This window comes from Ciceribacter sichuanensis, from assembly GCF_024055605.1.
Taxonomy (GTDB): Bacteria; Pseudomonadota; Alphaproteobacteria; order Rhizobiales; family Rhizobiaceae; genus Allorhizobium; species Allorhizobium sichuanense.
This window is the reverse complement of the sequence record NZ_JAMXLX010000006.1, coordinates 284,928-341,862: the sequence shown is the minus strand read 5'-3', so window position 1 is coordinate 341,862 and position 56,935 is coordinate 284,928. Positions and strand designations below refer to the sequence as shown.

Below are 56,935 nucleotides of genomic sequence, written 5' to 3'. Positions count from 1 at the left end.
GCAACGGCGGGAAACGAAAGCGGCAGGGCTGCCGCCGCCATCAGGGCGAGCACGGTGCGGCGCGCGATTTTCATACCTGTCTTGTTCGGGCCTATTGTGGATTTCATCTTTTGCTCCTCCTTACAAAGCTGATGAAAAATGCATTTCCGGGCAAAGGTGTAAGCGGTTCTCCGTTTGGAAATGCGGTAAAACGGAGAGGTATCAACGGGTTGCGGTCTGCATCCGCTTTTCCACGCCGGCGCCCCAGAGCGAAAGCGGCCAGCAGATCAGGAAGTAGATGAGGCCGACCAGCGCAAAGACGGTGAGCGGGCGGAACGTCTGGTTCGAGACGATCTGGCCGGCGCGCGACAGCTCGACGAAGCCGACGATGGCCGCAAGCGAGGTGCCTTTGATGAGCTGCACCAGAAAGCCGATGGTCGCGGGAAGCGCGATCTTGAAGGCCTGCGGCAGCACCACGTCCTTCATCCGCGAGATGTAGTGCAGGCTGAGCGCATTGGCGGCTTCCGTCTGGCCCTTCGGCACGGCCTGGATGCCTCCGCGCCAGATCTCGCCCAAAAAGGCGCTGGCATGCAGTGTAAAGGCGATGGCGACCGCGATCCATGCGTCGACATTCAACCCGAGAAGCGCCACACCGTAATAGACCACGAAAAGCTGCATCAGGAGCGGCGTGCCCTGGAACACGGCAATGTAGCCAGCCGTGGCACGCTGGACCAGCGCGCTCTCCGAGACACGGGCAAGCGCGACGCAGAGACCGAACACGCCGCCGCCGATGAAGCCGATCACGGTCAGCGCCAGGGTCCATTTCAGCCCCTGCATAAGGAAGAACAATTCATTGGGACCGATGGATGCCATGATCGTCGCCTCACTTGACCGGATAGCTGAAGGAAATGCGGGAGATGAGAGCGAAGACGCCCATCATCAGCGCGGAAATGGCGAGGTACATCAATGTGATGGAGAAATAGACCTCGAAGGAGCGGAACGTATCCGCCTCGATTTTCTGGGCAACCGAAGTCAGCTCGTAGGCCGCGATCGACGTGCAGACCGAGGTCGTCAGCGTCAGCATGATGAACTGGCTGGTGAGCGACGGATAGACCGCCCGCAGAGCCGGCTTCAGGATGATGTAGCGGAAGATCTGGGCGCGGTGCAGGCCGAGCGCCAGCCCCGCTTCCACCTGTCCCTTGGGAACGGAATCGACCCCGCCGCGAATGATCTCGATGGCATAGGCTCCGCCGTTCAGCGCCAGCGCGATGATGGCCGTCACAGTCGGGCTGAGCCTCACGCCGATCTGCGGCAGCGCAAAGAAGATGAAGAAGATCTGCACGAGGAAAGGCGTGTTGCGGATGACCTCGACGAAGCCGATCACCAGCCCGCGCAAAAGCTTGAACCGCGAGCGGCGGGCGACGACGCCGAGAACGCCGATCACCGTTGCCAGCGACATGCCGGCAATCGCCAGACCTATGGTCGCAAGGCTGGCCAGAAGCAGTTCCGGCAGGCGATCCAGGACCACCGAGAAATCGAGGCTGTACGACATTGTTCCTCCGGACCCGTCACACGGGCCTGAACGGGCCTTCGCCCATTCCCTCCGTTCCGCGACCACTGAGAACCCGCGGAACACTCCCATTCCATTCGTCCCGGCGATAGCCCGAAGCGCGGTCTCCTCCAACGCTCCGATCCCCGGCACAGGATTGTTTGTACCAGTTAGTTCATTCTTGTGTCAAGGCGTTCCGAAACGTCGGAAAATGACGCTTGCTGGCGACATCGCCATACCGGGAAATACGCTGTACAATCGTATTTTTCTGTTTATTTTCAATATACAAGCTCTCCCCCTTCGACCGTCCGACGCAAGCAGAAGAACCAACCAGCTCATTTTTTCCGCTCGCCCGAAATGATAAAAGTCATCCCGACCGACCTTGTTCGAGCTTCCGCCCTAGTCGATATCACCGACCAAACTGCTATGCCATTGAGGGGATCGGAACAGCTTTTCTTCATGCACGATCAAGCATCCGGGCGTGAAATTCGTTACCATGAACGAAATCGCCGACGACTTTGCCGGGCACCTTCCGCGCAAAAAACAAGTTCGGTAGGAAAGATGCAGCCGCGCCGGCCTTCGACAGACCGACGCATCCAACCCGGAGGTAGCAGGATGTGCTCGCTTTGTGGTGTCCTTGGCGGCGCGGAACACTGGTCTGATGCGGCGGCAAGGCCCGGCGTCTTCACCCGCAATGTCGAGCGGATCGATCGCCGGCGGGAACGGGCAAACCGTGTGGCTGCCGCAAACCGCATCCTTGCAGCCTATGGGCTTACGCTTTCCGACTGGCAGGGCTCGTCCTTCTTGCTCGCCAGCAAGACCGGCAAGCACGAGGTGGTCGAGGATCTCGGCCATCTCTGGCCCGCCGCCGAACGCATGATCGGCCGGCCCTGCGATCCGCTCGATCCGGGCCTCGTCGCCCGGTTGGAGACTGAGCGAAGTGTCTGAGATTCCACAGTTTACAGCTGTCAACTTGCTGACCGGCTTCCTCGGCTCGGGCAAGACCACGCTGCTTCGCCGGATGCTCGCCGATCCAGCCCTTGCCGATACCGCCGTTCTCATCAACGAGTTCGGTGAGGCCGGTCTCGACCATCATCTGGTCGAGCGGATCGACGATAACATGGTGCTGCTGCAATCCGGCTGCATCTGTTGCACCGTTCGTGGCGAACTGGTCGATGCCCTGCTGGATCTGCATTCGCGCCGCGAACGCGGCCTGATCCCCGCCTTCTCGCGGGTGATGATCGAAAGCACGGGCTTGGCCGATCCTTTCCCCACGCTTTCCACAATCAAGGCCGATCCGGTCCTGCGCCACCATTTCCGCCCCGGAAACGTCATCACGACAGTCGATGCGGTGAACGGCGAAGGCAATCTCGACGTCTACGTGGAATCCAACCGTCAGGCCGCCATCGCCGATTGGCTGGTGCTGACGAAGACCGATCTCGCCGACGCTGCGACCACCGAAGCGCTGGAAAAACGCCTGCGGCAACTCAATCCCGATGCGACCGTGATCGATGTCCATGACGAGGCTCTCTCTGTCGCCGCCCTCGTCGCCTCCTCCGAGGCCACCCGTGGCAGCGGCCTGCAATCGGCCAGCGGCTTCTACTGCGAGGACAGCCGCGAACTGGTGACGGCGAGCGGCGAGGCCCACAGCGCCGCCTTCCGCTCCTTCGTCATCACCGTCGACCACGCCATCGACTGGACCGCCTTCGGCATCTGGCTCACCATGCTGCTCAACCGTCATGGCGACCGCGTGCTTCGGGTGAAGGGCATCCTCAACATCGCCGGGGAGGACAGGCCCGTCGCCATCCACGGCGTCCAGCATCTGGTGCACACCCCGGTTCACATGGGCGGCTGGCCTTCCGAGGATCGCCGTTCCCATATCGTCTTTATTGTTGACGGCCTCGACGCGACGTTGTTGAAACGGTCCTTCGAAGCGTTTGCGGTCGCCTCCTCCGAACCCGCCCATGGCCCGACGCCGTTAATGAGCCAGAACCGGTAGTCCGCGCGCATGAGCAAATCCAGATCTGCGATGTCCCAACTCGCCACGCCCGCGCTGGCAACGGCCGGCCTGCCGAAGCTTCGGGTGCTCGGCACGGCGACCTCGCTGCTGGAGGGGCTGCGCAGCGGCGGTTCCTACTGGCAAAGAGCCAATTCCATCGCGGTGTGGAACACCACGATCGACGAGCATAACTATCTCGTCCGGCGCTGGATGCAGTTCGTCGGCCGATAAACTTGAAAAAGGGCATGGATATGGGTCACCTCGGCAAATCGGTCGCGCAGCTTTCCGCACTCCTCCAGACGGGCGCGCTCGATCCGCGCAAGCTTGCCGAGGAGACGCTGGATGCGATCCGCACCCATCCGGACCAGTCGATCTTCACCGTACTGACGCCGGAAAGAGCGCTCGCCGAAGCCGACCAATCGGCAAAGCGGCTCGCCGAGGGCCGTTCGCTCGGCATTCTCGACGGCATCCCGATCGCCTGGAAGGACCTTTTCGACATAGAAGGTCTCACCACCACGGCCGGATCGACGGTGCTGGCGAAGAACCCGCCGGCAACCAGGGATGCCGCCATCGTCACCACGCTGAAACGGGCCGGCATGATTGCCGTCGGCCGCACCAACATGAGCGAATTCGCCTTTTCGGGCATCGGCATCAACCCGCATTACGGCACGCCGAAGAACCCCGCCTCCACCGACGTTCCCCGCATTCCCGGCGGCTCGTCCTCGGGTGCCGGCGTTTCCGTCGCGGCAGGCCTCGTGCCAGTCGCCATGGGCACGGATACGGGCGGCTCGATCCGCATCCCCGCCGCCTTCAACGGCATTGTCGGCTACAAGGGAACCCGCGGGCGCTACGCAATGGACGGCGTCTTTCCGCTGGCAACCAGCCTCGATGCACTGGGGCCCCTCTGCCGCACCGTGCAGGACGCGGTCTGGATCGATGCCGCCATGCGCGGGCGGACATCCTCCGAGGTCGTCAGAGGAACGCTCGAGGGACAGTCGCTCGTGGTGCCGGAAACCGTCTTCTTCGACGGCATCGAGGACGGCGTCGCCATAGCCTTCGAAGTCACGCTCGAAAGGCTTTCCAGGGCCGGCGCGCGCATCCGCCGGCAGGCCTTCCCGATCTTTGCGCAACTGTTCGAAATGATCGCCGAAAGGGGCGCGCTCGTCACCGCGGAAGCCTATGCGCTGCATCGCGAGCGGCTGCATGGCGACGACGCCCGCGGCATGGACCAGCGCGTCGTCTCGCGCTCACTGACCGGCCAGAAGATCACCGCGCCCGACTACATCCATATCCTTCAGGTCCGCCAGCGCATGATCACCGAAATGGCCCGCTCCATCACGCCGGGAGAGATCCTCCTCTCCCCGACGCTCCCTCACGTCGCGCCGACCATAGAAAGCCTTCTCACCGACGATGCGGCCTTCTTCGCGGCCAATGGCAAGACGCTGCGCAACACCCAGATCGGCAATTTCCTCGACTGGTGCGGCGTTTCCATCCCCTGCGGCACCGGCGACGCCGGCATGCCCGTCGGCTGCCTGCTCTCTGGCCTGCCTGATACCGACGAACACCTCCTGTCGGTCGCACTTGCAGCGGAGGAAACAGTGCGCGGCTGATCTCTCGTTCGCCGCAGATGCCCTGCACTTTCAGCTCGCACCACGTCTGCGAGTGCAGACTGGCCTCCCCTCACCTTGGGCATTGACTGTCAGCTTTCTTGGCAACCCCGCAGATTGTTGACATCCATCACAACATGACAGTCGATTTCAATCCGAGGGCGGTTGCCTGACGGTCCGGTCTTCGGCCAGACCAGTCGGAAAGTTTCACTCGGCCGCCGCGGCAGGCTGCTGCGGCGCAGTCGGGGTGAAAACATAGCCGGGCTCGTCGGAATAGGAACTGAATTTGGTGACCACGCCGGCCTTCAGGATTTCCCGTCTCCCGGGCTGGTACATGCCGTCCGGATCGGCCATTCCGATCATCACGAACATATCCTCCGCATTGAGGCCCATCTCCTTGAAGTAAACGGAAAGCTTGCGTTTCAAGGCCGGATCGAACTTCGTCGAGATGGCATCCAGGTTTCTGCGCGCCGCCGTCCCGTACTCCCTGCTTTTCTTGCCGTTTGTTACCTGATGGAGACCTATGGCCCCGTTTTCTGCAGCGCGGACCGTGCCTCCCGCGAGAACAAATGGACAGGCCGAGTAACAGTAAGCACTCGCGGACGTGACCTCGCCTTCCGACCAGCCATTCCTGACCATCTTTTCCACGCAACGGACATCAAGCATTGGGCAGTCTTTCAACTGCGTCCTGCCGACCGCTGTGTCGAGACCGGCCGCCCGGATCATGCGTCCCATTGCGAGCGCTGCGTCCACATCACCGCCGACTGACTGAAGCACGATCGGCAATTTTCGGCCCTTGAGGCTCTTCAGCATGGCCTTCAAACGTTTCGGTGTACCCGGCGTTATGGCGCCCTGGGCCGATATCCATTGAATGCAGCTGACGTTGCAGTCCCCGCTACGAACCAGGATGAAATCCATCGGCCGTTCCTCAGGTGCAATAGGCTCCTTCTGGGCTGCATCCGCCGATATGAAAATGCCCAGAGATAGGAAGAAGGCGGCGGTCATCAAGTAGAGTTTTGACAGAAAACGAAATCGGATCGACATGAAATCCCCCGGAAGCAATACACCAATTGCTACATTCCCGTTTCCAGCCATGCAACCAATCGAAGATGATGGACACGCGAAAATTGGGAGACATCAAACCCGTAAACTCCGGGCCTTCCCTGCGGCCGAAGCCGGAAAGCGATCGGTACGGAAGCCCCCTCGCCCGCGGCAACTTATCGCTATTGTTTCGGCAAGGCGCAGCCGATATATTCGGAGCACACGCAATGCAGTGTTTCGTTGCGTGATCTTTGGAGACTGGATGTCTGAGCTTGTGTGACAAGGCTCTCTGATCGTCAGAGAGCCGCGTGATTTCGAAATCGCCGGGTGGCCACGCCACCGGGTCATTTTTCACGTCTGTCATACGAGACTTCCATGAATATCTCACGCAATGAACAACGTGCCTTGCACGTGCTGGCGCTCGGCGGGCGCATCCTCCACGAACGGGAAGACGGCAAAAAGATCACGACCGTCACCTGCTTCACGCGCGACGGCCTGATCCTCGCAGACTTCGATATGAACGTTTTCAACCGCTTGCGGCGCAAGCGGCTGATCGAATCCCGCTCGGGAAGTCCATACCGGATATCGCAACGCGGCCGCCTCGCCGTCCGCTCGCAACTCGACAACCAAGGGTAACACCATGCTGATCCGCAATGAAACCGCCGGAGATATCCCGGCCATCAGCCGGCTTGTCACGGAGGCCATGCTGCTGCTTCCCCAAGCTACGGGCACGGAAGCGCGTATCGTCGAGCGTCTCAGGGCAGACGGTGCGCTTTCGCTTTCCCTCGTCGCCGAGGAAAAGGGCCAGGTCATCGGCCATCTGGCGGCATCAGCCGCCCGCATCGGCAGTCAGGATGGCTGGGCCCTGATCGGCCCGCTCGCCGTTCTGCCGGCATGGCACCGACAGGGCATCGGCTCCGCGCTGATGGCGGAAGCGCTGCGCAGGCTACGGACGACGAACCGGGGCGCGGCGCTGGTGGGTGATCCGGCCTATTACGGCCGGTTCGGCTTCCGTTCCTTCCCCGGATTGTTCGTTCCCGGTTGCCCGCCCGACGTGGTGCAGGCCCTGCCCTTCGATGACAGTACGCCACACGGCGAACTCATCCATCATCCGGCCTTCGGTCTGGACCCGCAGGCATGACAATGGACCGGGCTGCATCCCCACGTGGAGCAGCTCGGCCGCGCCCTCTGGAGCCAGATCGAGGCCGGCATGGTTCAGGCAAGAGGCGAAATGCCCCCAGGCGGCAGAAGGCCGAAATCGGCACAACCGGAACGCAGATCATGGCTCATATGCCCCCGAGAGGTCATCGCGATTGGAGGCACCCGATACCTTCTCCTCCGACGCTTGCAATCAGATGATGGGAGCGCTAGAAAATATACAGTTACACTGTATATTTTGCCATCAATCATGAAAGGGATCGGGTATGACGATTGATAACAAGGAAGTCGTTCGCCGCTTCAACATCGAAGTCATTCAGAATGGGAATGAAGCCGAATTCAACGCGTTGATGGCACCGGACTTCATCAATCACGCCGCACCGCAGGGAATGCCCAACGGCCCTGAAAGCATGTGGAACACCTTCCAGAACATTCTCCGGCCCGCCCTGTCGGACTTGAGGGTGACAATCCACGACCAGATCGCCGAAGATGACAAGGTCACGACCCGCAAGACGATCAGCGGCATTCACTCAGGTACACTGGCGGGAATTCCTGCGACAGGACGTGACGTTGCCATCGCCGTTATAGACATCGTGCGTGTCCGGGACGGCAAATATGCCGAACATTGGAGCCTGAACACCCTGTCGAATGTCCTCGCGGCACTATCGAAGGCGTGATCTTCGGCCTAGAGCAATTCCAGCAAAAGTGGGAACCGGTTTTGTTGGAATTGGGGGAAACAAAGAGATGGAGCATTTCCGGCGATGCCGTGTTCACCGGAAGCTCTAGCAAAGCCGTTCGATAACATGAATTGCGGCTTCAAGCGTCCGTTTATCCTTCTCGGACAGACGTTCCTCTATCAGGGCGGCAATCCTCGATGTCCGGGCTTCGCGCGAGCGAGACAATACCTCTCGCCCCTTGTCACTGATCGATAGAAGCTGGCTGCGCCCATCCGCTGGATTGGGCAATCGAAAAAGCAGGCCGTCGGTCTCAAGCTGGGCGGTCACCAGTCGCATGCTCTGATGCCGGACATTGCGGCAGCTTGCCAGTTCAGCCACACTCAGCGGCCCTCTTTTTTCAAGAAGCACCAAGGTTTCAGACTGAGATGTCGTTGGCGTGTCCGTCTGGTTCCTCACGCCGCGTACGAACCGGCTGAGCGTATCGCGAAGACCTTCCGCGAGTGCCAGCGCAGCGGCATCTTTTTCCAAGATGGCTTCATCGTCAGCCATTTGCTTTCTCTGCCCTTATGAAATGCGGTGCACCTTTCCATTATCCCACATGCAACGGAAGTGAAACAGCATCGGCTGTCATGACCGCTCCAGCCTGGAAGCGGTCATCGACCTGTCGCAAGAATTCCGTCGCGAAACGGATGCGCCGCGTTGCGTTTTCAAACCGCCACGAAGCCGCCGTCGACCAACAACTCCTCGCCGCCGACGAAACTGCTTTCATCCGACGCCAGGAACAGCACCGTCTTGGCGATCTCTTCGGTCCGGGCGAGCCTGCCGAATGGAATAGCCTGATGCATCCATTCCTCGGCTCCGGCATTGTTGCGCAGATAGGTCTCCATTGCCGGCGTCAGGACCATGCCGGGTGAAACGACGTTCACACGAATGCCCCGGCTTTTCAGATCGGTTGTCCATGTGCGGGCCAGAGAGCGGATCGCTGCCTTTGTGGCGCTGTAGATCGACAGGTTGGCAAAACCCTTGCTACCTGCCCCCGATCCAGCCAGCACGATGGCGCCGCCGGCGGACATAAGGGACAAAGCCTTCTGCACGGTGAAGACCGTGCCCTTCACGTTGATGCCGAAGACCCGGTCGAAATGGTCTTCCTCAATGCCGCCAATGGGGGCGGACTCGGATATCCCGGCATTCGCGAAGACCACGTCCACGCGGCCGTGATCGCGGTTTATCCGCACATAGAGCCTGTCGAGATCCTCAAGATTGCTGACATCGCCCTGAATACCGACAGCACCGTTGCCGATTTCCGTGAGCGCCTCGTCCAGGCGCTCCTGCCGCCGGGCCATGATATAAACATGGGCGCCCTCCGCTGCGAACGACCGGGCTGTCGTCAGCCCAATGCCATCCGTTCCACCCGTAATCACCACGACCTTGTCATCAAATCGCTTCGTCATGTCGTATCCTCGCTCTGTCGATAAGTGGAGCATTGCTCCACTTACTATATGGAGATACCCTCCACTTACAAGTCACTACAAGGCAGAATTTTTTGACGGACAAAACCCCATTGCGAGCCGATGCGCGGCTAAACAAGGAGCGAATCCTTGCGGCAGCCGAGGACGTCTTTCTGGAGCGAGGCGCTGGTGTCTCATTGGATGACGTCGCAAAGCGCGCCGGAGTGGGGATCGGCACGCTTTATCGCCGCTTCCCGACGCGCGAAGACCTTTTGGCCGCGACATACAGTGCCCGCTTCCTGTCTCTCGCGGAAACTAGCCACGCGAGAGAAGCCGATCTCAGCCCCTTGGATGCCTTGCGCACCTATCTCGAAGAGCTCGTCCAATATTCGAATCTTTACCGGGGTTTCGCCGCATCGCTCGGAACTGTTTTGCAGATTGGAACCCCCGGATGTCTCGCAACCACCCAGGAAGGTATCCGCCTCCTGGATCGTGCGCAGAAAGCCGGGGCTGTCCGGCCCGATATCAGCTTCAACGACCTGGTCTGCGTCGCGACCGCAATCTCGCTCGCGACCGAACAGGAAAGCGCACCGCAAGCGCACATCGCTCATCTGGTCGGCGTGTTCATGAATGGAATCGGTTTTCGCTGAGGCAACCAGTCATGACAGCAACCGGCACCATTGCTACCTCCCTCATTCCTTCATCTTTTCGAGCGCCTGAAGCATCGGATAGACGCTGAAGGCGGATTTCTCGGCCTTTGCGGTGAGATCGCGCAGATAACCGCCGGGCGAGCGGATCGTATCGACCCGCTCGAGAATGAAGGCGATCACCACCGAGGCCGCCTGCTCGCCCATCGCCGCCCTCGCCTTGCGCCAGGCATCGGGCGAAACACCCAGCATGGAGCGCACGAGATCGGCGGTCTTGATGAGATCGGACCAGTTGCGGATCCCGTCGCGGGCATAATCGAGAATTCCGGGGCACAATCGCTTCAATCTGTCGAGGCTTACCGCCATCTTGCGCTCGGGGGCCGCCTTTTCGGCGTTTGCGGGCTTCGCTGTATTATGTTCCCAGCCGTTTAATTCAGAAGTAGTTTCGGTATTTGAATTCTGATAATGGCGCTCACTTTGAGTGTCATTGGCGCTCATTTCTTCTTCGGAAAGACTTGAAAGGTAAGAGTTTTCCACTTCCGCACGAAGGCGGGAGAGTTCAGTTCGCCGGGCTTCCAGCGCGTCGATACCAGCATTGCGTGCCAGGCCACCTGAAATCATCGAGAGACGCTCGGCCATGTCGAGCCAGTCCCCTGCCCTGCCCTCTTCCAGGGCGCATTCGACGATGCGTGCGATATCCCGCTGGTGAAGCGTCACTTCGCTGCGCAGGGCCCTGATTGCCCGCTCTTCGCGACGTGCAGCTTCGGCGGCGGCATGGATTTCGCCGGCGCGGAGCGCAAGCGGTGCGAGATCGAAACCGAAGGCATCCTCGACCACGCCGCGATCATCCCGCAGGCAGTAACGCTTGCCATTGGCGCTATCGCGGCGAATGACGAGACCGGCATCCACCAGTGCAGCCAGATGTCTGCGGATCGTTGCCGGCGCCATACCGCGGGCGCGCATCGAAAGCTCGCGATTGGAGGGGAAGACGATGATCGGCGCACTGCCGTCGAGTTCCCGATCGGTATTGAAGGAAACAAGCGCTTCCAGCACGCAGATCGTGCGGTCGCCGAGGCCGAGCGCGCGGCGTGCTTCCGTCACCGCGCGCAGCAATTGCCATTTGTCGGCGCGGCCGCTGTCATTGCCGCCCTCGCCTGCTTTAAGCTTTTCCTGCCGCTCGGCAGTCCTGGCCTGAGCGGCAAAAATGCGCGCACTCACCCTGCCGCCGCCGAAAGGCGTCGTCACTATCCGTTCCATCATCGTCAGGTCCCTTGTCTGGAGACAAGCCGAACCCGTCGACGTCGCCATTCAGGCGGACGCAGTTCCACGTTTCGCGCAACGTAATGTTCGCGACTCTTGACTTTGACCTGCGGAAGTGATTCTCTCGAATTGCTACATAGAAGAGGGCTTCCGGAATGGTGACGTTTTGGGGGCCTTTTTTCTTGTCTCTTCGCTTCCTTTCCTGGTGTTTCAACCATCGCCAGCGGGGCTAACCGCCAGCCGAATCACGTGTTTCCGGCTTACGCCTCGCCTTTGCCAGCGGCTTCAGCCGCGACAAAAGCCGCATAATCCTCATTCAGCCGCGCGCTCATCCGCTCGATGAAAGCGGGCGCGACATCGGCCGCAAACTCGATCTTGACCGCCCTGCCCCGCCGGTCGACGCGGGCAAAGACGCGGCCATCGGGTGCTTTCAGTTCCAGCGGCGCGTCCTTCGCGCTTTTCCGCAGCCGGACGGGCAAGGCCCGGTCGAACAGCATCTGAAAACGCGTGTCGCTGTCGGCGGCGCGGAAACGTTCCGAAGTCGCCTCGTCGTCCGCCTTTTCGATCTCGGCGCCATTGCCGTTCAGGAAGATCTCGCCAAGCGCCATCCAGCGTTCGCGTCCTGCCTTCGGGGCCGGACCGATGGCGCGGATGAACCGCACGGGAACGGCATCGGCCACCTGCAACAGCCGCGAAAGCTCGCTTTTCTGCACCGCCAGTGCTTCGCAGATCAGCTTGCGGTCGAAGCCCCGGTCCTCAAGCGAGCGGGCAAAGACCGCGCGTTCGATGAAGCTCAGATTGCGCCGTTCGGCATTTTCCTTGCCCTGCGCCAGAACCAGTTCGTCATCGCTCAGCGAACGGACGATGGCGCGGATCGGAAGCCCGAGCCGGCGTGCGGCCTTCAGGCGCCGGTGACCATAGGCCACCTGATAACGGTCGGGCGTTTCGCCATGCGGGCGAACCAGGATCGGAACCTGTTGGCCGGCCTCGCGCATGCTTTCCACCAATTGCAGGAAATCCGGATCGTCCCGGTCTTCCTCGCTCAGGCGGTCGCTGACGAAGGACGCATCGACCTTGGCCGGATCGAGCGCAAGAATGCGTTCGCCGTTTTCCAATGCCTCGCGAAGCGCGCGCGCCTCTTCCATCTCGCGGCTGATCGACGACAGCGTCAGACCCATGGTACGCACGGCACCGGACGACGTGCGACCGGGAAGGCTTCCGGGCTGGGTAGTTGAATGTCCGGCCGGAGCAGGTGCTGTGGGAGAATGGGTCTCCTGCGACGGCTGGCTCGCGGCAGCGTTCACCGAAGCATCGCCGGGAACGGATTTCGTCTCGGGCGCCCGATGCTCGGTCTCGGCCGTTGGCAGCATATCGCCGCCGAACAGGGCCTTCAGAGAGTTCTTGCGATCCCGTCCCGCCATGTTCATCGCCTCCATGCCGTATGTACCAACTGCTCGATTTCACTGTTCACCGCATCGAGCGATTCCATCGCCCGGTCATAGGTTCCGCGCGAGAAGTTCTCGCGCCCGACCTCGTAGAGCGTCTGCTTGGTCAGGCCCGCATCAGAAACCGCGGTCGATTTCAGCATCGATGCCGTCAGCACGCGATTGCCGAAAAGGGAACGCAGGAAGCCGACGATCTGCGCCTGCGGCGCATCATGCGGTTCGAAACGGGTGACGAGGTAACGCAGGAAGTCGAAGTTCAGCTGCCCCCCCGCCTCGCGCACGACGCCGAGCAGGTCGGCGGTCATGAACAGGAACTGGCTCATCGAGGCGACGTCGAGCATCTGCGGATGCACTGTGACGATGACGGAGGTCGAGGCGCAGAGCGCCGAAAGCGTGAGATAGCCAAGCTGCGGCGGGCAGTCGATGATGACGACGTCGTAATTGTCGGCCACCTCGTCGAGGGCGGCCTGGACGCGGGTGAAGAACAGCGAGGTCGCATCGCCCGGACGGCGGGCGGAAAGTACCCGTGGCGTGGCGTGCTCGAATTCCTGCAGCTCGAGATTGCCCGGCACCAGATCGAGATTGTGGAAATAGGTCTTGCGGATGATGTCCTTCAGCGAGCGCCGCTCGTCGTCATAGCGGATCGCGCCGTAGATCGTATCGTTGCCGACAAGATCCAGTTCCGGCTGATAGCCGAACAGCGCCGAAAGCGAAGCCTGCGGATCGAGATCGATGGCCAGCACCCGGTGGCCGGTCATCGCCAGATGCTGGGCGAGATGCACCGACGATGTGGTCTTGCCGGAGCCGCCCTTGAAGTTGGTGACCGAGATCACCTGCAGGTGTTCGCCGCGTTCCGGGTCACGCCATTTGACATAGGAGCGCGCCTTGGCCTTGTTGCCCTTGGCCAGCGCCTGCTCCGCCAGATAGTGACGCAGCGCATCGATATCGGCGAGCGAATAGGAACGCCGTCCGCCGGCGCTGACCTCCGGCTGAGGCCCCTCCCCCGCCAGCGAAAGCTGGCGCAGATAACCATCGGATACCCCGACGAGCCTTGCTGCCTCTCCCGAGGAGAAGCTGCGCAGCGTCTTCTGCGATGTCGGCGCGAACAGCCGGTCGCGCATTGCCTGCAGCTGAAGCGAAAGCGCCTGCGCATCCTCGGCGATCGTCTCGTCGGCCGGACGCAGGCTGGACACCTTTTCTCCAATAGCGGGGTCTGACGGCATGGCCATCGGATCTCTCCATCTGTTATCCTGCTTGCGAAGCGCATCCGGAGGCGCTGGCGCTTGCAGGGTTCAATTCCATATTCTGCGCGATTCTCGCTTTCACGCATATACGCGGGGCAGAAAACCTACAGAGACTTTTTAAATTTACGGAAAATCTTCTCATCTCCGCCCTTTTCCGTAAAAAGCGTGGAGCATGCTCCGAGTCGCGTCAAGTCCTTTTTGGTTAACAAAATCTTACCTTTCCACGCCGTTTCTCATGCCCGCGATCATAGACCGGGGCATACGGGCGGGGATGAATTTCGTGGTCCGGGCTTGATTCAAAAGGATTATTTTCTCCGCCCTTCCCCGCTCCGCTCCGTTGACAGCAGTCAACGGCGGCGAGAGCCGCAAAGAGTCGCCTTTTGCCCGTAAGCCATAATCAACATGAATCGATGACGGCCGACCGATTCAGGAAAGTCGTTGGACGCGGCAACCAGCGCATCCGACAATGACGGCATGAACGAAGCACCCCTCTTTCACCTCGAGCGCCGCGACCCCGCGCGCAACATGAAACGCTTCTACCGCCTGTCGGTCGAGCGCGACCTGTTCGGCGAAATCCTGCTGATCCGCGAATGGGGTCGGATCGGAAGGCAGGGCCGCCGCAGGACGGAACCTCATGCCGATCCGGACACCGCACAACGGGCGGCGGCAGCACTTGCCCGCTCCAAGCGTCGGCGCGGCTATGTGGAAATCGTTGGCGCGGCGTGAGGGCCCTCCCTTGTACCGCGACGAAATGTTTTCATGCCGGAGAGTTCGGGAAGCCAAGGAACGGCGAGACGCTGAGCTGAATTCTCGGGAGAAAAAAATCGCCCCCTCCCCTCTTCCGGTGCACCGGGCAAGAAATCCGGATGGGCAAGCTCCCTCGACAGGACGTTGTTGACAGCTGTCAACGTCGGGGACGCCTCCCCTTCCCGACTGACAGATATCGCTCCGTCCCGGCGACCGCCCCGGTCAGACCCCGGTGAACAATCTCTCGGCGACAAAGTCGATGAAGGCCCGGAGCCTGGGGGTCATGAACCGGGCGGATGGCCAGAGGATCGAGAAGTGGCCGGGGGCTGCGAGGTGTTCCTGCAGGACGGCTTCGAGCAAAAGGTCGCGGATCGCATCCGCCGCCAGGAACTCGGGCATGTAGGCAAGGCCGAGGCCGTCGATCGCGGCGGCCCGGATCGCTTCCATGTTGCCGCAGGTCAGCGCGACCCGCATCTTCGACAGGGGATTGTCGCCGTTCGCCAGCTTCCACTCCTGAAACTTGCCGGAGGTGGGAAAGCGAAAGCGTAGCGCCTCATGGTCCTGAAGCTGGTCCGGGTGCACAGGCGACCCCATACGCCTGAAGTAGTCGGGCGATCCGCACAGCACGAAACGGAAGGGTCCGAGGCGTCGTGACATCAGGCTGGAATCGTCGAGCCTGCCGCTGCGGATCGCGGCGTCGAACCCGCCCTCGATCAGGTCGACCTGCCTGTCGTTGAAGTCGAGTTCCAGATCGATCTCCGGATAGCGCCGGCGAAACTCCGGGATGATCGGCAGCAGGAAGCGATAGCCGATGGTCGGCAGCGTCACCCGCAGGCTGCCGCGCGGCTCGGCCATCTCTCCGTTCACCGCTTCATGGGCATCCTGCAGGTCCGTCAATATCGCCCTGTAACGCTCGAACAACATCTGCCCTTCATTGGTCAACGAGACCTGACGCGTGGTGCGGTTGAACAGTCGCACGCCGAGCGAGGCTTCCAGACGCGCAACGCTCTTGCCGATTGCGGAAGGCGACAGGCCGAGGCTCTGTCCGGCCTTGGCAAAGTTCAGCCGTTCGGCAACGCGCACGAAGGCAAAGATTTCGCTCAGCTTGTCCATATTTCTGAATTAGAGAATATCGATCCGCAATGAAAGGACCATGAGGCCGATTATCGACTTCGGCTGATATCACGAAGATGCGCCCGATACCCGGCTCCAGCGCATCGGCCCGAAAATCGGAACCGATTTTCGGAAAGCTCGATGCGTGGATTCAATAAACTGGAGCGCTGCGCGTCCATCCGGACGCACAGCGCTCCAGGGTCGGGGGAACCTGTCCCAGCATCGGAGTTCGCATGAACGATATCCCTCCCCGGCCGCCCGCCCACCGCAATTCGGTGCTGGCGGCTGTATGCCTCGCCGCCCTCACCCTTCCCTTGAGCTTCTCGGCCGGCGCGGTGGCCACGCCTTCAATCGGTCTGGATCTGGGCGGCTCGCCCGAGAGCCTCACCTGGATCACCAATGCCTTCATGCTGGCCTTCGGCAGTCTTCTGATGGCGGCCGGTGCGCTGGCCGACCGTTACGGCAGGCGGCGTGTGTTCCTGATCGGCCTTGCGCTGTTCGTCGGTTTTTCGCTGGCGCTCGGGCTGGCGCCGTCGATCTGGCTGATCGATATCCTGCGGGCAGGGCAGGGCGTGGGTGCTGCCGCCGCACTTGCCGGCGGCACGGCGGCGCTGGCGCAGGAATTCGACGGTCACGCAAGAACGCGAGCCTTCGGGCTGCTGGGAACGACCTTCGGCGTCGGCCTCGCTTCCGGTCCCCTCCTGACCGGAGCGCTGATCGAGATGGTGGGATGGCGGGCGATATTCGTCGTCGTCGGACTGTTCGGCCTTCTCGCCCTGATCCTCGGTCCGCCGCGCATGCGCGAGACGAAGGACCCCGATGCCGGCAAACTCGACTGTGCCGGCGCCTTGAGTTTCACCCTGACGCTCACCCTCTTCACCGTGGCGATGATCGAGTTGCCCTCCCTCGGAGCACTCGGCGCGACCGCTCTTGCCGCAGGGTTCGTCCTGTCGTTCGCAACCTTCATCCTCATTGAAATGCGCGCCGAACGACCGATGCTGGACCTCTCGCTCTTCCGGTATCCGCGCTTCGTCGGCGTGCAGTTGCTACCGGTCGCGACCTGCGCCTGCTTCGTGGTTCTGCTGGTGATTGTTCCCCTGCGGCTGATCGGCATCGAGCAGCAGGGCGCGGTGAAGGCGGGGCTGCTGATGCTCGGTCTCTCCGCTCCGATGCTCGTCGTGCCGATCGTCGCGACGATGCTGGCGCGGCATGTCTCGCCGGGCATCCTTTCCGGCATCGGTCTTCTCATCGCCGCCGCCGGCCTTGTCTGGCTTGCCACGATCAGGATGGAGGATGGCGCGATGATCGTTCTGCCCATGCTCGTCGTCGGCATCGGCGCAGGTCTGCCCTGGGGGCTGATGGATGGTCTTTCCGTCTCTGTCGTGTCGGTCGAACGCGCGGGAATGGCGACCGGAATTTTCAGCACGGTCCGCGTGGCGGGCGAGGGTGTCGCGCTCGCCATCGTCAGCGCCGCACTGGCCGGCCTGATCTCGACCTCGCTTGGCCACCTCGCGCCCCTCGCCCCGTCGGTTCTGCAGGAGGCCGGACAGCGCCTCGCCGTCGGCGATCTGACGGGCGCCGCGACATTGTCCACCAACCTGCAAGTTGGCCTTTTGCGCGAAGCCTACCAGACGGCATTCTCGACGCTCTGCTGGTGGCTCGCCGCCGTCACCGTTTTCTGCGCCGTCGCGATCTTCGTCCTCCTGCCCGGAAGGGTGATCGCCGATGTCGGCGAGGCTGAGCAGGGAGCATCGGTGTAGAGATAACCCGTGAGACGAAAAACCTCCTCGTCCGCGCCCATCCGATCGCGAGCGAGGTGGCTTCGTTCTGCGTGCCAGGGCTTCTGCCGGACGTGTTTCGGGATCACCGCACCGAAGCCGTTGACAGCTGTCAACAGGGGGAGGGGTGCGAAGCCGAAGCCTTCAGATGGCATCAGTGAGGTTCCCGTTCTGCTTCCGCTTGGAGCCACCATTCCGATCAGCAGACGATAGCGGATCGGGCTATTTCTGAAAGTACGCCTTCGAAACATCCGCCGAGACCGGGAAAACGGCGCTCCGGTTTTCCACCGTTGCCAGCCGCGGAGACTGTTGACAGCTGTCAACACGCTCCAGCTTGTCATCCGCCCCGACGATTCGCCGATGCATGGATCGGCACATTCAGCCTGCGCCAACGCTATATCGATCTGGCGACTGCGACGGGAAGGGGCGGGATAGCATGGTAAACGATCGATGAATCGTCGTTCCAGCCCCCCTGCCGATCACATGGCCCCCCTCCCCCGGAAAAACGGCCTCGGGGGAGGGGAGGGGACTTTGCTGCGGGGTCAGTTGCTCCGCTCGGAGGGCGGAACGGCAAGCGTATCGCACTCGCTTTCGCCGATGATCTTTTCCGCCACGCTGCCGAGGAAGAGCTTCCTGGCGCCGTTGCGGCCACGAGTGCCGACCACGATCAGGTCGGCGGAAATCTGCACCGCGAGCGTCGCGATGGCAGCGGCGGCGACGGCGACGGAACCGCGTTCCGGCACGACGTGAATGGCGCGCGGATCGATCGGCTGGGTCTCGATGAATTTCAGGAACGCGACCGAGGCCTTCCTCTTCTCGTCATTCACGTAAGCGCTGATCTCCTTGCGGGCGACGCCCGTGCGCGCCGTCATCGTGGAGGCGGCGGCGTCGAACACGTGGAAGAGGGAGATCGCGGCGTTGCGGCCGATCCCGAGACCATTGGAAACCTCGATGACATCCGACGAGTGAGAGTGCTGCAGGAGGCCGACCGCGGACCGAGCCAGCGTCGTCGGCATGAAATCACTCCCGAGACCATCAGTCGCGAAGCTCCGCGAACCAGCCGAGCCGGCGCACCAGGACCTTCTCGACCTCGAGCAGCAGCATCAGCACCGCCCCTATGACCACCATGAGCGCACCATCCAGCAGGCCGAGGGGGCGGGTGTCGAAGAGCCGGTTCATGAAAGGGGCGTAGGTGAAGAGCAGTTGGGCGGCGACCAGCATCCCGATGGCAGTCAGCACCGCCGGCGTTCCCCTGATCCCGATGACGGTGATGGAGGGGACATGCAGATAGCGAACGTTGAACAGGTAGAAGATTTCGGCAACGACGAACATGTTGACGACCATGGTTCTCGCCGTCTCCACATCGCGGCCGGTTCCCAGCGCGAAGAAGAAGATGCCGAGCGCGGCCGTAGCGAGAAGGATGGAGACCACCACCACGCGCCAGAGCAGGAAAGGGGACAGGAGCGGCGCATTCGCGGCTCGTGGCCGGCGCCGCATGATGCCGGGTTCCGGCGGCTCGAAAGCGAGAACGAGGCCGAGCGTCGCCGCCAGGATCAGGTTGCTCCAGAGGATCTGGGTCGCCGTCATCGGCAGGGCGAAGCCCGCGAGAATGGCAAGCACCACGGCAAGGGTTTCCGCACCGTTGGTCGGGATCTCCCAGGAAATCACCTTGCGGATATTGTCCTGAACCCTGCGCCCCTCGCGCACCGCATTGACGATGGAGGCGAAATTGTCGTCGAGAAGCACCATCTGGGCGGCTTCCTTCGCCGCCTCGGTGCCCTTGATACCCATGGCCGTTCCGACATCCGCCTGGCTGAGGGCTGGAGCGTCGTTCACGCCGTCGCCGGTCATCGCCACGATATGCCCGTTGCGCTGAAGCGCGCGCACGATGCGCAGCTTGTGTTCCGGCGTGGTGCGGGCAAAGACCGAAACGCGCTCGACGATCTCCCTCAAATCGTCATCGCTCGCCGCCTCGACCTCCGCGCCGGTGATGACCTCGGGGTCTTCGGCAAGGTCCAACTGGCGGGCAATCGCCAGCGCCGTTGCAGCATGGTCGCCGGTAATCATCTTGATGGCGATGCCGGCGGAGCGGCACTCGGCCACCGCATCGATCACCTCCCGCCGCGGAGGATCGATGAAACCGACGATACCGAGAAATTCAATGCCGCCGGCAAGAGTCTCGAAGGTGAACGTCTCCGGGCGTGCCGCAAGATGTTTCACGGCAAAGCCCAAAACGCGCTCGCCCTCGGCTCCGGCATTGGCGATCCGCTCTTCCCAGAAGGCGCGGCCGGCCACGTCGTCCGTCTCCTCCTTCGCCGCCATGGCGAGCAGCGCTTCGACGGCGCCCTTGATGAAAACGACATACGATCCATCCGGCGATCCATCCGGGGCACGATGCAGCGTCGCCATGAAGCGATGGGCGGCATCGAAGGGGATTTCGTCCAGCCGCTGCCATTCCCCGCGGACATGGGAGGGATCGAGCCCCGCCTTCATGCCGAGCGCGACCAGCGCGCCCTCCATCGGATCGCCCGCCACCTGCCAGCCGCCCTCGACCTGGAAAAGGTCCGCATCGTTGCAAAGCAGGCCGCAGCGGACGAGACCGGTGGCATCGGCAAGGGCTGCGACGTCATCGCCATCCGGGCTCGTCAGCTCGCCCTCGGGCACATAACCCGCACCGCCGACCGAAAGGCGGCTGACCGCCGTCTCGATCCGCCGCGCGGTCATCTCGTTGCGGGTCAGTGTCCCGGTCTTGTCGGTGCAGATAACGGAGGTGGCGCCGAGCGTTTCGACGGCCGGCAGCTTGCGGATGACGGCATTGCGCGAAGCCATGCGGCGAACGCCGATGGCAAGCGTAATGGTGATGACGGCAGGCAGCCCTTCGGGCACCACGCCGACGGCGAGCGCCACCACGGCGATCAGCGCCTCGACCCAATCGAAACCGCGAACGAGCACGGCGAAGGCAAAGAGCAGGGCGCCGCCGATGAAGACGACCCAGGTGAAACGCCGGGCAAAGACATCGATCTGCCGCAGCAGCGGCGTGCTCAACGGCTCGACATTCTGCAACAGGCTGCTGATGCGGCCGATTTCGGTCTGCAGGCCCGTTTCCACGACGACGCCGGTCCCTTGGCCGGCAGCAACCAGCGTTCCGGAAAAGGCAAGGCACTGGCGGTCGCCGAGCGCTGCGTCGGCTGCAACCGGCAATTCGTGCTTTTCGGCGGCGACGGATTCGCCGGTCAGAAGCGCCTCGTCGATCAGCAGGCGGCGGGCGCGCAACAGGCGAAGATCCGCCGGCACCTTGTCGCCGGCCTCGATGAAAACGACATCGCCCGGAACCAGTTCACGCACCGGGATCGCCGACTTGCGACCATCGCGCAGAACATTGGCTTGCGGCGAGATCATGCTGCGGATGGCGTTCAGCGCCTCCTCGGCCTTGCCCTCCTGCACATAGCCGACGATGGCATTGAGCAAGACGACCGCGACGATGACGCTGGCATCGATGACATGATCGAGCAGAAAGGCCGCCGCCGCCGCAACCAGCAGGAAATAGATCAGCACATTGTTGAACTGGGAGAGGAAACGCAGCCAGGCGGGACGTCCCGTGGTCTCCGGCAATTCATTCGGCCCATAGCTCGCCAGCCGTCGCTCGGCCTCGGCCTGCTTCAGGCCATGAGCCGTTGCCGAGAGCTGGGCGAGGACGTCTTCGGTGGACTGGCTGTGCCAGTATCGCGTTTCCTTGGCGCCGTTATCCACCTGCTATCCCCCTGCCTCTTCTCCGCACTCTCGCCGAAGAATAGATGTCCGCAACCATGCAAGGCAACGTTGCCTCCTGCGACAAAAGCACCCCGAAGCGATCACGATGTGATTGCGGAAGCCTGATGACGCCAGAATGGAGCGAATAGCGGAGGAGGTTGGGGAGGAGATCGCCGGGAATACTGGTCGCGACGGTGTCGATGGATTTCGCCTGCGTCAGCGGAGTACCGCCCTCGTCCGACAGCGGCAACCTCAATGTTAAATATTACTGATATAAATCTTACGCTCGCGCGGGACTCTGCATGAGATCCATGCTCGCCTTGTGCTATGGGCTTCGTTCACAGATAGGTTCACGGAGCTCACCAAAAACCTCCGAAATCGGCCTTCTCTCTCATCGAGCAGAAGGCACTATGACACGGTCGCTGCCCCTCTGCTCGACGAGAGAGGGAATTTTTGATTTATTCTTTGAAGAATAAATATTTATTTTCCTAAAAAAATTATTTGCACGCTGGAATCATAGCACATCAACGACATTTATATGTATACTTTCTCCGAAAGATACGCATATATCGAGCATATTAATGCAATAAGCGTAAATAACATAAACGTCGGCATTCCGAAAATCACTCGTTTTCTGTTTGATTGCGCAAACATCGGATCATTGCTATCGCTATCGAACGTTGTTCCGGTAAATTTGTTATATATATCGAAATTCCATCCCCTGTTTCGGTAGAAAATTATCTCATATATTTGTTGGTACAAAAGATAAATGAATGAAAACCCAAAAACTATCGCGGATATCAAGAATAAATTCATTACTAGCCTCTGTTATTCCAGATATTTTATGATGAATAATTCCGCGTCTCGACCACCCGGCATTTTCGCGTCCTGATGGTATCATTCATGGATTGCGCATCAAAGAGTACGTCATATGCCTCCTCAAAAAAGAGGGCGGCGGTCTATTGAATAATGATGGTGGCAAGCCGCCATCTGCCATCTTGATGGCAGGTCCCGTCAGGCTTATATTGCCTAAAAATGGAGGCATTGATGGCTGAACCGCAACTCTCTGTTCGCAGCTCCAAGGCTCGGGATCTGGCGCACCGGCTCGCGCGCCGCGAGAACCGGTCGATTGCCGATGTCGTCGAGCGCGCCCTCGAAGCCTATGAGGTTCGCGAGGCCGGGCGGGAACCCGCCGCAAACTTCTACGCAAGACTTGCGACACAGGCCGGCACGGATATCGACCTGGAAACCGTGATCCAGGAAAACCGCAAGCCGCATCCGGGTATCGAGCTTTGATTTTCCTCGATACCAACGTCATCTCGGAAACCCTGAAGAAGGCCCCGGACGAGGCGGTCGTTACTTGGCTTGTTCGACACGACGCGGAACTGGCGCTGCCGACGGTGACGATTGCCGAGATTGCCTATGGCATCCAGAAGATCAGGCCGGACCAGCGGGCCGACCGGCTGGAACAGGGGCTGCAGGACTGGCGACGCCGCTTTGCCGATCGCATCTTCGGCCTGACCGAGGAGGCTGCCCTTGCCTATGGCGAAATCATGGGTGATGCAGCCCGGCAGGGACATATCATGTCCGCCCCCGACGGCATGATCGCCGCGATCGCGCAGGTCAACGGCGGCCGTCTGGCAACCCGCAACCTGAGAGACTTCCGGACGACCAGCCTGCATCTCATTTCGCCGTGGGATTTCTGACCCGCTTGGGCGCGACGAACTCGGCGGAAACGACGCGCCGGACGGGACCGCATCGTCGGTGAATTTCCCTATTCACCCGTCGAGACCTCGATCAGGCAGGTCCATTTGCGGCCTGATTGCGCCTGCGATTTTCGCCGGCAATCTCCGGACATGCTCCCGCCGTCGCGGCTTCGACCACAGAAGAATCGCGCATGGGGCGCAGGATGTCTCCAGTTAAAGCCTGTCCTTACGGATGTCGGCTGCGCCTACGGCTTCCGTCTCACGCGCTCTCCATGAACTGGCGGGATACGAGACCCGGCGGGATGCAGGTGCCGGCCAAGCGACAGGCGCGGAAAGAAGGACCCCTCACGCCCTTGGCGACAATATCCCCGAACGCCGTGTCGAGATACGGCGCAGAACCCTCTTCGAGGTGATTTTCGCCCTTCTGCTCGATGATTTGGACGTTTCCCCATACAAAGAGGACGAGGATGGATAATGCCCCTGACGGGATATCGTGAAGTAACATCCGCTTCTTTCCGTTTGGGCCAAGATCGAAGCCCCACGACTTGATTGGCGGTTAGGTGCAGCACTTTAGCATCCCGTCGCTGACCTCGAGAGTGAGCCTTGTGGAGCCGTCAAGGGAAACGCGGTCCGCTTGGAAAACCAGGCAACGTTTGCCTTCGAGTGCCTATCGCCACCAACTCAGTTGCTTGACGATTTGACAACCATGGTTTACAATCGACTACGTTTTCCATACGCGAAACTCTTGAGTATGCCACTTGGATCATTCGCTTGCGCGATCATCGTGCAAAGGCGCGAATTTCCCACCGCATCGACCGCCTCGCAATGGGAAATCCCGGTGACGTCAAACCAGTTGGCGAAGGTGTAAGTGAACTTCGCATCGACTACGGTCCGGGATACCGCGTCTACTTTGTGAGAGATGGTGCGGTTGTCATTGTCCTTCTGTGCGGAGGTGACAAGCGGACCCAGTCCAAGGATATTGAACAGGCCAAGGCTTTGGCCAGAACGCTAAAGGAGTAGCCTATGCCACTCGTGACCAGAGAATACGACTCTGCCCGCTATCTCGAAAACGATGAAGCTATAGCGGAGTATATCGCTGCAGCAAGTGAAAGCGGCGATCCCCATGAACTCGCTATGGCCTTGGGTGTCGTTGCCAAGGCCCGAGGGGTGACGGATTTGGCGCGGCAAACAGGATTGACGCGGCAGGCCCTTTACAAGGCTCTTAACGGTGATGGAAATCCGGAGCTTGGAACCATCGCCAAGGTGGCCGATGCCCTAGGTTTCAAGTTGTCGCTTGTTCCGAAACCTATAGCTCGGCCGGCGGCCTGACCAGACCGCCCACTGGGGCCGTACCGGTCCCGTGCTGCATCCGAGCGGATACGGGACACATCGAGGCCCTTTCCCTCGTGCTCCCCTCCCTTTATGAAGGTCGATAACGTGAGAGTACAGCCGACATAGAGCTTAACGCCGATTCGCGTGATAAACCATTGAATTATCTGACATTGACGGGGCCAGGCCGACACATAGACCACGATTTCGGCTCAGGCCAGAACCCACTAGAATCGCAATTCCAAGGTTAATATGGGTCCTTGTTGAACGACGTCGAAGACGAAACCGTCATTGCTGTAATCGACACCCACAGCGCGATATCCGGCTATCGCTGACAATCTTTCATTGAACCTGTAGCCGAGAGCCAAGGCGACATCCCAATCGACATCGGCCGAACCCGCTCCAACGAAGCCCCAACCGGTCACATAGACCTCCGACGTCAGTGAATAACTGCCGCGCAGACCTGCAAGTGCATCCACCCAAGTCGCACTGTCGCTCCTGTTCACACCGTTCAGGAGGCCGCCGCTAAACGAAATCGTGGTGTCGACAGACCACACCTTGATGCCGCCCACGACGTCAAGATAGCCGGAAGAATCCGACAGAACGGAATAGCCCGCGCCTATCAAGCCGGAGAAAGTTTCCGTCCTGACACTCACATCCGATGCCAGGATGCCGAAGGGAGTAGATCCTCCCACCGATAGCTTGGAGTATTCAATATCGCCAATGATGCTGAAGCGACCGTAGCGCGCTTCCCCCGCCGCCATGGCGGCAAAATCGAGATTTTCAAGTATATCGCCAAAAGAAGCATCAACATGCACCGCTGGCAAACTGAACTGTGCGGTATCGCCAGACAGACTCGTGGCCCAGAAATAGGGCGCGAAAGAGAAGGTCCAGCCATCCTGCGTTTCCGACTGCTCCGGCTTCGGCGTCAGGAGCGGCGTGACGTCGGCCGCCTGGGCCAGCGCGCCGGTGAAAATACAACACGCCGTCAGAATTCCCATTGCGAAGTACTTTTGCACGTTCGTCTCCAATCGCTCGCCGCGACCACCAAACGCCAATGTTTTTGGTCCGAATCCCGGCGACGTCCCCACGAAAATCCTATTATCAGCAACCATAAATTTCAATTTATTTTTAGAATGTTCTTTTATACGACTTACGCTGTACGGGGAAAAATATGGTAGAGCCGACGGCTTTGAAGCTGCACTATTCCGATCCCTCTTGCAGCCCCGCATCCGCGGACGCTACTTTGTTTCGCCGGCCAGGATGGCGTCGGTCTGGTCGGATTGCCGCGGCGGCGTCTTGCCCCCTGCGATGACGAGCGGAGCGGTCATCGTCGTTGCTGCCGCCTGACCCACGGTATTGACTGCTCCAAGGATCGTTTCTCCAAGACTGACATCCGAATCCGTAAGTGTCTGTCCCGTCACCAGCCGGGAGCCGACCAGTTGCACAATCTCGGGGCTTTCCGCAAATTTTCCGTGATTGAGCCAATCATCAGTCTTGAGCTTCGTGAGATCCACTACCGTAATCCCGGCGGCCTCCAGTTTGGTCCGATATGGTTCGGCCGCAGGATTGATCTGTCCGACCCGGTCGACGCCACCGGAGATCTGGCGCGATACCTTGAGCGCACGGTCGTCTTGGGAGACGAAAATGGTAATCTTGGGTTTGGCCTTTCCAAGCTCCCACCACTGGCGCGCAAAGACATCGACATCGAGGTCGGGTGAGGCGAGAATGACGTTCTTTATCTTCGCCGCGACCTTTCCATCGCGTATGGCCATCTGCCTCAGCGCTTCCATCGCCAGCCATGTGCCCATCGAGTGCGCCATGACGGTCACCTCCTTGACCGTGGCGTCGTCCGCGAGAATCCTCAGTCCCTCCTCCAATGCTGTTCGCGAGAAATTCGTACTCTCCTTGTCGTAGTTGTAGTCGAGCACATTTGCCCGCGACGGCCATGTGAAGAGCACGGGAACGACCTCCGCGTGGGAATCGTGGACGATCTGCGCGAAGCGAAAGACTGAATCCTCATAGCGATTGTTAAAGCCGTGCACGAAGACAAGAACCTGGCCATTGCTGTTGTGTTGGCTGAACCATTTGCGAGCCTCGGGCCCCCGCGACACGCTTTGCGCCCTGATAACCGCAAACTCCTTGTCAGGGTCGGGAGGCAGTTTTTTCGGCCATTGCACTGTGCCAGGCGACCGTTTCGCGGGAATGGAAACGGTGATGTCGGTCAGCGACAGGTTCGGGCTGCGTTCTCCTGAAAACAGGGTTGCGGGATCGCCTGATGGCTCTCGACTGGTGGCAACCAGCATGGTTACAGTTGATGCAGATGCCGAACTCTGGCTGGCAGCAACCGGTGTCAGAACACCCTCGATCCGTCCTGCGCATCCCGCGAGCGGCAGGCAGACAAGGATGACGACGGCCTTGATCGCGCATCCTTGCCCGGATTCGATGGCTTTGCGGCGCACGCGCGCGTCGGCAGCCGGCGCAACGGATGCAAGGCCGGTTTCCTGTCGAACATAATCCGCACTTCGGAAACCGGGTGGATATCCGGTCAGGCGATATATCGTATCGAGTATTCGCTGCCTCATAGGTATCATCTTTCCGCAATGCCGATCTTTCTGAAGGGCGCTCATGCGTTCGGGTCGACCTCGCCGGTGAACGGCTTGGGAACGGCCCGGATGCCGTTTTCGCGAAACGCCTGCAGTATGGCCTTCATGGCGGCCTTCCGGATGAGGAACTGCGTGCCGGGCTTTGCCATGAACTTCGCCTTGACGATAAGCGTGCCGTCCTCCACCTCCGTTGAGCCCTGGCTCTTGAAGGGTTCCAGAAGGTTCTGGTTCAGCTCGGGGTCCGCGGAGATCTGCTCTCCAATCTTCTTGAAGATCTTGCGCACCAGTTCGACATCGGTGTCCATGGAGACACGCAGGGCGATCTTGTCGATGACCCAGTCTCGGCTGAAGTTCTGGACCTTGCCCATCTGGCCATATGGGACGGTCGCTATCGGACCGCGGGAGCCACGCAGCGAGACGGAGCGAAGCGAGATCTTCTCAACCGTTCCCTTGGCACCTGTCGTCTCGATGTATTCTCCATAGCGGAAGGCATCGTCGATCAGGAAGAACATGCCCGAGACGACGTCCTTGACCAGTGCTTGCGTACCAAAGCTGATGGCCAGCCCGAAGAAGCTCAGGCCGGTGATCAGTGGCCACACGTTGACGCCGACGGTCACCAGAATGGAAAGGAATGCGAACACGACGATCAGCGACTTGCCGATCGAGCCAAACAGGGGAACAAGCGTGCCCAGTCTCGAGCTTGTCATGGTCGATCCGGCGGCGGCAGCTATCCTGTCCGCCCGTGACACGCGCTCGATCGAGGTGCCGATCAAATTCCAGCAGAACGCGGTGAACATCCCGATCAAGGCGACCTTGAAAGCGTCGAGCGCAACATGCCTGAGGTCGATGCCGAACCCCACGGCCAGCGGCGCTGCCCATAAGGCGCCCAGCGATGCGATTACGGCGATCAGGACGGTGAAGCGGGCCGTCTGCCGCCATGCGGCTGCCGCGGTCGAGATGTTCGGCGAGTTCAGGCCGCGCTGCGCCCAATCCCATATCATGGCATCGAGATGCGGCGTCGCGATCACGATGAGGGCTGTCATGGCTACGGCACCCCCCGGAAGCGCCACCCCCATCGTTCGGGCCACTTGCGCGTTGACCACAATGAAAAGAATGAAGCCGATCACGATAGCCGGCCAGCATCGCGCGAAGCTGCCGCGCCAGAAAGCGCGAGGACGGGGTCCGGCCACGGTTCCGGCAAGCGTTCGCCTGTGACGCCATATGGCGCCGGTGGACAGAAGCAACGTGGGCAAGGTTACCACCACCGTTCCCCACAGATCGATCATGCCGGCGCCGGCACCCCACAGCCGCAGTGAGGCAACAAGCGAAAGCCCGGCAACCGCCCATAGGATGGCAAGGGAGAGATCGCGAACGAATTTGGTCAAACGGTTCCGCCGAAGACGGGCTTCTGGAGGCTGCTGTTGCAGAAGCAGCCAATGCAGCGCGATGAGCACGACCCATCCCGCCACGGTGGACGTAACCCAAAGCTGGAGCGTTTGCACCGGCAATCCTTGGGATGCCAGCAGTCGCGCCGCCACGAAACCGATCGCCAGAGCTATCACCGCCACCGTCGCCGATAAAAGCAGGCGGCTCCACGCAGTGCCCGTCCCTATGCGGATCCGCCGGCCTCCGATGACAAGCGGTACGGCAACGATCGCGACGATCAGAAGGATCTGCGAAGCCATTGCGAAACCGGAGGTGGAGACCTGCGCGAAAGACGCCCGGAACGTTTCAAATTCCGCGGGCGCCGCCAGCCAGGCAAGGTATCGGACGTGGAGCCCCTCGATGAACCGTTCTGCGAACTGCTGCAGACCTGCGGCTAGAAAGGTGAGACCCGCATCCGAAGTGTTCTCAGCCATTACCCATATTCTCCTCCAGGCTCCAGCAGTCTCCGTCCCCACCTATCCCCAAGACGGGACCGTCGCCGCAACAGTCCAAATCTACTTCGGGAACAACATGGTGACACCCATCCTGAACCCTAATCCCTCGGGGCCACCTTCCGGGCTCTCCGCCCAGTATCGAATTCCGGCGGACAGACTGACGGGTTGTTTGTCCAAGACGACAAGCTTTGCGACCGTGACATTGACAGGGACGGACCATGCGTCGGCCTCCCAGTTGTATGTGCTTTCGGTGTTGAGCGTGAACGTCCAGGCGTCGGACGTCGTATATGAGACAAAGGGCTGCAGGAATGTCGCGTTGACATCGGGGCGGCTATCGTCGCCGCCGAATGACCAGATGTGGTTTGCAAGCGCTCCGACTGTCCATCCGTCGCTCTGTTTCAATGCGACGGCTGTGGGGCCGGCGCCCCATTTTTCCCCGCCCAGCAAGTCGTCGGTGGCCGTCGGAAGAAGGAACACCGGACCGACACCCCAGATGATACCTCCCTCCGTCGGCTTGACCGGAGAGAGAAAAAAGCTCTGGACCACGTCGCCTAGGCCGAACTGCTCGCCCGATGGTCCGGCAATATCGTTCTGCCAGGTGATGGGCACGATCGTTCGGGAGATCAGGTTCCATTCGTCATTGATGGAGATCGGTATGACAGGCTGTACATTGACGAAGCCCTTGTCGCCGTCATCGGGCCCATAGCCATGATCATAGTTGAACTGAAAGGGTACGCTTATCAACGAAGCAATCGGGTTCGACAGCTGCTTGGCGAGTTCCTGGGTTTGGTCCTGGGCCACCGTCTGGCCGGGGAAGATCAAGGTCGCAGTCACGACGAGTGCGCGAGATACGACCGATACTTTTGATGCCAGTCGCATAATCCCCTCCGAGGGTTAGCTTGCTATCGGTTTCTGCGGCGCGTCCGTTCCACGGGCTCGAATCTGCAAGAGGTTACGCAATTCGAAGTAGTTCTTGTGTTTCGGAAACTGGCCAGCCTCCCCACCTGATGGAATTTCGAAACCATGGAGATCGACGGCTTTCGGAAGGACGTGTGCTATACTCCCGTGTCATCAGTCGACATAAACGACAACGTAGCGTCCACCATAGGACTGGTAGTACGCTCCTCCGCACTGCCAGATGGACACACCGTTGATAACCACGGCCGAACAGCCCCTTGGCAAGGTCGAGACGTAAATGGCGGATCGGCGCACGACCCGGCGCGTTGTCCGGCGGGCAACGCCTGCAACGCTTCTGGGAGTGGCCGGCCGACCTACCCTGGCCTGGGCTTCGGAGATTACGAAATGCGACGGGATGATGGCTCCTTCGGTCCAGCAATCCACCGCCACCAAGGTAAGAGCCAGAGTGGCAATTGACAAATAGCGGCGCGATTTCATTGTGCATCCTCCAGAATGACATCGCCGATGGCATCGGAGCCGATCTGCTCGATCTTTCTCGCGCCTGCGGGGGGAGAGAACTCAAATACCGATTTGTCGATTGCGGGATCTACATTCCAGTTGGTAAGTCGTACCGAATATTCTGGGGCGCCCGTCACCCATTTCGAGGTGATCACATACTTGACCGGCAAGGGCTGTTCGCCCTTGCGGATCCAGATCTGCCAATCGACGGTATCCGTCCGAAATGCGAGATGATCGCATTCCACGCCGCCGACGAAGGCATTGCCGACGAATCTTCCTTCCTCGGCCGTTTCGGTCAGCAGCGCATAGGGATCGGCTGCGAGCAGATCGGCCCCCGCGGCGTCCAGGCCCGTCGACATGCGGAACTCCTCGAGACCGGCATCGATAGTGGCTTCCGGACTTTCCATCTGGGAATAGACGTTGAGCCCGCGGCCATAAAGCGAAATGCTCTTGCCGTTCAATATGGCCTCGATATCCGCGAAGGGACCTATGCGCGTTACGTGCAACTTGTCCGGTCGCGATATCGCTATCGTCCCCGAGGCGCTGTATTGCAGCTTCTGCCCTTGCCTGTCGACGATATCCTGATCGGTGTCGTAGTCAAACGTCGCCGCTTTCAGGCCGCCGAGATAAGACGACATGGCATGCAACAGCTTGTCGGCGTCATCATCGATCGCGCCTTGGCTTTGTGCCGAGGAATGGTACAGCCCCAAAACAAGTGATGCTGCGAGAAGGCGATACATCATGCGCCGCCACCCGCTCGATTGGGCGCCATGTGGAAGGATACTTCGCATTATTTCTCCCCACCAGAATTTAGCTTTCTCATTAAGTAATGCCTATCACATGAGTGCATCGGCAGAATACTAACCCCTTAGTAGCATGCCGAACCCTCCCGCATCATGAAGTAGAAAAGCGCGCAGCAGATCAGGGACGGGAGATACGGTCGCGAGCCGGCCTTGGCTTTCGCCCACGGACACTTTTATCTCCAGGGACCGAGTGACCCTGGAGCGCACAGCATCACGGCATGATCCCAACGACGCCACAACCTCGTTTGGCGGCAGTATCGCCGATGGGTCGGAAAGAGCGACGGTGCGGATGTGGTGCATGCGATTGCCTCTAACGACTGAGCCGGTTCACAGGTCCGCGAAGCAAGGTATAGGGAATGATCGCCAGAACAGTTCCGGCAACCAGCGCGCCGACGGGGCGAAAATCGTGGAAGACGATGTATTGGAAGATCAGGTCGAGGATGACGGCGATGATGAAGACCTTGCCGATCGACTTCCAGCCACTCTGCAACATGTCGCGCCGGTGCTCCGCATCGGTGAACAATGCCCAGAAATAAGGAGCCCGCCCCTCACGCGCGTCCCTCCTGCCATCGTCATAAGCGAAGAACAGCGCCATGAGCGGCTGCAGGAGCAAACGCAGGCTCATGGGACCGTCAATTCGGGCCAGCAAGCCATCGATAAAACTCAAGTGGTCACCCATATCAATCCTCCCGTTGCTGCCCCACCCCGCGCGCAGCCGTAGATGGCGATCACGTCCAGGAACGGGTTTTCTCAACTCTTTCCAATTTTCTCACTCCTCGTTCCTGGCTTTTGCCATGGCCAACGGCCCTCCACCTCGACGGTCAGTGTCCACCCGAGGAAGGTCCTGACCAGAACCAGGGCGCCGAGGGTCATGATGTTGTTCAAGGACGCGTCCAGAGCGACGGTGCGTATGATGTCTGCAGCGACCAGAAGTTCGAGCCCGATCAGAAGTGACCTTCCCACCGCTGTTCTGTAGCGCTCGTAAGCCCCTTCGACTGCCCGGGCGCTGTGAAGCAGCCAGCGGGCGGTGACAACGGCGATGAAGACCACCATGATAAGCACAGCCAATGCTTCAATGCACACGGCTGCCAGTGAAATCCATTCGCGCACGAGGTCCATCGGCGCTCCTTTTCTACGTCGCGATCATCATCATTGCATCCGCATGATTTCATCGGCGTAGCGACCCTGCTTCAGGAGTGTCGCCATTGTCTTCATGGGCGCATTTATATGCGTGAAGAACTGCTTGTAGCCGGCGCATAGATAGTTCAGACCCGGCTCGCCATCCGGCGTCATGATAAAGCGGTTCCGCGGGCATTCGCCATAACAGGCGAACAACACCTCGCATTCACGACAATATCGGGGAAGGCTGTCATACTTGTGCTGGCCGAATTGGCGTTGCTTGTCGGATGCCACCAACTCCAGCATGGGCGTCTCCTTGATGTTGCCCAGCAGGTAATCCGGCTCGACATAGTGATCGCAGGAATAGACGTCGCCATTGTGCTCAAGCGCGAGCGCACCGCCGCATGTGGGCGAGAAAATGCACAGATTGTGCTGCCCGACCCAGCTTCCCAGCGCCACATCGAAGGTCTGCACGAAAACCTCACCAACGTCCCGCTTTATCCATTCGTCAAAAATCGCGCAAAGAAAGCGTCCGAACTGCTCTGCCCCGACAGAGCGTTCCGTGACCAGACTGCCACGCTGCAGGTAAAGCGGGCGCTCACCGCCGGGCCGCTCGCCCCATCCATTGTTGGCAACCGGCAGGAGTTCCGGCGTGGCGCGCTCGACGATCGGAATGAACTGTATGAATTGTGCTTTCAGTTCATCGCGAAAGAACCGGTAGACGTCGAGCGGATGGTCCGCGTTGGCGGCATGGACGGTGCAAAGTATGTTGAAATCGACCTGATGCCGCCGCAAGGCCTTCCACGCGCGCATGACGAGGTCGAAAGAGCCGCCGCCGCGCTTGTCGACACGGTACGCATCATGCATGTCGCGCGGACCATCGATGCTGAGTCCAACCAGAAAGTTGTGCTTCTTGAAAAAGGCGCACCACTCGTCATCGAGCAGCAAACCGTTGGTCTGGATTGTGTACAGGATCTCTTGTCCCGGCTTGCGATGCCGGTCGACAAATTCGATAGATCTTTTGAAAAAGTCGAGGCCCATGATGGTCGGCTCGCCACCTTGCCAGGCAATGCTGATCTCCGGTTCGTCATGCTGGGAAAGGCGTTGCTGGATGTAGAGTTCCAGAACCTCGTCCGACATGCGGGTCTTCTCGTTCGGATAGAGGCTGTCCTTTGACAGGAAGAAACAGTATTTGCAGTCCAGATTGCAAGTCGCTCCAGTCGGCTTGGCAAGAAGATGGTAAGCGAGCGTTACTTCAGTCATGATTTTTGCAACCATTGAGGTAGGAAGATCGAACGGAAATACCCTGCCTGTCAACCGATGGCAGACCGGATTACTCTGAAGCTAGCTTTCAGGCGTTATCGCCTTGCATGAAAGAAGGTTGCACCGGCGGCCTACACGAGACGCAGCAGAACCGTCACGAATGCAATCGTACCGATGGCGGCCAAGACGATTGCGACGGCCAATGCCGAGGATTGCATCCCCATCTTCGTCGCGCCCGCCAAGGCGGAAAAATTCTCACTCCAGAGGTAGCGCAAGCCCCACTGGTACTGCTTGATGGCAATGATAAGTGCCAGAACGCCGCAGAAGATCAATGCCAAGCCCAGGTACCACGCCGCATCCGGAAAGAGGGCGGGCTTGATGCCGGGCAATTGCTGCAACCGGTCGAAAAACTGGACGATGGTAAACCCAAAGCCGATCAATGAGATCGCAGTGCGTACCCATGACATCAGAGTGCGCTCAAGGCTCATTCGCGTACGCAGCCATGAAAAATGGCTCTCCGCCGTCGTCCTCACTTCGAAGCGGCTCGGTGCGCTATCGCTGCTTGTATCTGCCATTGTGTTCAGTTTTCCCTGGCGACAACACCTAACCGCTACCACAAAGGCCACTGAATTGAATTCCTACCTTCGGTCACTCCTTCATATATTATGATAATAGACATAAACTCAAAGTTGTTGAATTGATGTCAATCAATGCGGCCATATGAATATATGCGAACATTCAGAAATGTGATGCAATTCACAGCAGTGCCGATCACCACCAGCTTGCGATAGCAAGCAAGGGTGGAGCTTAAAAAGTGCATACACGACTGCGCCAGCATGCACATTCATCGCCACACTTTCGGGCCCGCTCGGGTCAAGTCCCCTGCCATTCACAGGACCGGCACTTATTCGTTGCCTGAGCCTTTGCAAGACAGGCAGGTGCAAAGGAGGGGCGAACAATTCGCCGTAGGTACCCAAAGCAAATATTATACTACTATGGAGGAATATCTCGATGACGCCCAGCAACGACAAGAGACCTCGCACGCATCTTCCCATGCAGAACACCGCGCGCACCCGGTTCACTGCGTATGATGCGAAGGATCCGGATAGCAAGTTTCCGCCCATTGATGAGTTGCGCCCGCCTGAAGGTGCGCCGAACGTACTGGTCATCCTGATCGATGATGCCGGGTTCGGCTCGTCCAGCGCCTTTGGTGGCCCCTGCCAGACGCCGACAGCCGAGAAGCTGGCTGCCGATGGGCTGAAGTTCAACCGCTTCCACACCACGGCGCTCTGCTCGCCGACGCGGCAAGCGCTTCTGACCGGCCGTAACCACCATTCCGCGGGCATGGGCGGCATAACCGAAATTGCCACCGGCGCGCCGGGCTATTGCTCCGTGCTGCCGAATTCCATGTCGCCGCTGGCGCAGACCCTGAAACTAAACGGCTACAACACCGCTCAATTCGGCAAGTGCCACGAGGTGCCGGTCTGGCAGACCAGCCCAACCGGTCCCTTCAACGCCTGGCCCACGGGCGGCGGCGGCTTCGAGTATTTCTACGGCTTCATCGGCGGAGAGGCCAACCAATGGTATCCCACACTTTATGAGGGAACTACACCTGTCGAAGCGAAGAAGACGCCTGAAGAGGGTTATCATCTGGTCGAGGACATGACCGACAAGGCCATAGACTGGATCGCCCAACAGAAGTTCCTCGCCCCCGATAAGCCGTTCTTCGTCTATTTCGCGCCCGGCGCCACCCACGCTCCGCACCATGTGCCCAAGGAGTGGGCCGACAAATACAAAGGCAAGTTTGATCAGGGCTGGGACAAGCTGCGCGAGGAAACCATCGCCCGGCAGAAGGCACTTGGCGTCATCCCGACCGACGCTGATTTGACCCAGCGCCATGACGAGATTCCGGCCTGGGAGGATATGCCCGAAGCATTCAGGCCAGTTCTGCGGCGCCAGATGGAGGTCTATGCGGGCTTCATGGAATACACGGACCATCATGTGGGCCGAATCATCGAGGGCCTCGCCAAGCTGGGCGTCCTCGACAATACGCTCGTCTATTACATCATCGGCGACAATGGCGCCTCGGCCGAAGGCTCGATCAATGGCTGCTTCAACGAGATGAGCTACTTCAATGGTCTGCAACAGGCCATGGAGACGCCCGAATACCTCACGTCGAAGCTCGACCAGCTTGGTGGTCCCGAATCCTACAATCACTTTGCCGTCGGTTGGGCGCATGCGATGAACACGCCTTATCAATGGACCAAGCAGGTTGCGTCACACTTTGGCGGAACCCGGAATGGAACGATCGTCCACTGGCCGAAGGGCATTAAGGCCAAAGGCGAGGTTCGCGCTCAGTTCAGCCATGTCATCGACGTGGCTCCGACGATTCTTGAAGCTGCCGGGATTCCGGAGCCCGTCTCCGTCAATGGTATCCAGCAGGATCCGATCGAAGGCATCAGCATGCTCTACGCGTTCAACGACGCCAAGGCAGCGGAACGGCACGAAACCCAGTATTTCGAAATGTTTGGCAATCGCGGCCTCTATCACAAGGGCTGGACAGCGGTGACCCATCACAAGACACCCTGGGCTCCGTTGGACCAGAAACTTCCCGCGTTTGACGATGATGTCTGGGAACTCTACGACACCAGCAAGGACTGGAGCCAGGCACATGATCTCTCCAAGGAAAACCCGCAGAAGCTGCACGAACTGCAGCGCCTCTGGCTGATCGAGGCCACGCGCTACAAGGTGTTGCCGCTCGACGACCGCATGGCCGAGAAGATCAATCCTGATACGGCCGGGCGACCGGTGCTTATCAAGGGGAAGAGCCAGCTTCTTTTCGGGGGGATGGGGCGTCTGTCGGAAAACTGCGTTCTGAACCTCAAGAACAAGTCCCACTCCGTCACGGCCCAGATCGAAGTGCCGGCAGGAGGCGCCAAGGGCGTCATCATTTCGCAGGGGGCCAATATCGGTGGCTGGAGTCTCTACGCAAAGGAGGGCAAGCTCACCTATTGCTACAACTGGGGCGGCTTCAAACACTTCATTGTGGAGGCAACAAGCCCGCTCCCAGAAGGCGCACATCAGGTGCGCATGGAGTTTGCCTATGCCGGAGGCGGTCTGGGCAAGGGAGGCAAGGTCACGCTCTACACCGACGGTGAGAAGGTGGGCGAAGGCGATGTCGGGGCAACATTGGCCATGATCTTCTCAGCCGATGATGGTCTTGATGTCGGAGAGGATTCCGGTGCGCCGGTCTCGCCGGACTATGGCTCGCGGGACAACCGTTTCAACGGCAAGATCAAGGGCCTCCAACTCGCCATTGACGACGCAGCCGAGAATGCGGAACACAAGGTGGATCCGGTCATGGCCATTCAACTCGCTATGGCACGGCAATAGGCCTGAAAGAAATTGCTTTCCGGCGGCGTTCACGAGCCCACCTGTATGGTGATTGCCGGGAAGGGCCTATCGGGAATTCAAGATTGAGAAAGGTAGCCAGGATCATTCCTGGCTACCTTTATGCTTTGTGGACCACCTGAAGGCCGTAGAGATATGCAAGCAGGTGGTTCCGATCAGACTTGACTTCTGCTCGACGCGAGAGGCCGTTTTGCCGGTGGTTCATGCCGGATCTCTGTATAAGGAGAACAATGGTCGATAATGCAACATTATCGGTCATTATTCATAATTTGCATGCGGTGCGTTTTTTAAGCGATTTTCTCCACATAACCGCTCTCTTTTTGAAGACATTTTCCAAGTTTGCGGCGCTTTGCGCCCCGGCCGTGCATTTCGACAGATATTCGCCGATGGCATGCATGAGAAGAAAATCGTGTCTTATCAGCCATTTGAGTGAGCAATGCGCGCCTTGGCGCAGCTCGGGCACGGCTTGAGATCGGGGGCCGTTTAGGCTATTTGCCGTTCGGCACGATCAGCGAACAACAAAGGCGCAAATTCCCGCATGGCACCCGATTTCCTCGTTACGCATTCCGGCGGCTTCCATGCCGACGAAGTGTTGTCCAGCGTTGTCCTCACGCGACTTTTTCCTCAGGCGAAGCTGGTGCGGAGCAGGGCGCCGGAATGGATCAAGGCCGGCCCCGACAGGATCGTTTATGATGTCGGCGGCTTTTATGACGCCGAGGCGAGGATCTTCGATCATCACCAGCGCGGGGCGCCGTTGCGCGACGATGGCCAGCCCTTCAGTTCGTTCGGCCTGATCTGGAAGCATTTCGGACGGGATTATCTGGCCGCTCTCTCGGTGCCCGATGGCTTCATCGAAACCGTGCACACCTCGTTCGATGCAGGCTTCGTGCTGCCGGTGGATCTGGTGGACAATGGCGCGCTCAGTCCCGCCAGCGCCGGTGCACTGGCCGGCCTGACGCTGCCGTCACTCATCGAAACCCTGAAGCCGCCCTTCGACGAGCGGGACCCTGAGGCGACCGAACGCGCGTTTCATGCCGCAATCGCCATCGCCCGCAGCTTCATCGAGGCAAGGATCAGCGGGCTGAATGCCAAGCTTCGCGCCGAAGCGCTGGTCTTGAGCGCCATTGCCGCCTCGGGGCAGGGCAGGGTGCTTGAGCTGCCAATGGGCATGCCGTTCCGATCGGCCGTCGTGAAGGCGGGCGCGGACCAGTTGCTGTTCGTGGTCCATCCGCGCGATACGGACTGGTGCGTGACCGGTATTCGCCGGGGGGAAGAAGGGTTCGAACAGCGCGCCGACCTTCCCGCCGCATGGGCAGGACTGACCGGCAGCGCCCTTGAACAGGCAAGCGGCGTCGAAGGCGCAAGCTTCTGTCACAACGGCCGCTTCATCGCCGCCGCAAAGACGCGGGAAGCAGCACTTGCCATGGCGGATCTCGCCGTGCGCGAAGCGGAGAAGGTTGCCGCCTGAAGATCTGCGTTCGGATCGAGGTACCTACGCCCTGGCGCATTTCGCTCGGGCGTAGAGGGGCTGCCGGATGCGGCCTCTATTGGGCGGCGTACCCTGTGAGTCAGAAATTGGCGACCTTGCCCCAGACGGATGCGTGCAGGCGATCCGGGTGATAGGGCTTCGGATCGACAAGCGGCTCTTCGCCGGTGACGATGTCGGCGATGAGATGGCCAGCGCCCGGGCCGATGCCGAAGCCGTGGCCGCTGAAGCCTGCGGCCAGAATGAAGCCCGGCACTTCGGAAAGTTCGCCGATGGCCGGAACGCCATCCGGCGTGCTGTCGATATAACCGGCCCATGCCGCCGTTATCGTCGTCTTACGCAGTTCGGGAAGCAGATCGAGCGCCCGCTCATGCGTGAGCCGGATGGTGGATGCGTCGGTTGCCGGATCGAGGATGCGCATGCGCTCCATCGGGGTCTCCTCATCGAGACGCCAGCGCGTCAGGCTTTCATGCCCGGAGCGAATACCCTCCAGACCGCCCGGCGACAGACTTTTCCAGCGGTGCAGAAACATCGGCACGAATTGCCGGGAGAAGCGCAGTTGCTGGGCGGTCGGGTCGATGCGACCGCGGCCGCTGATCGCCAGCGTATAACCGCCATCGCCACGGCGCGTGACGGAGACTGTGGCGGTGTGCAGGGCATCGGGAAGCCCCTCGGCTCCGGCCGAAACCGACAGGATGGACGAGCGGACCGACGCCTGCGGAAAACGCACGCCAAACTGCCGGCAAAAGGAAGAGGCCCATGCGCCGCCGGCCATCACCGCCAGCTTTGTCCGGATCGTGCCCTTTTCGGTGACGACGGCGGAAAGGCGTCCGCCCTCGGTCTCGATGCCGCGCGCCGCGCACATCTGGTGCACCGAACCGCCGAGCGCCATGATCGCGCGGGCGACGGCGGGTGCGGCATTGGCCGGATCGGCAATGCCGTCCGTCGGCGAGAAGACGCCGCCCTTCCAGATGCGGCCGGTGGCGCGGCCGCGTTCGCTCGCCTCTGCGCTATCCAGCATATGGGTGGTGACGCCGACGGTGCGGGCGAAATCGCGCCAGCGCGCCCAACCCGCCAGCTCGGCCTCGTCATTGCTGAGATAGAAGAGGCCACAGCGGCGAAAGCCGGTGTCCTCGCCGCTATCGGTCGCGAAGCGCTCCCAGAGATCGAGGCTCTTCGTCGCCATCGGCAGTTCGCGGGCGTCGCGGTTCTGCTGGCGGCACCAGCCCCAGTTGCGGCTCGATTGCTCGGCGCCGATCCTGCCTTTTTCGATGAGCGCCACCTTCATGCCGCGCTTCGCCAGATAATATGCCGCGAATACCCCGACGATGCCGCCGCCGATCACCACGGCATCGGCGGAAGCCGGCAAGGTCTCTGTCGTTTCGATGTGGCGCAGGGGTGCGGGCATGGTTCAGCTCTCCGGAATTCTATCCCAATCTAACCGTTTGCCGCCGGAAGCGTGACCGGAGTTTCGCCGCTCCCGGCATTTCATTCTGTGGTTGTCCATGGCCGCAAACTATTATGCTTCAAAGACGAATTTCCTCGGAGATGGACAGTGAGGGGGGATGTGCTAAGCTCGTGACACGCCGATTGCAGCATTTTATGCTACCCTCGCGCATCCCTCGCTCGAACATGGCGGACGCGACATGAAACTGGACCGGATCGACATCAAGATCCTCTACGAACTGCAGAAGAACGGCCGCATCACCAATGTCGAGCTGGCGGAGCTGGTCAATCTCTCGCCCAGCCCCTGCCTGATGCGGGTGAAGAAGCTTCAGGCCGAGGGCTATATCGACGGCTATTCGGCGCAGATCAATGTCGGCAAGCTCGGGCAGACGCTGACCGTCTTCACCGAAGTCACCCTCAAGAACCACCGGCAGATCGATTTCGCCCGCTTCCTGGCCGCCGTCGAGAAGGTGGACCAGGTGATCGAATGCCATCTGGTCTCGGGCGGCTACGACTATCTCCTGAAATTCGTCACCGCCGGCATCGGCGAATACCAGACGATCATGGAACGCCTGACCGACATGGACATCGGCATCGACAAATATTTCTCCTTCGTCGTGCTGAAGTCCCCCATCGTCAAGGCGCATATGCCGCTGACCAGTTTGTTTCCGCTTTGAGGGGTGGGGAGCGATCCAGACTGTTGTGCAGACGGCCCGGAGCGAGAAGACGTGCCGAGGACAGCTTTGCCACGCCAATCCGGCCGTTAAGTCGATTCCTTCGAAACTCCAGAAGCGGGCGTCCCGGCAGAGCGCAAAACTGCTGCCATGCGCCTTCGTTGCAGTTCTCTGAAAGCTCTGGCTCTGTCTGGAAAGTCGAGGTATCGGGAACTTATCGAAGGCGAGCTGCACCTTGCAGCATCCCGTTCCGATGTGCCTGACCGCCATCAACGGAGGTGCGCCTAACAGGAACACTGGTCGGCCATCCGCCCGCGCAGACGGGGCGTGATCCAGTCCAGGAAGCATCGCACCTTCATTGGCAGCGGATCTACCGGTGCATAGACGACGTTCACGGGCAGCGGTTCCGGTGCGAATTCTGTCAGCACCTCCTGCAGAGCGCCGGAGCGCAATTGATCGGAGATCTGGTAAGACAGCACGCGGATAATGCCGATACCTGTTACGGCGGCCTGAATGGCGGCCTCCGTTGTGTTGACCGCGAGTTTGGGGCGCGGCTCGATGGTGAAGGACGTTCCATCGCCGCGGTAGCGCACTTCCGGCGCGGTCGCGAAGCCCTGGAAGCTTATGCCGTCATGCCGGGCAAGGTCTTCCGGCTGACGTGGCACACCTCGGTTGGCAAGATAATCGGGGCTTGCGCAGACGACCCGGCGCACAGTGCCGACACGCGTTGCGATAAGGGCGCTGTCCGCCAGATGTCCAATGCGCAGGGCCACATCGACGTGATCATCTGCGAGATTTATCTGCCGATCGGCGAGCGTCAGGCGCAGGTTGATATCAGGTTGCTCCTTCAGGAACTCCAGCGCGATTGGCAGCACATGACGCTCGCCAAAGGCAACCGGTGCCGTCATGTGCAGCCCTCCGCGCAAAGCGCCATAATCGCCGCTGGCCTGGCGTTCCGCGGCGTCCAGTTCCTCCAGAATACGACGTGACGCGGCGACGTAGCTGCGTCCTTCATCCGTCAAGGTAAGGCCACGGCGGGTGCGCAGCACCAGGCGCACGCCAAGGTGCTTTTCAAGATCTGCGACCTTACGGCTGACCGTAGCGAGCGGTGCATGCAATCGCCGCGCTCCAGCCGAGAGGCTGCCGGCATCGACCACCGCCAGCAACACCGACATCGCTTCAAACCGATCCATCTTAACCTTCCGAAAATTGAGAGGAAAACTCCTGAAATGGCAGGATACTCTATCGGTTCTGGATATCCTAGCTTTCGTGTCGTCGACGGGATGCCACCCGGCTCTCCGTATTGCCAAGGATCAGGAGAAAGACGCCATGCCTCAGCTTTCACGTCGCGCCTTCGCCAGCGCTCTTCCTCTCGGCCTCCTGGGGGGAGGACTGATCGGTGGCGTACCGGCCTTTGCCGCAGCGCAGAATACCGCCAAAACGCCTTTAAGCGTTACGCCACTGGCGCAGATCCGCATCGGTCGCTTCACGGTGACGGCGCTGACAGACGGCTATGCCGATATGCCCTACGACTATTTTCCGGGACGCAGCCCGGCCGAGGTCGAACAGGCGGCAGTTGCCCAGTTCACCGCCCGGCAGAGTGGGGTGCGATTCCTCTTCAACCAGTATCTCATCGATGACGGCGAACGCCGCATCCTGATCGATGCCGGTGCGGCTGGCTCGATCGGGCAAACCGGCAAACTGCCGCAGGCGCTTGCCACGCTCGGCCTGCAGCTTGACCAGATCGACGCGGTGATCGTGACGCATATGCATCAGGACCACATGGGCGGTCTGATCGCCGGCGGCAAGAACAATTACCCCAAGGCAGAACTCTATATCGATCGTCGCGACGTCAAGCATTGGACCGACCCGGCCAAGCGCAGCGGCGCGCCCGATTATCTTCAGACCAGCTTCCAAATGGCGGACGAGGTCGTGCGCCTTTACCCCAAGCTCCAGGCGATTGACGGAGAGCGCGAAATCGTGCGCGGCGTCTCGATCGTCGACCTGACCGGCCATACACCCGGCCATATCGGCGTGCGGATCGAAGATGAAGGGAAGACCCTCATCATGGTATCGGACATGGTCTTTCCGGTCGTGCATCCGGGAGCGACGGACGTGTTCTTCCTGTTCGAGCAGGACCGCGCAGCAGCCAAAGCGATGCGCGACCGCTTTTTCCCTCGCGCGGCCTCGGAAGGCGCGCTGATTGCCGCCACGCACATGCCCTTCCCGGGGCTCGGCCGCGTCGTTGCCGACCGGGGGCAAATGCGCTGGGAAGTTGCGGACTGGGCCTTGCAGGATTGAGGTCGGCTCCGGCCGCCCAGAGCATTCCCGGTGAACACGGGTTCACCGGGAATGCTCTATCTTTTTATTCTAACGCATTCTCCGAACGCAAAAGCGACCTCGCTCTTGCTGGAAATGCTCTGGAAAGGATGGAAGGGAATGAGCAGATATCTCAATATCGCCACGACGCCCTCCGTGGCGGCCGCGCAGGAGCATTATGGCAGCGCCGAGCAATGGGCGCGGATCGGCGCGCGCGGTGGCGCAGATGAAACTGTGCAGGGCCAGCGCCTCGGTCCGGCAGAAGCGGCCTTTATCCGGGGTCGCGACGGCTTTTATCTCGCCAGTGTCTCGGAAACCGGCTGGCCTTACGTCCAGTACCGCGGCGGGCCTGAAGGCTTTCTCACCATCGTCGATTCATCGACGCTGGGCTTTGCGGATTTTCGCGGTAATCGGCAATACATCACGACAGGCAATGTGCAGGCGAATGATCGCGTCTCACTGTTTCTGATGGACTATGCGCACCGGCGGCGCCTGAAAATCTATGGTCACATGCAGATCATCGATGCAAACGACGACCCGGCGTTGGCGAAGACGCTGACGATGCCTGATTATCCCGCTCGGGTGGAGCGCCTTGCCCTCATCACGGTGGAGGCGTTCGACTGGAACTGCCCACAGCACATCACGCCGCGCTTCACGCTGGCTGAGCTGGAGCGCTTTCGTACTCAACCCCTATAACCGTTGGAGATGGGGGTTGAAGTCATGAAAAGCTTCAGGGGGAGATCTTCTAAGAGGATTGGAGCACCGGACCGCCATCTCGTTCCGCTGTGGATGATCGCTGAGCGGCGGCTTTAGAAAAGTCGCGGTACCGAGAGCCGCTGATCCGCTTGCGGCCCCGCAGGCGACATAGCGCCATCACTCATAACTACAGCCCATTCCGAACAATGATCCACTTCCGAAGATCGGCCTCCTACTTCCGGCAGTAGGAGCGCACCAGATCGGGGTCCTGTTGGAGGCCGTCGAGCCAGGTGGGGTCGAGTTTCGGGACGGATGAGAACAGCAGTTGCGAATAGGGGTGCTGCGGGGCCTTCAGCGCCGCCGGGGTGATCTGTTCGACCTTCTTGCCGCCATACATCACCACGATCTCGTCGCAGATGGCCTCGACCACGGAAAGGTCGTGGCTGATGAAGACGTAGGAGAGGCCGAGTTCGCGCTGGAGTTCCTTCAGGAGTTCGATGACGGCCGCGGCGACCACAGTGTCGAGGGCGGAGGTGATCTCGTCGCAGAGGATCAGCTTGGGTTCGGCGGCAAGCGCGCGGGCGAAGTTGACGCGCTGCTTCTGTCCGCCCGAGAGTTCGGCGGGGTGGCGGTGGCGAACCGAGCGGGGCAGGTGCACCATGTCGAGAAGCTGGTCGATGCGGGCATCGCGGGTCTTGCCCTTCATGCCGTGATAGAAGGCAAGCGGACGTCCTAGGATTTCCTCGATGGGCTTGGCCGGATTGAGCGCCGTATCGGCATACTGGAAGACGATCTGCATCTCGCGCAGCTGGTCGCGCGTGCGTTCGCGGGCGCTTTTGCCGAGTTCGCGTCCGTCGAAGACGATGTTGCCCGCCGAAGCTGGAAGGATGCCGGCGATGGCGCGGGCCAGCGTGGACTTGCCGCAGCCGGATTCGCCGATGATGCCGAGATTGCGGCCCTTCTCCACCTTGAGGCTGACGGACTGCACGGCGCGCACCAGCGGCAGGCCGTCTGACTGGAGCGGACCATAGCCGGCGATCACGTCCTCGATGTCGAGCAGCGGCCGGCTTTCGTCTACCACTGCCGCGTCGGCGGCGCGGGGCCGGGGCTCGAAGGCGGCCAGCAGTTCACGGGTATAGGGATGCTTGGCGTCGGTGAGGATGTCGGCGGTCGCGCCCACTTCCTGAACCTCGCCGCCCCGCAGAACGACGATGCGGTCGGCGATCTGGGCGACGACGGCAAGGTCGTGGGAGACATAGACGCCGGCGATCCGGTCCTTGCGCATGACGGACTTGAAGGCGCGCAGCACCTCGATCTGGGTGGTGACGTCGAGCGCCGTGGTCGGCTCGTCGAAGATCACCAGCTTCGGCCCTCCGATCAGCGCCATGGCCGCGGCAAGGCGCTGCAGCTGGCCGCCGGAAACCTGGTGGGGATAGCGGCTGCCGATGGTGTCGGGATTGGGCAGCGACAGGGCGCGGAAGAGTTCGACCGCACGTTTGCGCGCTTCCTCCGGCGGCATCAGCCGATGGATGCGGGTCACCTCGATCACCTGCTCCATGATGGTCGAGGCCGGATTGAAGGCGGCGGCCGCACTCTGCGGCACATAGGCGACCTCGGTGCCGCGGATCGCGGCGCGCTGGCGCTCGGAGAGCGTCACCATATCCTTGCCGTCGACGGAAACGCTGCCGCCGGAAATGCGGCAGCCGGTGCGGGCATGCCCCATCAGCGTCAGCGCGATCGTGGTCTTGCCGGAACCGCTCTCGCCGATCAGGGCGACGATCTCGCCTGCGGCGACATCGATGCTGACGCCCTTGATGATCTCGACCCGGCGGCCGGAATCGGTGGTCGCCTCGACCTTCAGGTCACGGATTTCGACGAGGTTGGCCATCATGCGCTCCTGTCTCGGATCTTCTTGGGCAGGTTGTCGATCAGCAGGTTGACGCTGATGGTGAGGCTGGCGATGGCCAGCGACGGGAAGATGACCGCCGGCGCGCCGAAGGGCAGGCCGCCGATGTTTTCCCGCACCAGGGCACCCCAGTCGGCATAGGGCGGCTGGACGCCGAGGCCGAGGAAGGAGAGGCCCGAGAGCAGCAGCACGATGAAGACGAAGCGAAGACCAAGATCGGCCAGAACCGGGCCGATGATATTGGGCAGGATCTCCGAGCCGATGAGGTAGAAGATGTTCTCGCCGCGAATGCGGGCGACGGTGACGAAATCCATGGCGTTGACGTTGACCGCCAGCGCCCGGGCAAAGCGGTAGGCGCCGGGGATATAGATCACCGACAGCGTCATGATGAGCACGGGGATGGAGGAGCCGACGGCGGCGACCACCACGAGGCCGAAGAGCTTGCTCGGAATGGAATTCAGCGCATCGAGGAAACGGCTGAGCACGGTATCGAGCCAACCGCCGGCAACTGCGGCGATCATACCCAGCACGACGCCGGTGAAACAGGCGATGGCGACCGCGGCGAGCGAAATGCCGACGGTGTATCGCGCGCCCATCAGGATGCGGGAGAACATGTCGCGGCCGAGATAATCGGAGCCGAGCCAGAGTTCGGAACTCATCGGACCGAAATAGTCGTAATCGACGATTTCGCCGACGGGATAGGGAATGAGCAGGGGCGCGAGGATCGCGATTGCCGCCCAGAGCCCGATGATCGAGAGACCGATGATGCCGACGAGATTGAAGCGGTATCCGAACCGCGAGCCGGCCGGTCGTACGGAGGTGTTCGTATTCGTGGTCATCGGAGCCTCGGGTTGGAAAGGATTGCGATGATGTCGGCGGCGGTGATCAGGATCAGGTAGCCGAGGCAGAAGATCATGGCGCAGCTCTGGATGAGCGGCAGGTCGCGGGTTGCAACCGCATCGACCATCAGCTTGGCGATGCCGGGATAGTTGAAGATGGTCTCGACGATGATGACGCCGCCGAGCAGGTAGGAGAGCGACAGCGCCACCGCATTGACGATCGGGCCGAGCGCATTGGGCAGCGCGTGCTTCAGCACGATGCGCGGACGCGATGCGCCTTTCAGGAGCGCCATCTCGACATAGGGCGTGTTCAGCGTCTCGACCACGGCGGCGCGGGTCATACGGATCATCTGGGCCGACACGACGAAGGTCAGCGTGATGACCGGCATGGCATAGACCCGGAGCATATCGGTGATGGTGTGGACTTCATTGGCGAAGGAGAGCGCCGGCAGCCATTTCAGGTAGACGGCGAAGAGCAGCACGGCCGATGTCGCCACCATGAATTCCGGCACGGAGATCACCCCGATCGTCACGATCGTCACGATGCGGTCGTAGAGCGAGCCGCGCAGCATGGCGGCGGTGATGCCGAGGGTCAGCGCGATCGGAACGGAGAAGAGGGCGGTGACGCCGGCAAGCTTCATCGAATTGACAAAACGTCCCGCGATCAGCTGCGCGACCGGCATGTCGTTGGCATAGGAAGTGCCGAGATCGCCCTGTAGCAGGCCGAGCCCCCAGCGAATGAAGCGGAACAGCGCCGGCTCGTCGAGATGCATGGCCTTGCGCAGGCCTTCGACCGCTTCCGGCGTGGCCGCCTGGCCGAGAAGGATGGTTGCGGTGTCGCCGGGCAGAAGCGCCGTGGCGAGAAAGACCGCGAGCGAAACGATCACCAGCGTGATGACCGCGATGAGCAACCTGCTCAGGACAAGGGATAGGACCCGGGAATTCACGTAGGCTCTCCCCATGATGTTCGACGGTTGAACTATAACGCAAACGGGAAACGGACCGGGGGTGAAATTCACCCCCGGCCGGTGTTTTCGTCAGGCTTCCAGCCAGACGTATTCCGCGAAGGCGTAACCCATCATGCCGCCGAGCGGGTTGGCTTCGAGGCCCTTGAGCTTGCCGCTGGTCGCATCGACGTTGGAGATGTAGGCCGGGATGATCGTGCCGGCTTCCTCGGCGACCATGACCTGCATGGCGTTGTAGATTTCCTTGCGCTTGGCCTGGTCCAGCGAGCCACGGGCCTCGATCAGCATCTTGTCGAACTTCTCCGACTTGTACTGGCTTTCGTTCCACGGAGCTTCCGAGGTGTAGAGCAGCGAGAACAGGATATCCGGGGTCGGACGCGGGTTGATGTTGCCGAAGTGGATCGGCGCCTTGAGCCAGTAGTTGTCCCAGTAGCCGTCGGAGGGAACGCGCTGCACGTCGAGCTTCATGCCGATCTCGGCGCCGGCGGCCTGGATGATCATCGCCATGTCGATCGAGGAGGTCGCGGCTTCGGAAGCGATGACCGGGATGGACTGGCCGAGAACGCCTGCCTTCTGGAACAGCGCCTTTGCCTTGTCCGGGTCGAAGGCCTTCGGCTTCAGGTCGGCATTGTGGTAGAAGTTGGCCGGCGAGACCGGCTGGTCGTTGCCGACTTCAGCGAGGCCGCGCAGCGCCGACTTGACGATCTGCTCGCGGTTGACGAGGTACTTCATGCCTTCGATGAAGTCCTTCTTGTCGCCCGGCGCCATGTCCATGCGCATGTTGAGATTGGTGTAGTTGCCGGAGGTGGTCTTCGACAGCACGAAGCCGTCCTGGCTCTCGATGAGACGCATGGAACGGGGATTGATCGAGGCGGCGAGATGGATATCGCCCGACAGCAGCGCGTTGACGCGGGCGTTGTCGTCGCTGATGGCGAAGAACTCGAAGGAGTCGACGTTCGGGCCGCCCTTCCAGTAGTTCTTGTTCTTGACGCCGACCGAGCGCACGCCCGGCTCGAACACTTCGCGCACGAAGGCGCCTGTGCCGTTGGCCTTGGAGAAGTCGGTGGTGCCGTCGGCCACGATCATGAAGTGGTGCATGGCAAGGATGGTCGGCAGGTCGGCATTCGGATTGGCGAGTTCGATCTCGACGGTTTCCTTGTCGACGGCCTTGAAGCCGGTCATCTGGGCGGCGATCTTGGCGACCTTGGAGCCGACGCCCGGATCGAGGTGACGCTTCAGCGAGAACACCACGTCGTCTGCCGTCAGCGGCTTGCCGTCGTGGAAGGTGACGCCCTTTCGCAGCTTCACGGTCCAGGTCTTGGCGTCCTTGGATTCGATTGTTTCAGCCAGCTCCATCTGCGGCGTACCGGAAACGTCGAGGAAGGTCAGGCGGTTGTAGAACGAGCAGCAACGGACATAGTCGGTCGACAGCGAGGCCTTGGCCGGGTCGAGCGTATCAGCAGTGGAGGAGGACCAGCCGGCAGCCTTCAGCGCGCCGCCGGAAACCGGCGTTGCAGCAACGGCGTTGGTGGCGCGGCCGAGGATCATGCCGCCGGCCGACATGGCGACGCCGCCAGCCAGCATCAACTGCAGCAGTTCGCGGCGCGTTGCGCCCCGACGAATGGCGTTTTCGACCATCGCGTCGTCGGACTTCGTCCAGTTCGTAATCTTGTCGCTCATGTCATTCCCCTTTTTCGTTTGGTTTTGCAGAGCGGCCGGCCGTTCGGGCCGGGTCCGCTCCGAAGGCTGAAGTTCAGGCGCTTGCTTCTTTCACGGCGTCGGCGAGGCCGGCCATGGAGGTGAAGTGGTAGTCCGGCTCGGTAAACTCGGCCGGTTCGATGGTGCCGCCATATCCCTTCTGGGCGTGGCGACGCTCGATCCAGCAATTGGTCATGCCGAGTTTCCGGGAAATGCCGATATCGTGGTACTGGCTCTGGGCGACATGCAGGATGTCGTCCTTGCTGTTGCCCTCGGTGGCAACGAAATCGAAGACCTTCTGGAAGAAGGCGGGATCCGGCTTTTCGGTACCGGTATCGTCGGCGGTGAAGGCGGCATGGAAGGGATTGCCGAGTTCCTTCGAAAAATATTCGAACGCCCAGCGCCGCGCATTGGTCATGGCGATGAGCTTGTGGGTCCTGGCGAGGCTGGCAAGCGCTTCGGCGCTGTCGGGGAAGCCCTTCCAGTTCTTTGCGGAATCGCGCAGCTGCTCGCCGTATTTCTGTTCGGCGGGAAGACCGAGCTTCGGCGCGATCGACAGATAGACGCGCACGAGATCATCGGGAAAGAGATCGGCGTCATCCGAGTAGCGGGCCGCCCGATAAAGCGAGAGGGCTTCCTCTCCGTCAACCGATACACCGGCTTCGGCAGCGATCGCCGAGAGGCAATCCTTGATGCCGCCCTCGAAGTCGATGAGTGTGCCGACCACATCAAAAGTCATGTATTTGAATTGCGAAAGGCTCTTTGCCACGTTCACGTTCCCAGTTCAGCACGCCTTGGCAGGCGTGGCGCAGAAGAAAATTCTGTTCGATGCGATGGCGGCGGAACCGCCCTGCAAGCCGGAAAGCCCCTTTTTTCTTGGGTTTTATAGCTCTTTCCGACCCCCTTAGTTTCGCAGGTATGTCGCGCCGGATACTCCGAAATGAAACGGCGAGGCGGCACAAAATTCCGAATATGACAGTTCCGCGATATTTCGGGGGCTCGCGGAACCGTCAGCTTTTGCCCTGAACCCGCTCAGGCAAGTGCTGCACGGACGTCCGGATCCTCCAGCGTCTGGTCCAGCGTGCGGCGGGTCCGCTCGATAATGGCGTCGATATCGGTATCCGTGCAGCAGAGCGGCGGGGCATAGCCGAGGATGCCGTTGGCGAAGGCGCGGATGACGAGGCCGTTGTCCCAGGCGCGGTCGAAAATGCGGCGCGCCGGCTCGGCAGCCGCCGGAAGCGGCGTCTTCTTCTGCTTGTCGACGACGAGTTCAACGGCGGCGAGCATGCCGCGGCCGCGCACATCGCCGACCAGCGGATGATCTCGCAGAGCCTCAAGGCCGGCCATCAGGCGAGCACCGGCCTTTACGCCGTTTTCCAGAAGGCCGTTCTCATAAAGCCGCAGCACTTCCAGCCCGACGGCGGCGCTGACCGGATGGGCGGAATAGGTGTAGCCATGCCCGACCGCCGAAGCGCCGGCCGCATCGGCAATCACATCATACACCCGATCCGACATGAAGACTGCGCCCATCGGCACATAGCCCGAGGTGAGGCCCTTGGCGGTGGTCATGAAGTCCGGGACGATCTCGTCCTCGGCGCAGGCGAACAGCGGGCCGGTGCGGCCGAAGCCGGTGATGACCTCGTCGGCAATGAAGAGGATATCCAGCTCGCGGCAGACCTCGCGCATGGCCTTCATCCAACCCTTCGGCGGCACGAGCACGCCACCCGACCCCTGGATCGGCTCGGCATAGAATGCTGCGACGCGGTCGGGGCCGAGAGCCTCGACCTTGGCGCGAAGAGCCGCGACCGAAGCGGCGATGATCGCCTGCGGGTCCTCGCCGACCGGATTGCGATAGGCATAATGGGACGGGATCTTGTGCTGCCAGTCGAACGGCACGCCGAAGCCGGCATGGAAGGCTGGGAGAGCCGTGAGGCCTGCACCGACCGTCGAGGAGCCGTGATAGCCCTGCTCGATCGAGATGAACTGGTCACGCTGCGGCTGGCCGCGGGCGATCCAGTAGTAGCGGACGAAGCGGATCGTGCTGTCGACGGCATCCGAGCCGCCAAGCGTGAAGTAGACGTGGTTGAGGTCGCCCGGCGCGCGTTCGGCAAGTTCGGCGGCAAGCCGGATGGCCGGCTCCGAGCCGAGGCCGAAATAGGCGGTCGCGTAGGGCAGTTCGCGCAATTGCCGGGTGGCGGCCTCGACGATGCTTTCGTGACCGTAACCGGCATTGACACACCAGAGACCGGCGAAGCCATCGACCAGTTGCTTGCCCGATGCGTCTGTTACGGTCGCGCCGGAAGCCGAGGCGAGGACGCGAACGCCCTGCTTTTCGTGGCCGCGATAGGAAGCAACCGGATGCACCAGATGGGCGCGGTCGAGTTCGATGAGGGAATTGCTGTACATGGCAGTCTCCGTTTCAGCCCAGCGCCTGGCTGGCGAGGGCGAATGTCCTGGTCGTGGAATTTTGTGCTGCGGGCCTCGGCGGGCGCTGCATGGCGATACCGCCGCCGACATGCTGGAGGCCGAGCCCCGAAAGGACGGGAGCAAGCCCGGTATCCAACGTTGTGTCGATGCGCAGGAAGGCACCCGGCCGGCCGGCGGCGAAATGGGAAATCAGCGCGCTTGCGTCATCCAGATCCGAGGCGACGACCGGGCCGACCAACTCGCCGCGTCCGAAATCGCGCAAGGCCGCAAAGCCGCTGACCTTTCCGCCCTGCCGGATGACGGCGAAGCGGCCGACATTGGCGAGATAGGCGATCAGCCCTTCCCGGTCCGCGCCAAAGGCCTGCCGGTCGAGTTCGGCGATGGCCGGAATATCGGCCGGCGAGGCGGCATGAACGTTTGCCGGCGCAGCGACCGGGGAAGCCGGTCCCTGGAATTGCAGAACGGTGCCGGTCTCCTGAAAGCCGAGCTTCTGATAGAGCGGCAATCCGTCGGTGGTGGCAACGAGGCGCAAGGGGCGCTCGCCCGCCAGCGAAAGAGCAGCATCCATCAGCTTGCGACCGAGGCCGCGGCCGCGCATGGCTTCATCGACGATGACCATGTTGATGGTGGCGCAATCCTTCTTGTAAGACGTGACGAGCACGGTCGCGACGACGCGCCCGCTATCATCCACGGCGACGAAGCCTTCGCTGAGCGCGAGCGCCATCTGCCAGTCCTCGAGGCGATGAGGCCAGCCGGCCTGCCGCGAAAGGGCAAGCGCCCCTTCCAGATGACGGGGGCCGAATGCCACGAGATCGATTTGATTTGTCTGCATGGGCAGTTCCTTGTTTGCTGCCCACAAGTCTCTGCGTTCGGCGCCGGAAGATCGTCTGAAGGCGGCTCCCGTCGCGGTATCTTTCGCCGTAGCAATATGGGCTCACCGCATCTTATGCTGGAGCCTCTGCCGGCCAAGGCGACTTTCAGGCCCCGGAAGGCGGGCTTTTACCGCGATGCGCCGCAACTCTCTGCCAAACCACGCTCGGGATACGAAACATTCTGCTTCAAGGCAGGCCAATTCAGTGGCGTCGTCGTCCCCGGTCCATCCTATGATCTGGACGACGCATCTGATCCCGCTCAATCGCAAGGATGAAAAGCATGAGCCACTTCCGCCCGAAATACATCACCTTCGACTGCTACGGTACGCTGATCAATTTCCAGATGGCGGAAGCAGCCCGCGACCTCTACAGCGCAAAGCTCGACGAGCCGCGCATGGCCGAATTCGTCAAGAACTTCGCAGCCTACCGCCTCGACGAGATCATGGGCGACTGGAAGCCCTATGCGGACGTGGTCCACAACGCGATCGAGCGGACCTGCAAGCGCAACGGCGTCGCCTTCAGGGAAGAAGACGCGAAGATGGTCTATGAGCGGGTGCCGACCTGGGGTCCGCATGCCGACGTTCCGGCAGGGCTTGCCAAGGTCGCCAAGGAAATCCCGCTGGTCATCCTGTCCAACGCGATGAACTCGCAGATCATGTCGAATGTCGAGAAGCTCGGCGCGCCCTTCCACGCGGTCTACACCGCCGAGCAGGCCAACGCCTACAAGCCGCGCTTCAAGGCCTTCGAATACATGTTCGACATGCTTGGCTGCGGCCCGGAAGACATTCTTCACTGCTCCTCGTCCTTCCGCTACGACCTGATGTCGGCGCATGATCTCGGCATCAAGAACAAGGTCTGGGTCAATCGCGGTCACGAGCCGGCAAATCCCTATTACGGCTATGTCGAGATCGCCGACATCTCCGGCCTGCCCGGCGTCGTCGGGCTCTGAAGGAAAGGCATAGACCCATGAAGTTCCTGTCCTACTGGCACGACACCGCCCCGGTCTTTTCCGGGGCTGCGCAAGGCCCGGTCGAAGGCCACTACGACGTGGCCGTGATCGGCGGCGGCTTTACCGGCCTTGCGGCGGCGCGGCAACTCGCGAAAGCGGGCACGCGCGTGGTCGTGCTGGAGGCGGAACGGGTCGGCGCCGGAGCCTCCGGCCGCAACGGCGGCCACCTCAACAACGGGCTGGCGCACAGCTATCTCTCGGCCAAGGCCGAACTCGGGAAAGAACGCGCCATCGCTCTCTACAAGGCGCTCGACGATTCCGTCGACACCATCGAGGCGCTGGTGGCGGAAGAGAGCATCGACTGCAACTTCCGCCGCGCCGGCAAGCTGAAGCTCGCCTCCAAGCCACAGCATTTCGAGGCGCTGGCGCGCAATTTCGAGGCGCTGCATGCCGAGGCCGATCCCGATACGGCGCTTCTGAGCAGCGCCGATCTGAAAAGCGAGATCGGCTCGCCCTTCTACGGCGCCATGCTGTCGAAGAAGAGTGCGATGATGCATATGGGCCGCTATGTCGTCGGCCTTGCCGAAGCGGCGCGCCGCCACGGCGCGGTGATCCACGAGGATGCGGCCGTCGTCGCACAGGGCAAGAACGGCGCACGCCACAGCCTGCAGACCAAGCGCGGAACGGTGACCGCCGATCATGTTCTGGTCGCGACCGGCGCATACACCACGCCGAACTTCAGCTATTTCCGCCGCCGCATCATCGCCGTCGGCAGCTTCATCATCGCGACCCGTCCGCTGACCGATGCCGAGGTCGCCGCAACGATGCCGGGCAACCGCACCTGCGTCAACACGATGAACATCGGCAACTACTTCCGCCTGTCGCCGGATAACCGCCTGATCTTTGGCGGCCGCGCCCGTTTCTCCGCCACATCCGACCAGCGCTCGGATGCCAAGAGCGGCAAGATCCTGCGGGAAAGTCTCGCCCGGATCTTCCCCCAGCTCGCCAATGTCGAGATCGATTATTGCTGGGGCGGTCTGGTCGACATGACCAAGGATCGCTACCCGCGCGCCGGCTATCACGACGGCTTGTGGTATGCGATGGGCTATTCCGGCCACGGCGCCCAGCTTTCCACCCATCTCGGCATGATCATGGCGGACGCGATCCTCGGAAAGTTCGACCGCAACCCGCTCAAAGGGCTCGACTGGCCCGCCGTGCCGGGCCATTTCGGCAAGCCGTGGTTCCTGCCGCTGGTCGGCATGTATTACAAGATGCTGGACAAGGTTCAGTAAGACCCAACCTGGCGCCCGGCAAGTCGCGACCGAAACCGTGGCTGGCCGGGGCCTGGCAAAGACCGGATCGTCATGTCTCCGAGGCCAGTTCACCCAGGTGCTGACGAGCCCATTTCATCTCTTCCGACGCGGTACGGTGAAAGTGTCGTTTGAAGTCGCGGCTGAACTGGGAAGGGCTGAGATAGCCGACCGACATTGCCACGTCCGCAATGGTCTTATCCTGACGCGTCATCATCAGTCGAGCCTCATGAAGCCGCATCGCCTTCACATATTGTAGGGGACTGCTTCCGGTCAGCGCCTTGAAGTGCACGTGATAGGAAGGCACGCTCATGCCCGCGTCGCTGGCAAGGGCTGCCACCGAAATCTGGGAGCCGAGACTTGCGCGCAGGCGGGCAAGGCTCTGCCCGATACGTCCCGCCACACCTCCCTGTTGCAACGCTGCGGCCATTGCGGCACCCTGCGGTCCGACGAAAACGCGATAGTGCAGTTCGCGCAGGATACCTGGCCCAAGAACGGCAGTCTCAACCGGGCTGTTGAGCACCTTCAACAGGCGCAGGAGTGCGCCCTCGATATCGGGCTCCATTCGACTCGACACGAGGCTTCTCGCTCTCTGCGATGCTCTTTCCGGAACCTGGCTTTCAATGGCGGAGACGATTTCGGCACAAAGCGCCATGTCGAACTCGAGATATACTGCCAGCAGAGGTCGCGCCCGGCTGGCCACGGACTCCATGCGAAACGGCACCGGTACAGATACCGCCAGATAATGCTCCTCGTCGTAACGGAAGATCTCACCCTGAAGCAGGCCCTGCTTGCAACCCTGCAGCACGAAGACCGCCCCTGGCTTGTAGAGCACCGGAACATCGGCAAGCACCGTCTCGCTTCTCAGGATGCGGACCTCCCGAAGTCCTGTCGGGTTATATCCCTGACGAGGAGCGAGGGCTCCGGCCAACTCCACCAAGCTCAATTGCTCTTCTCTGTCATCATGCAGCTTCATAGGAATGGGCAATTATTTAAGATGATACGGCATCGATTCCTATCAGTTTGCAGATTATTCAGCAAATCCATCGATTGGAACACTGGAAAGTCAAGCATGACCAGAAAAACCTTTTTCATCACCGGCGCAAACTCCGGATTTGGTCTCGCCATCGCGACGGCAGCGATAGCCGAAGGTCATAATGTCATCGGCGTCGTTCGCTCCGAGGTCTCAAGGGTGACACTCGAAGCTCGTCTGCCGTCGGCGCATGCCATTCTCTGCGACGTCACCGATTTCGACAGCATAGCCGGCATCGTCGCACAGGTTGAAAATGCTCATGGTCCGGTGGACGTGCTCATCAACAATGCGGGTTACGGTCACGAGGGGATTCTCGAAGAGTCTCCCCTTGAAGAAATGCGGCGGCAGTTCGACGTCAACGTCTTCGGTGCGGTTGCGGTCGCCAAGGCATTTCTCCCGCGTTTCCGGAAGAGACGTCGCGGTTTCATCGTCAACGTCACTTCGATGGGGGGAATGATCACGATGCCGGGTATTGCCTACTACTGCGGCAGCAAGTTCGCCCTTCAGGGCATTTCCGAGGTGATGCGTTCCGAGATGGCCCCCTTCGGGGTCCATGTCACGACACTTTGCCCCGGCTCTTTTCGAACGGATTGGGCGGGGCGGTCTATGGTCAGGACTGAAAGGTCGATCCCCGACTATGACGCCCAGTTCGATCCGATCCGTCAGGCGCGGATTGAAAAAAGCGGCAGACAGCTGGGCGATCCCGAAAAGCTGGCCGCAGCAGTCTTGTCCCTGATCACTTCCGACAATCCGCCGCCGCAACTGCTTCTTGGCAGTGATGCCTTGAAGCTCGTATCGGAGAGAATACTGCGCTTGCGGCAAGAAATCGAAGCATGGAAGGCCCTCACCGTTTCGACTGACGGCTGAGCAAGCGCGTAGCGCCAGACGCGGATGCTAAGCTGCGCGCATGCTGGCAAGCGCCGCCTGTGTTTCGCGTGCAGGCGGCAGCCCAAACATACGGGCGTATTCCCGAGTAAACTGCGGCACGCTCTCATAACCGACGTTGAACGCCGCGATGCTGGGGGAACAATCTTCGGAGAGCATCTGCCGTCGCGCCTCGATCAGCCGCAATTGCTTCTGGAACTGGACCGGAGACAGGGATGTGATCGCCTTGAAGTGCTGATGGAAGGTCGAGGGGCTCATTCCCGCCGCGTCGGCGAGCATTGCGACCCTCAGGGGCTTGTCAAAGTCGCGGCGCAAGAGGCTGATCGCCCGCCCGATTTTCTGCGAGTTGGTGTTCGGCCATCCCAGGTCCCGGATTGCCGGACCATGGCGACCGCACAGGAGCCAGTAATGGAACTCCCGCACCATCTGCGCTGAGAGGATCGGGAGTGAGGTCG

General features: G+C 60.9%; 55 protein-coding genes (2 of these 55 only partly in view). 22 read left to right on the top strand and 33 right to left on the bottom strand.

Going from position 1 to position 56,935, the window contains the following annotated elements; translation table 11 throughout:
• The 3 genes from NBH21_RS18960 to NBH21_RS18950 all read right to left on the bottom strand — a co-directional run.
• On the bottom strand, positions 1-107 hold the 5' portion of the coding sequence (locus tag NBH21_RS18960) for a transporter substrate-binding domain-containing protein (protein WP_250912936.1). The gene continues 748 nt to the left of window position 1, outside the view; the window shows 107 of its 855 coding nt (coding positions 1-107); the start codon lies at positions 105-107; its stop codon lies off the left edge, out of view.
• A gap of 94 nt (positions 108-201) precedes the next feature.
• The gene (locus NBH21_RS18955) at positions 202-852 is read right to left on the bottom strand and encodes an amino acid ABC transporter permease (RefSeq protein WP_250912937.1); all 651 of its coding nucleotides are present in this window, start codon (positions 850-852) and stop codon (positions 202-204) included.
• 10 nt (positions 853-862) lie between these two features.
• Positions 863-1,531 (bottom strand): amino acid ABC transporter permease, encoded by a 669-nt coding sequence (locus tag NBH21_RS18950; RefSeq protein ID WP_250912938.1) that lies wholly within the window; start codon positions 1,529-1,531, stop codon positions 863-865.
• A gap of 612 nt (positions 1,532-2,143) precedes the next feature.
• Between NBH21_RS18950 and NBH21_RS18945 the strand changes: the two genes are divergently transcribed.
• The 4 genes from NBH21_RS18945 to NBH21_RS18930 are packed head-to-tail and all read left to right on the top strand — an operon-like array spanning position 2,144 to position 5,137.
• A complete protein-coding gene (locus NBH21_RS18945; RefSeq protein WP_250912939.1) occupies positions 2,144-2,476 on the top strand; it encodes a hypothetical protein in 333 nt (110 codons plus the stop codon).
• Positions 2,469-3,527: a CobW family GTP-binding protein gene (locus NBH21_RS18940; RefSeq protein ID WP_250912940.1), complete on the top strand. Its 1,059-nt coding sequence runs from the start codon at positions 2,469-2,471 to the stop codon at positions 3,525-3,527. Before NBH21_RS18945 ends, NBH21_RS18940 begins: the two co-directional genes overlap by 8 nt.
• Before the next feature lie 9 nt (positions 3,528-3,536).
• Positions 3,537-3,758 (top strand): hypothetical protein, encoded by a 222-nt coding sequence (locus NBH21_RS18935; RefSeq protein ID WP_250912970.1) that lies wholly within the window; start codon positions 3,537-3,539, stop codon positions 3,756-3,758.
• Between the two features lie 14 nt (positions 3,759-3,772).
• Positions 3,773-5,137, top strand: a complete 1,365-nt coding sequence (locus tag NBH21_RS18930) for an amidase (protein ID WP_425340445.1) — start codon at positions 3,773-3,775, stop codon at positions 5,135-5,137.
• Positions 5,138-5,341: 204 nt separating this feature from the next.
• On the opposite strand, the gene NBH21_RS18925 is transcribed toward NBH21_RS18930, so the two are convergent.
• Entirely contained in the window at positions 5,342-6,229 is an 888-nt protein-coding gene (locus NBH21_RS18925; RefSeq protein ID WP_250912941.1) for a COG3904 family protein, read from the bottom strand.
• Positions 6,230-6,550: 321 nt separating this feature from the next.
• Here NBH21_RS18925 and NBH21_RS18920 point away from each other — a divergent pair, with 321 nt between their 5' ends.
• The 3 genes from NBH21_RS18920 (at position 6,551) to NBH21_RS18910 (ending at position 8,010) form a co-directional block, all read left to right on the top strand.
• Complete coding sequence (locus tag NBH21_RS18920) at positions 6,551-6,811, top strand: YjhX family toxin (RefSeq protein WP_250912942.1); 261 nt, start codon at positions 6,551-6,553, stop codon at positions 6,809-6,811.
• A 4-nt stretch (positions 6,812-6,815) separates the two neighbouring features.
• Positions 6,816-7,316, top strand: a complete 501-nt coding sequence (locus NBH21_RS18915; protein ID WP_250912943.1) for a GNAT family N-acetyltransferase — start codon at positions 6,816-6,818, stop codon at positions 7,314-7,316.
• Positions 7,317-7,599: 283 nt separating this feature from the next.
• The gene (locus tag NBH21_RS18910) at positions 7,600-8,010 is read left to right on the top strand and encodes an ester cyclase (RefSeq protein ID WP_250912944.1); all 411 of its coding nucleotides are present in this window, start codon (positions 7,600-7,602) and stop codon (positions 8,008-8,010) included.
• 105 nt (positions 8,011-8,115) lie between these two features.
• Here NBH21_RS18910 and NBH21_RS18905 read toward each other — a convergent pair whose 3' ends face one another.
• Complete coding sequence (locus tag NBH21_RS18905) at positions 8,116-8,559, bottom strand: MarR family transcriptional regulator (protein ID WP_250912945.1); 444 nt, start codon at positions 8,557-8,559, stop codon at positions 8,116-8,118.
• 158 nt (positions 8,560-8,717) lie between these two features.
• Positions 8,718-9,461, bottom strand: a complete 744-nt coding sequence (locus tag NBH21_RS18900; protein ID WP_250912946.1) for an SDR family NAD(P)-dependent oxidoreductase — start codon at positions 9,459-9,461, stop codon at positions 8,718-8,720.
• A 110-nt stretch (positions 9,462-9,571) separates the two neighbouring features.
• Between NBH21_RS18900 and NBH21_RS18895 the strand changes: the two genes are divergently transcribed.
• Positions 9,572-10,108, top strand: coding sequence for a TetR/AcrR family transcriptional regulator (locus NBH21_RS18895; protein ID WP_252759582.1), 537 nt, complete (start codon positions 9,572-9,574; stop codon positions 10,106-10,108).
• Between the two features lie 42 nt (positions 10,109-10,150).
• Here NBH21_RS18895 and repC read toward each other — a convergent pair whose 3' ends face one another.
• The 3 genes from repC to repA all read right to left on the bottom strand — a co-directional run bounded on the left by repC (position 10,151) and on the right by repA (position 14,039).
• Entirely contained in the window at positions 10,151-11,365 is a 1,215-nt protein-coding gene (gene repC / locus NBH21_RS18890) for a plasmid replication protein RepC (RefSeq protein ID WP_250912948.1), read from the bottom strand.
• Positions 11,366-11,625: 260 nt separating this feature from the next.
• Positions 11,626-12,786 (bottom strand): plasmid partitioning protein RepB, encoded by a 1,161-nt coding sequence (repB, locus tag NBH21_RS18885; RefSeq protein ID WP_250912949.1) that lies wholly within the window; start codon positions 12,784-12,786, stop codon positions 11,626-11,628.
• Between the two features lie 2 nt (positions 12,787-12,788).
• Positions 12,789-14,039 carry a plasmid partitioning protein RepA gene (gene repA / locus NBH21_RS18880; RefSeq protein WP_250912950.1) on the bottom strand — a complete coding sequence of 417 codons (1,251 nt, stop codon included), beginning with the start codon at positions 14,037-14,039 and terminating at the stop codon, positions 12,789-12,791.
• Between the two features lie 453 nt (positions 14,040-14,492).
• Between repA and NBH21_RS18875 the strand changes: the two genes are divergently transcribed.
• Positions 14,493-14,780, top strand: a complete 288-nt coding sequence (locus tag NBH21_RS18875; RefSeq protein ID WP_250912951.1) for a WGR domain-containing protein — start codon at positions 14,493-14,495, stop codon at positions 14,778-14,780.
• Between the two features lie 243 nt (positions 14,781-15,023).
• Here NBH21_RS18875 and NBH21_RS18870 read toward each other — a convergent pair whose 3' ends face one another.
• Positions 15,024-15,914, bottom strand: coding sequence for a LysR family transcriptional regulator (locus NBH21_RS18870; RefSeq protein ID WP_250912952.1), 891 nt, complete (start codon positions 15,912-15,914; stop codon positions 15,024-15,026).
• 233 nt (positions 15,915-16,147) lie between these two features.
• Here NBH21_RS18870 and NBH21_RS18865 point away from each other — a divergent pair, with 233 nt between their 5' ends.
• Complete coding sequence (locus tag NBH21_RS18865; RefSeq protein WP_250912953.1) at positions 16,148-17,674, top strand: MFS transporter; 1,527 nt, start codon at positions 16,148-16,150, stop codon at positions 17,672-17,674.
• A 560-nt stretch (positions 17,675-18,234) separates the two neighbouring features.
• Here NBH21_RS18865 and NBH21_RS18860 read toward each other — a convergent pair.
• Together NBH21_RS18860 and NBH21_RS18855 are read right to left on the bottom strand one after the other, a co-directional pair.
• Positions 18,235-18,708 carry a universal stress protein gene (locus NBH21_RS18860; RefSeq protein WP_250912954.1) on the bottom strand — a complete coding sequence of 158 codons (474 nt, stop codon included), beginning with the start codon at positions 18,706-18,708 and terminating at the stop codon, positions 18,235-18,237.
• A 19-nt stretch (positions 18,709-18,727) separates the two neighbouring features.
• Complete coding sequence (locus NBH21_RS18855) at positions 18,728-21,442, bottom strand: HAD-IC family P-type ATPase (RefSeq protein WP_250912955.1); 2,715 nt, start codon at positions 21,440-21,442, stop codon at positions 18,728-18,730.
• A gap of 1,047 nt (positions 21,443-22,489) precedes the next feature.
• Between NBH21_RS18855 and NBH21_RS18850 the strand changes: the two genes are divergently transcribed.
• Positions 22,490-22,738: a type II toxin-antitoxin system VapB family antitoxin gene (locus NBH21_RS18850; RefSeq protein ID WP_250912956.1), complete on the top strand. Its 249-nt coding sequence runs from the start codon at positions 22,490-22,492 to the stop codon at positions 22,736-22,738.
• Positions 22,735-23,148, top strand: a complete 414-nt coding sequence (locus tag NBH21_RS18845; protein ID WP_250912957.1) for a type II toxin-antitoxin system VapC family toxin — start codon at positions 22,735-22,737, stop codon at positions 23,146-23,148. Before NBH21_RS18850 ends, NBH21_RS18845 begins: the two co-directional genes overlap by 4 nt.
• A gap of 259 nt (positions 23,149-23,407) precedes the next feature.
• Here NBH21_RS18845 and NBH21_RS18840 read toward each other — a convergent pair whose 3' ends face one another.
• Positions 23,408-23,653, bottom strand: a complete 246-nt coding sequence (locus tag NBH21_RS18840; RefSeq protein ID WP_250912958.1) for a hypothetical protein — start codon at positions 23,651-23,653, stop codon at positions 23,408-23,410.
• A gap of 227 nt (positions 23,654-23,880) precedes the next feature.
• Between NBH21_RS18840 and NBH21_RS18835 the strand changes: the two genes are divergently transcribed.
• Positions 23,881-24,168 (top strand): type II toxin-antitoxin system RelE/ParE family toxin, encoded by a 288-nt coding sequence (locus tag NBH21_RS18835; protein WP_250912967.1) that lies wholly within the window; start codon positions 23,881-23,883, stop codon positions 24,166-24,168.
• 3 nt (positions 24,169-24,171) lie between these two features.
• Positions 24,172-24,477: an addiction module antidote protein gene (locus tag NBH21_RS18830; protein WP_250912959.1), complete on the top strand. Its 306-nt coding sequence runs from the start codon at positions 24,172-24,174 to the stop codon at positions 24,475-24,477.
• Between the two features lie 227 nt (positions 24,478-24,704).
• Here NBH21_RS18830 and NBH21_RS18825 read toward each other — a convergent pair whose 3' ends face one another.
• From NBH21_RS18825 to NBH21_RS18780, 9 genes are all read right to left on the bottom strand, one after another.
• Entirely contained in the window at positions 24,705-25,496 is a 792-nt protein-coding gene (locus NBH21_RS18825) for a hypothetical protein (protein ID WP_425340444.1), read from the bottom strand.
• 222 nt (positions 25,497-25,718) lie between these two features.
• Positions 25,719-26,783, bottom strand: a complete 1,065-nt coding sequence (locus NBH21_RS18820) for an alpha/beta hydrolase (RefSeq protein ID WP_425340443.1) — start codon at positions 26,781-26,783, stop codon at positions 25,719-25,721.
• 320 nt (positions 26,784-27,103) lie between these two features.
• A complete protein-coding gene (locus NBH21_RS18815; RefSeq protein ID WP_252759581.1) occupies positions 27,104-28,942 on the bottom strand; it encodes a mechanosensitive ion channel family protein in 1,839 nt (612 codons plus the stop codon).
• A gap of 81 nt (positions 28,943-29,023) precedes the next feature.
• Complete coding sequence (locus NBH21_RS18810; protein ID WP_250911675.1) at positions 29,024-29,842, bottom strand: transporter; 819 nt, start codon at positions 29,840-29,842, stop codon at positions 29,024-29,026.
• Positions 29,843-30,354: 512 nt separating this feature from the next.
• Positions 30,355-31,122, bottom strand: coding sequence for a DUF2092 domain-containing protein (locus tag NBH21_RS18800; RefSeq protein ID WP_250911677.1), 768 nt, complete (start codon positions 31,120-31,122; stop codon positions 30,355-30,357).
• Between the two features lie 370 nt (positions 31,123-31,492).
• Positions 31,493-31,861, bottom strand: coding sequence for a hypothetical protein (locus NBH21_RS18795; protein WP_250911678.1), 369 nt, complete (start codon positions 31,859-31,861; stop codon positions 31,493-31,495).
• A 71-nt stretch (positions 31,862-31,932) separates the two neighbouring features.
• On the bottom strand, positions 31,933-32,301 hold the full coding sequence (locus NBH21_RS18790) for a DUF1622 domain-containing protein (RefSeq protein ID WP_250911679.1): 369 nt from the start codon (positions 32,299-32,301) through the stop codon (positions 31,933-31,935).
• 30 nt (positions 32,302-32,331) lie between these two features.
• On the bottom strand, positions 32,332-33,564 hold the full coding sequence (locus tag NBH21_RS18785; RefSeq protein ID WP_250911680.1) for an anaerobic sulfatase maturase: 1,233 nt from the start codon (positions 33,562-33,564) through the stop codon (positions 32,332-32,334).
• 131 nt (positions 33,565-33,695) lie between these two features.
• Positions 33,696-34,139, bottom strand: a complete 444-nt coding sequence (locus tag NBH21_RS18780) for a YidH family protein (RefSeq protein WP_250911681.1) — start codon at positions 34,137-34,139, stop codon at positions 33,696-33,698.
• A gap of 436 nt (positions 34,140-34,575) precedes the next feature.
• Between NBH21_RS18780 and NBH21_RS18775 the strand changes: the two genes are divergently transcribed.
• A complete protein-coding gene (locus tag NBH21_RS18775; protein ID WP_250911682.1) occupies positions 34,576-36,957 on the top strand; it encodes an arylsulfatase in 2,382 nt (793 codons plus the stop codon).
• 556 nt (positions 36,958-37,513) lie between these two features.
• Positions 37,514-38,443 (top strand): MYG1 family protein, encoded by a 930-nt coding sequence (locus tag NBH21_RS18770; RefSeq protein ID WP_250911684.1) that lies wholly within the window; start codon positions 37,514-37,516, stop codon positions 38,441-38,443.
• A 100-nt stretch (positions 38,444-38,543) separates the two neighbouring features.
• On the opposite strand, the gene NBH21_RS18765 is transcribed toward NBH21_RS18770, so the two are convergent.
• Entirely contained in the window at positions 38,544-39,869 is a 1,326-nt protein-coding gene (locus NBH21_RS18765) for an NAD(P)/FAD-dependent oxidoreductase (protein WP_250911685.1), read from the bottom strand.
• Between the two features lie 238 nt (positions 39,870-40,107).
• Between NBH21_RS18765 and NBH21_RS18760 the strand changes: the two genes are divergently transcribed.
• Positions 40,108-40,584: an Lrp/AsnC family transcriptional regulator gene (locus NBH21_RS18760; RefSeq protein ID WP_099060665.1), complete on the top strand. Its 477-nt coding sequence runs from the start codon at positions 40,108-40,110 to the stop codon at positions 40,582-40,584.
• Positions 40,585-40,865: 281 nt separating this feature from the next.
• Here NBH21_RS18760 and NBH21_RS18755 read toward each other — a convergent pair whose 3' ends face one another.
• Positions 40,866-41,774, bottom strand: a complete 909-nt coding sequence (locus NBH21_RS18755) for a LysR family transcriptional regulator (protein WP_250911686.1) — start codon at positions 41,772-41,774, stop codon at positions 40,866-40,868.
• Between the two features lie 136 nt (positions 41,775-41,910).
• Between NBH21_RS18755 and NBH21_RS18750 the strand changes: the two genes are divergently transcribed.
• Positions 41,911-42,882, top strand: coding sequence for an MBL fold metallo-hydrolase (locus NBH21_RS18750; protein ID WP_250911687.1), 972 nt, complete (start codon positions 41,911-41,913; stop codon positions 42,880-42,882).
• Between the two features lie 138 nt (positions 42,883-43,020).
• Positions 43,021-43,596: a pyridoxamine 5'-phosphate oxidase family protein gene (locus NBH21_RS18745; RefSeq protein WP_250911688.1), complete on the top strand. Its 576-nt coding sequence runs from the start codon at positions 43,021-43,023 to the stop codon at positions 43,594-43,596.
• A 232-nt stretch (positions 43,597-43,828) separates the two neighbouring features.
• Here NBH21_RS18745 and NBH21_RS18740 read toward each other — a convergent pair whose 3' ends face one another.
• From NBH21_RS18740 to NBH21_RS18710, 7 genes are all read right to left on the bottom strand, one after another.
• Positions 43,829-45,484 (bottom strand): ABC transporter ATP-binding protein, encoded by a 1,656-nt coding sequence (locus NBH21_RS18740; protein WP_250911689.1) that lies wholly within the window; start codon positions 45,482-45,484, stop codon positions 43,829-43,831.
• On the bottom strand, positions 45,484-46,341 hold the full coding sequence (locus tag NBH21_RS18735) for an ABC transporter permease (protein ID WP_250911690.1): 858 nt from the start codon (positions 46,339-46,341) through the stop codon (positions 45,484-45,486). Before NBH21_RS18735 ends, NBH21_RS18740 begins: the two co-directional genes overlap by 1 nt.
• Positions 46,338-47,288, bottom strand: a complete 951-nt coding sequence (locus tag NBH21_RS18730; RefSeq protein WP_113444155.1) for an ABC transporter permease — start codon at positions 47,286-47,288, stop codon at positions 46,338-46,340. The genes NBH21_RS18735 and NBH21_RS18730 overlap by 4 nt, the downstream gene beginning before the upstream one ends.
• Positions 47,289-47,378: 90 nt before the next feature.
• A complete protein-coding gene (locus NBH21_RS18725; protein WP_250911691.1) occupies positions 47,379-48,986 on the bottom strand; it encodes an ABC transporter substrate-binding protein in 1,608 nt (535 codons plus the stop codon).
• Between the two features lie 73 nt (positions 48,987-49,059).
• Positions 49,060-49,773, bottom strand: coding sequence for an HAD-IA family hydrolase (locus NBH21_RS18720; protein ID WP_113426654.1), 714 nt, complete (start codon positions 49,771-49,773; stop codon positions 49,060-49,062).
• A 263-nt stretch (positions 49,774-50,036) separates the two neighbouring features.
• Complete coding sequence (locus NBH21_RS18715; protein ID WP_250911692.1) at positions 50,037-51,410, bottom strand: aspartate aminotransferase family protein; 1,374 nt, start codon at positions 51,408-51,410, stop codon at positions 50,037-50,039.
• Between the two features lie 13 nt (positions 51,411-51,423).
• Positions 51,424-52,263 (bottom strand): GNAT family N-acetyltransferase, encoded by an 840-nt coding sequence (locus NBH21_RS18710; protein WP_250911693.1) that lies wholly within the window; start codon positions 52,261-52,263, stop codon positions 51,424-51,426.
• A 320-nt stretch (positions 52,264-52,583) separates the two neighbouring features.
• Here NBH21_RS18710 and NBH21_RS18705 point away from each other — a divergent pair, with 320 nt between their 5' ends.
• Both NBH21_RS18705 and NBH21_RS18700 read left to right on the top strand, forming a co-directional pair.
• Positions 52,584-53,252: a haloacid dehalogenase type II gene (locus NBH21_RS18705; protein ID WP_113446809.1), complete on the top strand. Its 669-nt coding sequence runs from the start codon at positions 52,584-52,586 to the stop codon at positions 53,250-53,252.
• 17 nt (positions 53,253-53,269) lie between these two features.
• Positions 53,270-54,544, top strand: coding sequence for an NAD(P)/FAD-dependent oxidoreductase (locus NBH21_RS18700; protein WP_250911694.1), 1,275 nt, complete (start codon positions 53,270-53,272; stop codon positions 54,542-54,544).
• A gap of 70 nt (positions 54,545-54,614) precedes the next feature.
• On the opposite strand, the gene NBH21_RS18695 is transcribed toward NBH21_RS18700, so the two are convergent.
• Positions 54,615-55,538: an AraC family transcriptional regulator gene (locus NBH21_RS18695; protein ID WP_250911695.1), complete on the bottom strand. Its 924-nt coding sequence runs from the start codon at positions 55,536-55,538 to the stop codon at positions 54,615-54,617.
• Positions 55,539-55,634: 96 nt separating this feature from the next.
• On the opposite strand from NBH21_RS18695, the gene NBH21_RS18690 reads away from it, so the two are divergent.
• Positions 55,635-56,462 (top strand): oxidoreductase, encoded by an 828-nt coding sequence (locus NBH21_RS18690; RefSeq protein ID WP_250911916.1) that lies wholly within the window; start codon positions 55,635-55,637, stop codon positions 56,460-56,462.
• 27 nt (positions 56,463-56,489) lie between these two features.
• Here NBH21_RS18690 and NBH21_RS18685 read toward each other — a convergent pair whose 3' ends face one another.
• Positions 56,490-56,935: the 3' portion of an AraC family transcriptional regulator gene (locus NBH21_RS18685; RefSeq protein WP_250911696.1), read on the bottom strand. 445 nt of this gene lie beyond the right edge of the window; only the last 446 of its 891 coding nucleotides appear in the window; the start codon falls outside the window, past its right edge; the stop codon is at positions 56,490-56,492.

Excerpts from the sequence above, each read along its gene's own strand:
- NBH21_RS18955 (WP_250912937.1), bottom strand. The coding sequence starts at position 852 with ATGGCATCCATCGGTCCCAATGAATTGTTCTTCCTTATGCAGGGGCTG.
- NBH21_RS18950 (WP_250912938.1), bottom strand. The coding sequence starts at position 1,531 with ATGTCGTACAGCCTCGATTTCTCGGTGGTCCTGGATCGCCTGCCGGAA.
- NBH21_RS18945 (WP_250912939.1), top strand. The coding sequence starts at position 2,144 with ATGTGCTCGCTTTGTGGTGTCCTTGGCGGCGCGGAACACTGGTCTGAT.
- NBH21_RS18935 (WP_250912970.1), top strand. The coding sequence starts at position 3,537 with ATGAGCAAATCCAGATCTGCGATGTCCCAACTCGCCACGCCCGCGCTG.
- NBH21_RS18930 (WP_425340445.1), top strand. The coding sequence starts at position 3,773 with ATGGATATGGGTCACCTCGGCAAATCGGTCGCGCAGCTTTCCGCACTC.
- NBH21_RS18925 (WP_250912941.1), bottom strand. The coding sequence starts at position 6,229 with ATGGCTGGAAACGGGAATGTAGCAATTGGTGTATTGCTTCCGGGGGAT.
- NBH21_RS18920 (WP_250912942.1), top strand. The coding sequence starts at position 6,551 with ATGAATATCTCACGCAATGAACAACGTGCCTTGCACGTGCTGGCGCTC.
- NBH21_RS18915 (WP_250912943.1), top strand. The coding sequence starts at position 6,816 with ATGCTGATCCGCAATGAAACCGCCGGAGATATCCCGGCCATCAGCCGG.
- NBH21_RS18910 (WP_250912944.1), top strand. The coding sequence starts at position 7,600 with ATGACGATTGATAACAAGGAAGTCGTTCGCCGCTTCAACATCGAAGTC.
- NBH21_RS18905 (WP_250912945.1), bottom strand. The coding sequence starts at position 8,559 with ATGGCTGACGATGAAGCCATCTTGGAAAAAGATGCCGCTGCGCTGGCA.
- NBH21_RS18900 (WP_250912946.1), bottom strand. The coding sequence starts at position 9,461 with ATGACGAAGCGATTTGATGACAAGGTCGTGGTGATTACGGGTGGAACG.
- repC (WP_250912948.1), bottom strand. The coding sequence starts at position 11,365 with ATGATGGAACGGATAGTGACGACGCCTTTCGGCGGCGGCAGGGTGAGT.
- repB (WP_250912949.1), bottom strand. The coding sequence starts at position 12,786 with ATGGCGGGACGGGATCGCAAGAACTCTCTGAAGGCCCTGTTCGGCGGC.
- repA (WP_250912950.1), bottom strand. The coding sequence starts at position 14,039 with ATGGCCATGCCGTCAGACCCCGCTATTGGAGAAAAGGTGTCCAGCCTG.
- NBH21_RS18870 (WP_250912952.1), bottom strand. The coding sequence starts at position 15,914 with ATGGACAAGCTGAGCGAAATCTTTGCCTTCGTGCGCGTTGCCGAACGG.
- NBH21_RS18865 (WP_250912953.1), top strand. The coding sequence starts at position 16,148 with ATGAACGATATCCCTCCCCGGCCGCCCGCCCACCGCAATTCGGTGCTG.
- NBH21_RS18860 (WP_250912954.1), bottom strand. The coding sequence starts at position 18,708 with ATGCCGACGACGCTGGCTCGGTCCGCGGTCGGCCTCCTGCAGCACTCT.
- NBH21_RS18850 (WP_250912956.1), top strand. The coding sequence starts at position 22,490 with ATGGCTGAACCGCAACTCTCTGTTCGCAGCTCCAAGGCTCGGGATCTG.
- NBH21_RS18840 (WP_250912958.1), bottom strand. The coding sequence starts at position 23,653 with ATGTTACTTCACGATATCCCGTCAGGGGCATTATCCATCCTCGTCCTC.
- NBH21_RS18830 (WP_250912959.1), top strand. The coding sequence starts at position 24,172 with ATGCCACTCGTGACCAGAGAATACGACTCTGCCCGCTATCTCGAAAAC.
- NBH21_RS18820 (WP_425340443.1), bottom strand. The coding sequence starts at position 26,783 with ATGCTGGTTGCCACCAGTCGAGAGCCATCAGGCGATCCCGCAACCCTG.
- NBH21_RS18815 (WP_252759581.1), bottom strand. The coding sequence starts at position 28,942 with ATGGCTGAGAACACTTCGGATGCGGGTCTCACCTTTCTAGCCGCAGGT.
- NBH21_RS18810 (WP_250911675.1), bottom strand. The coding sequence starts at position 29,842 with ATGCGACTGGCATCAAAAGTATCGGTCGTATCTCGCGCACTCGTCGTG.
- NBH21_RS18800 (WP_250911677.1), bottom strand. The coding sequence starts at position 31,122 with ATGATGTATCGCCTTCTCGCAGCATCACTTGTTTTGGGGCTGTACCAT.
- NBH21_RS18795 (WP_250911678.1), bottom strand. The coding sequence starts at position 31,861 with ATGGGTGACCACTTGAGTTTTATCGATGGCTTGCTGGCCCGAATTGAC.
- NBH21_RS18790 (WP_250911679.1), bottom strand. The coding sequence starts at position 32,301 with ATGGACCTCGTGCGCGAATGGATTTCACTGGCAGCCGTGTGCATTGAA.
- NBH21_RS18785 (WP_250911680.1), bottom strand. The coding sequence starts at position 33,564 with ATGACTGAAGTAACGCTCGCTTACCATCTTCTTGCCAAGCCGACTGGA.
- NBH21_RS18780 (WP_250911681.1), bottom strand. The coding sequence starts at position 34,139 with ATGGCAGATACAAGCAGCGATAGCGCACCGAGCCGCTTCGAAGTGAGG.
- NBH21_RS18775 (WP_250911682.1), top strand. The coding sequence starts at position 34,576 with ATGACGCCCAGCAACGACAAGAGACCTCGCACGCATCTTCCCATGCAG.
- NBH21_RS18770 (WP_250911684.1), top strand. The coding sequence starts at position 37,514 with ATGGCACCCGATTTCCTCGTTACGCATTCCGGCGGCTTCCATGCCGAC.
- NBH21_RS18765 (WP_250911685.1), bottom strand. The coding sequence starts at position 39,869 with ATGCCCGCACCCCTGCGCCACATCGAAACGACAGAGACCTTGCCGGCT.
- NBH21_RS18760 (WP_099060665.1), top strand. The coding sequence starts at position 40,108 with ATGAAACTGGACCGGATCGACATCAAGATCCTCTACGAACTGCAGAAG.
- NBH21_RS18755 (WP_250911686.1), bottom strand. The coding sequence starts at position 41,774 with ATGGATCGGTTTGAAGCGATGTCGGTGTTGCTGGCGGTGGTCGATGCC.
- NBH21_RS18750 (WP_250911687.1), top strand. The coding sequence starts at position 41,911 with ATGCCTCAGCTTTCACGTCGCGCCTTCGCCAGCGCTCTTCCTCTCGGC.
- NBH21_RS18745 (WP_250911688.1), top strand. The coding sequence starts at position 43,021 with ATGAGCAGATATCTCAATATCGCCACGACGCCCTCCGTGGCGGCCGCG.
- NBH21_RS18740 (WP_250911689.1), bottom strand. The coding sequence starts at position 45,484 with ATGGCCAACCTCGTCGAAATCCGTGACCTGAAGGTCGAGGCGACCACC.
- NBH21_RS18735 (WP_250911690.1), bottom strand. The coding sequence starts at position 46,341 with ATGACCACGAATACGAACACCTCCGTACGACCGGCCGGCTCGCGGTTC.
- NBH21_RS18725 (WP_250911691.1), bottom strand. The coding sequence starts at position 48,986 with ATGAGCGACAAGATTACGAACTGGACGAAGTCCGACGACGCGATGGTC.
- NBH21_RS18715 (WP_250911692.1), bottom strand. The coding sequence starts at position 51,410 with ATGTACAGCAATTCCCTCATCGAACTCGACCGCGCCCATCTGGTGCAT.
- NBH21_RS18710 (WP_250911693.1), bottom strand. The coding sequence starts at position 52,263 with ATGCAGACAAATCAAATCGATCTCGTGGCATTCGGCCCCCGTCATCTG.
- NBH21_RS18705 (WP_113446809.1), top strand. The coding sequence starts at position 52,584 with ATGAGCCACTTCCGCCCGAAATACATCACCTTCGACTGCTACGGTACG.
- NBH21_RS18700 (WP_250911694.1), top strand. The coding sequence starts at position 53,270 with ATGAAGTTCCTGTCCTACTGGCACGACACCGCCCCGGTCTTTTCCGGG.
- NBH21_RS18695 (WP_250911695.1), bottom strand. The coding sequence starts at position 55,538 with ATGAAGCTGCATGATGACAGAGAAGAGCAATTGAGCTTGGTGGAGTTG.
- NBH21_RS18690 (WP_250911916.1), top strand. The coding sequence starts at position 55,635 with ATGACCAGAAAAACCTTTTTCATCACCGGCGCAAACTCCGGATTTGGT.